Consider the following 57,671-nt stretch of genomic DNA (forward strand, 5'->3'; position numbering starts at 1 on the left):
CGGAGAGCGGGTTCTCGTGCTGCGCGACAAGGACGGCACGGTGCGGGCCTTCCACAATGTCTGCCGCCATCGCGGCTCGCGCCTCGTCACGGCAGAGACCGGGCATTGCCGGGGCGCGCTGGTCTGTCCGTTTCACGGCTGGGTCTACAATCTCGACGGCACCTTGCGCGGCCCGGCCCGGCCGGACAGCTTTCCGCCGCTCGACAAGCACGAATTCGCATTGGCCGGCATCGAGACGGAAGTCTGGCTCGGTTTCGTCTTCATCCGCCTCAAGCCCGGCCCGCAGCCGTCCGTCGCCGAACTCATGAAGCCGTTTGAGGCAGAGCTTGCCCATTACCATACCGCCGACATGATTCCGACCGGCGGGTTCTGGGGCCATGAATCGCCGGTCAACTGGAAGTCGGTGCGCGATGTCGACAACGAAGGCTACCATGTCGCCATGGCGCATCCCTCCCTGCAGGACCTCTACGGGTCGAGCTATTTCGACGAGCCGTTCGTCGATGGCATCTCCCGTTCCTTTGCCACCTACAATCCGCGAGCCGGCCGGCGCTGGAGCGTGGGCAAATATCGCGCCATCGCACCGGAGGCCGCCCATCTGCCGCCGGAACTGCGCATGGCGTGGATCTACTACGGCCTGTTCCCGAACAACGTGATTGCGGTCACGCCGGAGACGGTGCAATTCTACCAGGAATTCCCGATCACCCGCGGCCGCACCCAGCTTCGCGGCGCCATCTATCGCCATGCGGACGAGGGGCGGGCGCAGCGTCTCGCCCGCTATCTTGCGGCGCGGATCGACCGGGATACCATGGCCGAGGACGTGCAACTCACCGTGTGGTCCAACGAGGCGATGACCTCGCGGGCCTTTGCCGGCTTCTATCTCTCCGATCTGGAATATGGCGTTCGGACCCACCACAACCACCTGCGGGCCGTTCTGCCGGTCATGACGCTCGATACGGCGCCGGAGGAGGAAAAAATGGCCGAGGTGAACGCGCGCATGTCGAACAGTGTGTGGCGGGTGTCGCGGATGGTGGTGCGAGGCCGAGAGGGGACTGTATGCTGTCGGTGTTTTGACATCGAAAGCTGCCTGCTGACAGCGATGGACGACCCAACGCTTCGTCCTTTGCCTCCTCGCTTTACTCGCTGCAAATCACCCTCAGATTCAACCCGACTGCTTCCTCCAAAAAAGTCACGGTAGCTACCATCACCACCGACTGATCCGCGGTGCGTGCGGCTCGATTGGATCAACTGACATATTCCGCCCCTGGAACTAGCGATATCCCCTCGCTCAGCATCATGTCCCCATCTGGCGCATCGGAGGCGTGAAATTTCGCTCCCGGTGGCTTGTTTTTGTCATCGTTCCCTTCGTAAATCGTGCTGACTGTGCTGTAAATAAAAGCGATCCGCGTCAAAGGTGGATCTTTCTCGGGTATGCAACCTATGCTTGATCAAGGCGAACTATGATGGTATTTTTCCCTTCACTATAGGGGAGGCTACCTATGTTAATTCAAAATTGCCTAAAGGGAATTGTCGAAAGACAGAACAGCTTCAGCGATATACAGGCAATCAGCGCACTTCAGAGCGAGGGACTTTCCGCTTCATGGCTGCGTGCACAACGAACAAGGATGTCTGCATTCGCAGGATCGAGCCATTCGGTTCTGTCTCAAAACGCGCTTGACGCTCACGTAAATGGCTTTGGAAAAGCCAAGTCAAGGACACCATATTTTTCGCTTTCCGCAGGCTGCGTCGAACTCGATCCGGCGACCAAGATGACCACTGCTTATAGTGCGTTACAGACCGCCCTGGAATTCGCAACAGAGGGAGGTAGTACATCTGGATACGTCTTCAGACTATGGGTGCTGGTTTCACCGAAGCCTGCGCCAGAACTCCCAGGCTTTGCTGAGGAGGTACGCGAACTGAACTTATTCCGGCAATATGCCGTTTATCACTATGAAGGGGAGGTGGCAGCGAAGCTCTTCATTCCTGCGCGCCAGATCGAATGGGTTGACAAATTTGACGCTAGCCTTAGTCGCCTCTGGCGGCAGCGAAACCCCAACTTCGTCAAACCTGAAAGAGTCTCCAACGTTTTGGAGATGCTCTAATGCCGTGGCATCCCTCGCTACCGTCGAAATATTTTGACAAAATCTGCGCGCAACGGATCAGATTTCTCAACAGCTTTGCCGATCAAACATCAATACTCATGGAAGTTCCCGATAGCGATAACGAGATGCCTTCCCCACCGGAGGATCTCAGAGCATCCTTGTCTCCCCTTATCGACCCCAGAGTCATAGCAAGGACCGCGGCGATGACTGAAGCCGCGGAGCTGGCATTTCTTAGCAATCGCACTTCCGACGCTATGAGCCAAATCAAATCAGTCGTAGTGGAACTGTCAGAGTACAATGAAGAATTGTGGCCAACGGTCCGATTGGCTCTTCTCGGCGCGGTTAATAAACAGGCGCAGACCGAATTGACGTCAGAGGGAATTTTGCTTCGGTGCGGCGGCAAGACAAAGCGAGCAACGTGGATAGCAGACGCGAAAATTGCCGATCACGCTGCAGGTGCATTGGTCGCAGCCGCGCTGGCTTCCGGAAATCTTGATCAGACCCTTGAGCTCTTAGCACGACCAAACCGTGGCAGCGATGACATTACGCTAGGCTTTATAGCCGTCATGAAGACTGCCGAGACGGACGTTCTGCCGTTGTTCGGTTTTAGAAAAAACGATGATGGCACAATCGAGAGAATGTTTGATACGGATGGGCGAAAAGCTGAGCCAGGTTGGATCGCGGCCGTAGCCCGAGTTCAGGATTATGCCGCACGCGTTCGAGTACTGCGAACCGATCGGATACGATGGAGCCAGATGCGACCGAGAGCGCCTCTGTTGGATTGGACGTTGTTGTTGATGTTCCTTGGCATCCGGCGATCTTGCGGAAAGAAACATTTGGATGAGTTGGTGCGGAGATGCGGAACCGACGGATTGGCTCCGAAACTGGCGACCTATCTACGCGATCTCGCCAACGAAATTGAAGGAGGGTCTGACGGTAATCGAGGTATTCGTCCGAAACCGCCAGCCCCGGACGGGTACGGCTCAGCTAAAAGATACCAAACGATGCCAACCCAAACTTATCGATGACAGCGTGCTAAGAGGATAAATTCACGATGGCAGGAGTGACTCCTGAGCAACTCGAACAACTCAAGGCGATGATCCAAGCCGCAGCACCACATTCGGCATCCCAGTCTGACTGGACCGATACTGTGGATGTCATCGGCCGTTTCATCCATGACGCAGGTTGGCCTCTCGTGGTGCTCGCGGCACTAATCCTCTTCCGTGACCCGATCAGTCGAATAAGCTCGTTCATTTACAAGGATATAAGGTTTGAGATTGACAAGAAAATAGAAAGCGCGGGCAAAAGTGCGGAGAAGGATCACACGGGCCTTCCTCAGGGCCTACCCACCACCAGCGAGCTGGCGCGGTCCGTAGAGGTGGAAATGTTGGCGAAGACTGTCGAACCCTTGGAGATTCGTAGCACGGCAATGCGCCTTGCTGGAGAATACGAACGGGTTCGAGCAAACATGTCCCCTGGTGACTCAAGGACGCGACGCATGGAAGTCATTGTAGCCAAGATGCGGAGTTTCGGCGGTGCGGTAGTCCCGCTGCGCCACGAACTCATTGCCTCTCAGTCACCTGGCCAACGGCTTGTGGTGATCGCCTCGCTGCAAGTCACGCCCGACTATGAACTGCTAGATTGGCTGGTGGACCGATTGAAAGAGGAGAAACCATTCGTCGGCTACCATGCCGCACTTGCGTTGCTTGTGGCCGCCCGCGACCCGCGCGCTAGTGCGAATCTGAACGCCTTGACGAGCGCGAGGGAGCAGCTTCAACAAGTTGAAAGTGGATTGCCTACAGACAGTGACCGTGCGACGACGCTAGCGGAATTCAAATCGCTGATTGCGCATTTGGAGTCCGCCAAAAAGAACACTTGATCTATGGCATGCTGAGAAGCCAGCCGGGCCAACGCCGTCCAATAAGCACCTTGTATAAATGCGCTGAGAACGAAAATTTCGGAATAGCGGTGCACGAAGTACTCGCTTTTATAGCAAGTTGCCGTGTGCGGTGGACAATGTAGCAATGTGCATCGAAAATTCTGCGGGCAGCGGAGTGGCCAAGTCCGCAGTTGGCGCGTTGCGGAAGTGGCGAACACGAACGACTGCTTCCAGGAAATTAGAAGTGCACCGGCAATGGCCAGAATGAAGGCGCCAAGCCGAAACAACCCCCGAAACCGGTCGCCACCGTATGCATCAGCCCTTCCACAGACCTTCGCGCACCAGTTCGTCCTGGGTGAGCGCGATGCCCTGTCGCAGGATAGCAACCAGATCGTCGATCTGCGGTCGGGAAATGGAAAGCGGCGGCGACATCACGCACATGTGGATGAGGGGGCGCACCAGCAGGCCCAACTGCTGGCAATGGGCATCGATCCGCTTGCCGACCTCGAGATCGAGTGCCAGCGGATTGTTGCTCTGCCGGTCCGCCACGCATTCCACGCAGGCCATCAGGCCGAGGCCGCGCACCTCGCCGACCAGGGGCAGGTCTTCCAGCGTCTTCAATTGCGCCTGGAAATAGGGGGCGTTGACCCGTGTCTGCGCAAGCAGGCCGCCCTCCAGAAGATCCAGATTGGTCTGCGCCACGGCGCAGCCGATCGGGTGGCTGCTATAGGTCAGGCCATGGGCGAACATCGCCTCGGAATGATTGGACTGGCGCAGCCGTTCGAGAAGCCGCGACGAGATCATCGCGCCGCCGAGCGGGAAATAGCCTGAGGTCACGCCCTTGGCAAAGGTGATGATATCGGGCTCGATGCCGAAGACATCCTTGGATGCGAAGACATGGCCCAGCCGCCCGAAGGCCGTCACCACCTCATCGGCGATGAAGAGGATATCGTGCTGCGCGCAGAGGGCCCGCATGCGGGCAAGATAGCCGTCTGGCGGCACGATCACCCCGCCGGAGGCCATGATCGGCTCGGCAACGAAGGCGCCGATGCGATCGGCGCCATGGGTTTCGATCGCGCCCCGGAATTCCTCGACGAGTTGATCGCAGAACGCCTCCACCGAGAGACCGGCCGGGCGGCGGAACGGGTTGGGGCAGGCGACCTTGATGACCAGCTCGCCGGCGCTGTCCATCCAGTCGTGGTCGCGCGGCCGGCCGTTCAGCGATGCCGACAGATAGGTGGAGCCGTGATAGCCGCCCTGGCGCGCCACGATCATCTTCTTGTCCGGTCGGCCGAGCACGTTGTTGGTAAACTGCATGAAGCGCAGCGCCGTCTCCACCGCCGACGAACCGCCGGTTGTATAGAAGACATGGTTCAGGTCGCCGGGCGCATGGGCGGCCAGCCGCTGCGACAGGCGAACCGAGGGTTCGCTCGCCGTATACCAGGGCGAATTGTAGGAGAGGGCCATGGCCTGCTCATACAGCGTGCGCGCAATCGGCTCGCAGCCGTGGCCGACATTGGTGCACCACATGCCGGCCGGGCCGTCGATCAGCCGGCGGCCTTCGATGTCGGTGACGTAGATTCCGTCGCCGGACACGATGCCGCCGCGCGCTTCCGCGCCGATCTCGCCCGCCACCGGCCAGGGCTGGATGAGGTGCGCCCTGGCCGTTTGCGCGAATTCGTCGCGCGCATCCTGGGTCATATCGTCGGCGTTGCGAATTGCAGCCATGGGGAGCACCTCGTAGCGATCGTTTCAAGAGATTGAAATCGAACATAGAATAGCATCATATTGAATGGACGTTCAATCAAATTCCGATGAAATGACGCTTGCAATTCATCGACAATTGCGCTCATCATGGGGACGGGAACGAAAAAGGCGGAAAGCCGGAGGACCTGTCATGCGCCGATTGCTGCATTACGCCTGTTGTCCCCGCGGATCGGGGGAGGGGCGCTGATGGTCCTGGCTGCGGATCGATCAGCCGAGGGGCTCGCCAAGCGGCTGGACTCAGGCCCTGCCAACTGCCGCTCATGGCTGCGCGGCGAGGAGGCGGCGGGCCTCACGCTGATTTCGCCGACCGCGCTCTACGCGCTTTTCATGCTCGGCATCCCGATCCTCACCGTCATTGCCTACAGTTTCTGGTCCCAGGATTATCTGGAGATCGACCGGAGTTTCACCCTCGAGAACTATCGGACGGCCCTGACCGAGCCGATCTATCGCGATCTGCTGGCCCGTTCGCTGGCCATCTCGCTCGTCGTCAGCGTCGTCACCGTCGTGGTCTCCTATCCGGTTGCCTGGTTCATTTCCTTTCATGGCGGCCGGCACAAGAACCTGCTGCTGTTTCTCATCACCGTGCCGTGCTGGACGAGCTATCTGCTGCGCGTCATGTCCTGGAAGATGATCCTCGGCTATCAGGGCGTGTTGAATACCGGCCTGATGTCGGCCGGCGTCATTACCGAGCCGATCGGTTCGCTGCTCTACAATTCCAATGCCGTGGCCATCACGCTCGTCCACAGCTGGGCGGCCTTCGCCATCCTGCCGATCTTTGTGTCGCTGGAGAAGATCGATCGTTCGCTGGTCGAGGCGGCGCGCGACCTTGGCGACGGACCGGTGCGCAGTTTCCTGCGGGTGGTTCTGCCGCTCTCCATGCCGGGCGTCGTTTCGGCCCTGCTGATCGTCATGATCCCGACCGTCGGGGATTACGTGACGCCCCGTCTGGTCGGCGGCAAGGACGGCGTGATGATCGCAACCGCCATCCAGGCGCAGTTCGGCAAGGGCGCCAACTGGCCGCTGGGGGCGGCCCTGTCCGTCACCACCATGGTGATCGTGTCGCTGATGGCCGGGGCCTTTGCGCTCCTTTTGAAAATCGCGGCGAGGCGGATCCGATGAGCCTGCTCAATGTCTCGCGCTGGCGCCTTCTGCCGGTCTACATGGCCGTCTATCTGGCCTTCCTCTATCTGCCGATCCTGCTGCTGCCGGTGTTCTCCTTCAACGCTGCCGCCGCGCCGCGCTTCCCGCTCGCCGGCTTCACGACGAAATGGTACGCGTCCTTGTGGGGCAATCGGGAAATGCTGGATGCGGCCTTCAACAGCCTTGTCGTCGGCCTCTGCGTGTCGATCCTGTCGACGGGACTGGCGATCTGCGCGGCGCGTGCGGTGACGCGCTACCGCTTCCGGGGCCGGCAGGCCGCCAATGCCCTGATCATGGCACCGCTGTTCCTGCCGGAGATCATCGTTGCGGTCTCGCTGCTGATGATCATCCTGCAGGTCGGCATGGAACTGTCGCTGGCCACGGTGATCCTGGGACAAGTCGTCTTCTGCCTGCCTTATTCGATGGCGGTGCTGACGGCAGGATTCGAGGGATTCGACCGATCGCTGGAGGAGGCATCGCTCGATCTCGGCGAGACCGCCTTCGGAACATTTCGCCGGGTCACGCTGCCCGTGGTCTCGCCTGCCATCCTGTCCAGCCTTCTGGTGTCCTTCACCATCTCGCTCGACGAATTCCTGCTGGCTTTCTTTCTGTCCGGAACCGAGCCGACGCTGCCGGTCTATATCTGGGGACAGCTCCGGTTTGCCGCAAAGCTGCCGGGTGTTCTGGCGCTGGGCAGCATCATGCTCGCTTTGTCGATCTGCCTGATTGCCGCCGCCGAGCTTTTGCGCCGGCGTGCCGAGCGCCACCTTTCCGCGGGAGCCGCAGCCCATGTCTGAGACGCCGATGATCGAGATTTCCGCCGTCAACAAGTTCTACGGGATCTACAAGGCGCTGACCGATGTTTCGCTCGACATTACTGCGGGGGAATTCTTCTCGCTGCTCGGCCCGTCTGGCTGCGGCAAGACCACGCTGCTGCGCTCCATCGCCGGCTTCGAGGCGCCCAGCTCCGGCGATATCCGCATCGACGGCCAGTCGGTGATTGGCGTCGCGCCCAATCGCCGGCCGACCAACATGGTCTTCCAGAGCTACGCCATCTTCCCGCATCTGAACGTCGAGGAGAATGTCTCCTACGGGTTGAAGCGGCTGAAGCTCGGTGCGGCGGAAGAGCATCGCCGGGTTGCCGAGGCGCTGGAGCAGGTGCGGCTTGGCGATCTCGGCCAGCGGCGTGGCCATGAACTGTCCGGCGGCCAGCGCCAGCGCGTGGCACTGGCCCGGGCCCTGGTGCTCCGGCCCAAGGTGCTGCTGCTCGACGAGCCGCTGTCGGCCCTCGACAAGAAGCTGCGCGAGGAGATGCAGTCCGAATTGCGCGCTTTGCAAAAGGCGGTCGGCATCACCTTCGTGCTGGTCACCCACGACCAGTATGAGGCGCTGGCGCTTTCCGATCGGATCGCCGTGATGTTCGGCGGACGCATCGCGCAGGTGGCGACGCCGAAGGAGCTTTACCAGCATCCGCTGACGCGCCTGACCGCCGACTTTCTCGGCGGCATGAATTTCCTGTCCGGCCGTGTGGTCGAGAAGGCCGGCGAGATGCTGGCGGTGGAGACCGAGCGCTTTGGCCGGCTCAGGCTTGCGACGGCTGCCTCGGGTGGCAGGCCGGGCGACAGCATCACGCTGGGGATCCGGCCGGAGCGGCTGCGCCTGCTCTGGGACGGCGAGCGTGCCGACCATGAATTGCCGGGCACGGTGATCGACCGGGCCTATTTCGGGGAAACCACCCATCTGTCCGTGCGGGTCGACGGATTGGAACAGCCGCTATCGATGATCGAGACCAATACCTACGGCGCCGATGACCTGCCGATCGGCGCACCGATCCGGCTTGCCTATGATCCGGAGGCCTTTGTTGCGCTCGCCGACGACAAGACCGAGGAGCGCATCCGCCAGATCGCCTGAGGGGCAGGGCGCTGCCGCCTCAGCCGAGAGAGCCGCGCTTCAGTCTGTCGAGCCAGTCGGCGCCGATCTTGTAACGCCGCAGCACGTCGGCGGGATCTTCCGCATCGAGGCGGGCGAGGTAGCGGTAGATCTCCAGCGTCTGGGCGTCCATCTCACCGCGCCAATAGAAATACATGGCCGCGGCATATCGGGCCCGCCCGGACCATTCGATGCCGCACGGTAGCGTCACCAATTGCCATTGCGCTGCGGCTTCGCTTTCCGGTTCGGTGTCCACCGCGATCGCCTCAGAACCGTCCCGGCGGGGTTACCGTGCGCCGCTCCAGCTTGATGAAGGGGCGCGGCACGATCTTGGCGCGCTTCATCATCTTCTGGTACTGAAGTTCCCGCAGCGCATAGATTTCCACCCACAGGTCGTCGGTGATGCGCTCGCCGAAGGGGCGCGTCAGGGTGGCGATGGCGATGTTGCGCTTGGCAAGCGGCGACCAGATGCCGGCGGTGACGATCCCTGCCTCGCGGCTCTTGCGGTGGTAGACGAGGGCGTGCTCGGCGGCAATGTTGCCGTCGATCTCCAGCCCGACCAGAATGTGGCGCAGCGATTTGGTCTGGCGCGCCTTGAGGATCGCGTCGCGACCGTTGAAGAACGGCTTTTCCGGATCGACCAGCCAGTCCAAACCGATTTCGTCGGGCATGCGCTCGCGGTCAGGGCGCAATGCCGCCTCGGCGGTGGTGAAATCGCCATTGGCGACGATGAAGCCGGCTTCGATGCGGGCCCGGTTCAGGGCATTGTAGCCGATCGCCTTGAGACCGAAGATCTGGCCTGCCTGCCACAGCCGGTCCCAGAGCGACAGGGCGATAGCGGCCGGCGCAAAAAGCTCATACCCGAGGTCGCCGGTAAAGCCGGTGCGCGAAATCACCACCTCGCCGCCCTCATGGTCGAAGGCGGCCAGCTGGAACGGTTTCAGCGTCTCGACGCCCGAAAATCCGGCGGCGTCGAGCACGGAAAAGCTAGTCGGCCCCTGCAGGGCGAGAGCTGCCAGCGCCTCGGTTTCCTCCTCGATCGTGACGGTGAAACCCTCGGCGCTGTCGGCCAGCCAGGGCAGGTGGCGTTCCTGGCAGCACAGGCGGAAATCCGTGTCGGCCAAGCGAAACAGCGTGCCGTCGTCCAGCACATGGCCGTGATCGTCGCACCAGGCGGTGTAATGCACCCGGCCCGGACGCAGCTTGCGCACATCGCGCAGGGTGACGCGATTGAGGAAGCGCTCGGCATCGACGCCGCGGATGCGATACTTCACCATGGGCGAAATGTCGAACAGGGCGGCGGTCGAGCGGATGGCGAAATATTCGAGTTCATCGTCGAAGACCGAGTGCGGTGCCTGGTAGCCCGCCCAGCTATACCAGTCATGGGTGGTCGACAGCGCCTGAAGCCGGGAATGGAACGGTGTTTCAAGACGCGGCGTGGCGATATGGGCTTGTCCGGCACGGCGCAGGGCGGGGTCGATGGTCATCGTCTGTCTCCGGCAAGGATATGGCGCGCCGAAAGCAGGCCCGGCAGGCCGGAAATGCCGCCGCCGGGATGGGCGCCGGCGCTGGCGAGAAAAAGACCCCGGAGCGGCGTTTCGTAGCGCGAAGCGGCCTGGACCGGCCGGTTGACCAGAAGCTGGTCGGCCTGCAGTTCGCCGTGATGCCAATGGCCGCCGGGCATGCGATAGGCGGCCTCGATATCCGGCGGCACCATCAGCCGTGCGCCGCGAACGGTTGCGGTGATGCCGGGGGCGTGACGCTCGAGCACGGAGAGCGCAGCGGCCTGAAGCCTGGCCCGTCCGGTCTCCCAGCCTTCCTTCAGCGTGTAGGGCACGAAGGGGATCAGCGCAGACAATGTGGCGGCGCCGGAGGGCGCAAGCCCAGGTTGCGCCAGGCTGGGGATCATGACCTCCATCACCGGGTCGCCGGAGAATTCCCCGTATTTCGACGGATTGAAGGCCGTCTCCACCTGTTGCATCGACCGGGCGATGACCAGCCGGCCGCGATGGGCTTGAGGCGTCAGGCCGGCAAAGGCCGGCGGCGCATCCAGCGCCAGATCGAGCCGGGCGACATTGCCCTTTGAGCGGATATTGGCGATGGCGCGCCGGAAGCCGGTGCCGATCTCGGCGGCGTCGACGAGGGTGAGGAAGGTTGCCTTCGGGTGAACGGCCGAGACGACCAGCGGCGCCGTCAGGGTCTCGCCGCTTTCCAGCGCGACGCCGCTGACCATGCCCCGGTCGGCCAGAATGCGCGCGACCGCGGCATTGGTGCGGATTGTGACGCCGGCTTTCAGAGCCCCTGCGACGAAAGCCTCGCCCAGCGCCTCCATCCCGCCTTGTGGCACGTACTGGCCGCCGGCCCGTCCGTTGGCCTCGCCGGTCAGGCGGTAATAGAGGCCAAGCAGCGAGGTGGGCGAGCGGGGGCCGAGCTGGATGCCGAGCGTGGCATCAAAGGCAATCAGCGCCTTCAGGCGGTCGTCGCTTAAATACTCGTCGCCGACATCGGCGACATTCATCAGCAGCATGCGCAGGAAATCGCGTCCTTCCTCGCGGCCCTTCAGCAGCAGGCCGAGGCCTGCCGAAGCGAATGCGGCGAGGTCGCCGCCGCTGACCTTGCCCATCGGCGGCGTCGTCCGCTTCAGAAAGCGTCGCAGGATGCCGGCCTGGAAGAGCAATTTGGTGCGAAGGGTGCGGAAACGCTCGGCCTCGTCGCTGGAAACGCCCGAGATTCGTTCGCCATAGGCTCCTTCGAGAATGACAGGGGGCTGGCCGGGCGACAGCACGACGGTCTCAAGTTCCGGGCCGCCGGACAGATGGGCCGGCAGGTCCAGCAGTGTCGCGACCTCGGGATCCAGCCGGTTGATGATCTGGGCCGGGCCGTTCGAGCGGAAGCCGGGATGGAATTCGTCACCGCGCAGGGCGCCGCTGGCGACAGGCTCGGCCTCCAGGACGACGACCCGGCGTCCGCCGCGGGAGAGCGCTGCTGCGGCGGTCAGGCCGTTGTGGCCGCCGCCGATCACGATCGCATCAAATGACGTCATGGGCCCCGCTCATATGTTGCCGGCCGCGTTTCAGGTCGCGCAGGATTTCAGCCGCCGCATTGCGGCCCGGTGCGCCCATGACCCCGCCGCCAGGATGGGTCGATGAGCCGCAGAGATAAAGGCCCTTCACAGGGCTGCGATACTGGGCGTAGCCGGGCACCGGCCGGTTGAACAGCAACTGGTCGAAGGTCAGTTCGCCCTGAAAGATATTGCCTTCCGTCAGCCCCACTTCGTCCTCGATCTCGCGCGGGGTGCGCACTTCCATATGCAGGATGCGGTCGCGGAAGCCGGGGGAATAGGTGGAAATCTGGCTGATGACCGTTTCGGCAAAGGCGTCGCGGTCGGCATTCGTCCAGTCGCGTCCGTCGACCTTGGGTGGGCAATATTGCACGAAGCAGCTCATGAAATGCTGGCCGGGCGGTGCCATGGTCGGATCAAGCGTGGTCGGGATCATCATGTCGACGAAGGGATCGGCAGACCATCGCCCGTCCTTCCAATCGTCATAGGCGCGTTCCATGCGCTCGACGCTGTCGGTGAAATGCATGTCGCCGCGGATGCAGTTGGAGGCCTGCGGCAGGGCTGGAAATTCCGGCAGGCTGTCGAGCGCGATGTTGAGCTTGCCCGACGAGCCGCGCATCTTGAAATGCCTGACCCGGTGCACGAAGCGTTCCGGCAGATCCTTTTCCTCGACAAGCTTCAGGAAGGTCCGCTTCACGTCGGCATTCGACACGATGGTGCGACCGCGCACCTCTTCGCCACCGGCCAGCACGACGCCGGTGGCCTCGCCGCGGCGTGTCAGAACCTTCTCGACATCGGCGCCGGTGCGGATCGTGCCGCCGGCGGCCTGAAACGAACTGGCCAGCGCCCGGCTGATCGCGCCCATGCCGCCCCGCGCATAGCCCCAGGCGCCGACCGATCCGTCCACTTCCCCCATGTAGTGGTGCAGCAGCACATAGGCCGTGCCGGGCGACATAGGGCCGAGCGCCGTGCCGATGATCCCCGATAGCGCCAGATAGGCCTTCACCACGTCGGTCTCGAAATATTCATCAAGGAAATCCGAGATGGACATGGTCCAGAACCGCAGGGTCGCGGCCATCTCGGCCGCTGAAAATTCGCCGAAGCGCTTGGCGATAAACAGCAGTTCGCCGATATCGCGCGGCTTGAAGGAAAACGGATCGGGTGCGGTGCGCATCAGCAGCGGCTGGATGAACCGGCACTGGCGCGTCACGTCGCGGGCGTAACGCTCATAGGCCTCCGCGTCGCGCTTCGACCAGCGGGCGAATTCGCGCCGGTGGCTGTCGTGGTCGCGATAGGAGGCGAGGTAATCGCCGTCCTTAGTGAACACCGCGCCGCCCTCGTAGGATATGATCTGCAGCCCGTGCTTGGGCAGCTCCAGGTCGCGCATGATCTCGGGGCGAAACAGGGAGCAGACATAGGAACAGTTGGAATAGAGAAAACCCGGCGTCAGCTCGCGGCTGGTGGCCGCACCGCCGACCCAGTCGTTCTTCTCCAGCACCAGGACATCCAGCCCGGCCTTCTGCAGATAACAGGCGGCGACAAGGCCGTTGTGACCGCCGCCGATCATCACCACGTCATGGGTCTTCATGCTGCCCCCGGTTCGTCGCGTTTCCCAAAACTGACATGGAAAACCGTCGTTTGTCCAGTTATATTGAATGAACATTCAGCAAGTTTGTTGCAAAGTCCGAGGATTGCATTACTCTGTGTGGAGACGAAAGGGCGTCGATGATCAGGCACGGTATCAGTTCGCGAAAGCGGGTGACGGGGCTGCATGCGGCCGGACACTGTTTGTGGGGTTCGGTCGCTCTCATGCGCGGCAAGGGTCTTGACAGGGACGCTGTCCGTCACGCTCATCTGAGGGCTGATGAACCGTGTGGAGGCCGATGATGTCTTTGCACGCTGGCCTTCACGCTCACGACTGGACACATGGCATGAAATCGACAAACGCTCCCGCCGATGGGGTCGCGCCTGGCGACAGGAAAGGCCGCAAGGCCTCCAAGGAAACCCGCCAGCTGCAACTGATCGAGGCAACGATCGATTCGCTGGCCAAGCGGGGTTATGCCGAGACGACGCTTGCCAATGTGGCCGATGGCGCCGGACTGTCGCGCGGCATCGTCAACTTCCATTTCGAAAGCAAGGAACGGCTGTTGATCGCCACCCTGCAGTCGATGGCGGACGAATATTCGGCCCATTGGATGGGCGCCTACGAGAAGGCCGGCCCGTCGTTTGCCGCCAGGCTCTGGGCGCTGGTGGCGGCGGATTTCGACCGAAAGATTACCACGCGGCGCAAGCTGGCGGCCTGGTGCGCGTTCTGGGGGGAGGCGAAGTCGCGGCCCACCTATCAGGCGCTGTGCGGCGCGCGGGACGCCCGTTACCAGCAACTGTTCGAGGAACTGGTGACGGGACTGAAGGCGGAGGGCGCCTATGGCTTCGAGCCGAAGGCGACGACGCTGTCCCTTTGCGCCATGCTCGAAGGCCTCTGGTGGCGGCTGATGATGAGTGACGGGCTGACGCGCGAAGAGGCGCACGCGGCGGCCATCGAATTTCTGGTGGGTCTTTTCCCGCGGCACATGAGCCGCGAAGGCCCCAACACACCCTAAAAACCCCCTGATCAAGGAGACCCGGCCATGAAGCTTGAAACTGCAAAACGACTGTCTGTTCTGTCCGTCCTGCTGTCTGGTCTCCTGGCCGGTGTCGCGCCCGCAGCGATTGCCGCCGACACCATCGTCGTCTTCGACTGGGCCGGTTATGAGGATCCCGCCTTCCACCCGGCCTATACCACCCAGTTCGGGTCAGAGCCCGACTTTTCCTTCTTCGGCGACGAGGAAGAGGCGTTTCAGAAGCTGCGGTCCGGCTTCAAGGCGGATCTGGCCCATCCCTGTTCGCAGAGTGTGTCGAAGTGGCGCGAGGCCGGCCTGCTGGAACCGCTCGACACGTCCAAGCTCGCCCACTGGAACGACGTTCTGCCCGGCATCAAGACGATGAAGGGCCTGATGACATCGGCCGACGGAACGGCCTATTTCCTGCCCTTCGAGTGGGGCAATACGGTGCTGACCTATCGCACCGACACGGTGAAGCCGGAGGATGTGTCGTCGCTCAAGGCCTTCGCCGATCCGAAGTTCAAGGACCGCGTCTCGATCGGCGACAATGTCGACGATGCTTATGCGCTGGCAAGCCTTGCCATCGGCGTCAAGGACTGGACGACGCTGACGGATGCGCAGTTCCAGCAGGCCTCCGACTTCCTGCGCGCCGTGCACAAGAATGTCCGGCTCTACTGGACCGACAATACCGATCTGAGCCAGGCGATCGCCGGCGGCGAGGTGGATCTGGCCTGGGCCTGGAACGAGACCGCCACCACGCTGACCGCCGACGGCGTGCCGGTGGCGATGAACAAGGATGCGGCGGAAGGCCTTTCCACCTGGGTCTGCGGCTATGTCCGGCTGAAGGGGGCGGCCGGCAGCGAGGAGCAGCAATATGCCTTCCTCAACGCCATCACCGATCCCTCGATCAGCGCCTATATGGTGGAAAGCTGGGGCTATGGCCATTCCAATGCCAAAGGCATGGCTGCGGTGGACCCCACCGTCCTGGCGGGCAAGGGCTTTGTCGATGTGGACAGGTTCACCGCCAATACCCTGTTCCAGTCCCCCCTGCCGACCGACCTGCGGCAGCGGATGATCGCGGAATTCGAGAAGATCAAGTCCGGCTACTGAGCCCCGACGCAGTCCGTCTGCCAAACACCGCAGGATGCGCCAGGTTTTCGCCACGCGTCCTGCGCCTCTACAGCCGCAGTGGCCCGCGCCGTATGTTACGCAGTGATGGTATCACTCTCGCCACAGGACCCGAACCGCAAGCGTTGCGGCAGAGGTTCGCTTCTCGACGGCGAGCTTGTTGAAGATCTGCTCCATGTGCTTGTTCACCGTGCGCGGCGACATTTCGAGGATATCGGCGATCTCCTTGTTGGATTTGCCATGGGCCACCCAGAGAAGCACTTCGGCCTCGCGCAGCGTCAGGCCGAAGGCCCGCGCCAATTGCTCCTCGTCGGCACCGCGGTGGCGGTCGATGAGCCGCAGCAGGATCTCGTCGTTCTGACCATCCGAAAGGCGGCGGAATTCGATGTCATGGCCGAGCCTGGCATAGTGAAAGACATTGGCATTGCCGCCTTGTTCCGTCACGGATCCTTCGCTTAGCCAGGACAGGATCTCCAGCGGCAGGTAGCTGTTGGTGTCTGAGCGGATGCCGACTTTCATCAGGAGATCGGCAGCCTGCGGCGTCGACCAGGCAATCAGGCCGTTGCTGTCGCAGGCGACCATCCAGCGGCCGGTCGAATCCAGTGCATAGCGGGCCGAGCGCGCCCGTCTCGCATTGCTCAGATGCACCCGCATGCGGGCAAACAACTGGTCGAGGCGTATCGGCTTGCTGACAAAGTCGACACCGCCGGCGGCCAGCGCTTTGACGACATGTTCGTTCTCATTATAGCCGGTCATGAAGATGACAGGCAGATCTTCGAAGCCCCGCGCCGCCTTGAGGATCTTGCAGGTATCGAAACCATCCAGGCCCGGCATCATCGCATCCATCAAGACGATATCGGGCGCCTTGGAGTTCGCCATCGAGATGGCATTGCGGCCGCTGGTGGAGGTATGCACCTCCAGTCCTTCCAGACTGAGCGCATCGGCCAGCATGGCCAGGGCCTCGTTCGAGTCGTCGACAATCAGCACGCTGTTACCGTCGAAGGGATCAGGCATGGTTTTGGGTACCCTCGATAATGGCTAGAAACTCGCGGAGGCGGTAATTGGTGGCCAGATGACGCATGTGTTTGCAGAACGGTTCGGTCTGCGGCGCCGAGATCTCCAGGTCATTCAGCATCGCCTCGATGGATCGCACGAAGCCCGTCGCGCCCAGCGTCCTCAGTTGCCGCAGCTTCTGCGGGGCCGGCAGTTCCTCCGGCCGGAAAACGGGTTGCGGTTGGGCTTCGATGTGGATCCCGTCATCCAGGATCCAGGTCAGGGGGATCAGGGTGGCCAGGCGCTCGAACAGTTCCTCAAAACCGAAGGGTTTGATCAGATAGGAATCAAAGAGTTCGGCATATTCCGGGTTTGTCCGCTCGTTGCCGGCATCGGCCGAGAGGATGAGGATCGGCAGGTCGCGACCGTGACGCTGCCGGATGCGTTTGGCGACTTCCCAGCCGGACATGATGGGCATGCCGATGTCCAGGATGACGATGTCCGGACGGTTGAGCGCCAGTGTCGAAAGGCAGGCGGGACCGTCATTGACGGCGACCACCGAAAAGCCGAGCGGCGTCAGGACTTCCTCCATCAGGGCGCGCTGCGTGGCGTCGTCATCGGCGACCAGAACGGTTTTTCGACGCCCCTCGTATCCGGCAACGGCAAGGGCTGGTGCTGCCATGTCCTCGGGGCGTTGGGCTTCCGACAGCATCAGGCGGATCGAGAAATGCGTGCCCTTGCCGAAGTTGCTGGTCAGCTTGAGTTCGCCGCCCATGATGTCGACCAGCAGCTTGGTGATCGTCAAGCCAAGACCGGTTCCCGGCGGTTGCGCCTGGTCGCCCGGCTGCTCGGCGCGCTCGAAAGGCAGGAATATCCGGTCGAGATCCCGCTTGCGGATACCCACGCCGGTATCCTCGATATCGAATTTGGCGACCTGGCCGCGATAGGCAAGCGTGAAGCAGACCTGTCCCTGCTGGGTAAACTTGATGGCGTTCGACAGCAGGTTGATCAGGACCTGCCGCAACCGCTTCTCGTCCGTATAGACGTAATCGGGAATGGCGGAGGTGGCGCGGAACTCGAAGCCGATGCCTTTGGCCTGCGCCTGCAGGCTGAACATGTCGACGATCTGGTCGAGGAAGGGGCCAAGGGCGATCTTGTGGCGATAGATTTCGAGCTTGCCGGCCTCGATCTTGGATATGTCCAGCAGCCCCTCGATCATATCGGCCAGGTGCTCGCCACTGCGCTTGATGGTGCGCGCGGCATTGTGGACGACGTTGGGCAGGCCCTGCTGGCGCTCCAGCACCTGGGCATAGCCGAGGATCGCCGTCAGCGGTGTGCGCAATTCATGGCTGAGGCCGACCACATATTTGCTCTTGGCAAGGTTTGCGGATTGCGCCGCTTCCATGGCCTTTTGCAATTGGCGGTCGGTCGCCTCATGGGCGGTGATTTCGTCAAGCAGCAAACGGGTATGACGTCGGGCTTCCTCCTCGGCGAAGTCCCGGCTTTCCTGGGCCAGGACGAAGAGCCATGTGACGATGCCGGCCAGAATGAAGAGGATGATGTAGAGCTTCCACAGCTCGAAACCGATCAGCTCGGAGCTTGCCGGGTGCTCGATCGTGCTTTGGAAATGGATCAGGAAAAAGACACTGCCCATGAAGGCGTTCACGACCGAAAAGAGGGCGAGGTAGCGCATGACGCTGCCATGCAGCACGTTTGCCAGTCTTGTGGGTAGCCAGCGACCGGCAAACGAGCGGACTTGCTGGCTGAGCTGCGCATCCGTCTTGCACAGGTCGTGGCAGCGGGCGTCGAGCGAGCAGCACAGCGAGCAGATCGGCCCGGAATAGACCGGGCAATGGGCCATGTCCTCCCTGTCGAAGCGCAGCTCGCAGATCGCGCATCCGGCGTGACCTCTGGCGTCGCTGTGGACGCTGCTGGTTCTGGCGATGTAATAACGGCCTTGCGTCGCCTTGGCGATGAGGGGGACCAGAAGGAAGGGCAGGACCAGGGCGAGATAGACGTAAATCTTGCTCAACAACTCGCCCATCAGGCCGCCATAGGCAGCAAATGCGGCAAAGACCGCGATGGTCATGGAGCCGAAGCCGACCGGATTGATGTCGTAGAGGTGCGCCCGCTTGAATTCGATGATCGGCGGCGACAGGCCCAGCGGCTTGGCGATCAGCAGGTCGGCGGCAATCGAGGCCGTCCAGGCAATGGCGACGATCGAGTAAAGACCAAGCACCGTCTCCAGCGCCTTGTAGATGCCGAATTCCATCAGCAGCAGGCCGATCAGCACATTGAAGACCAGCCAGACGACGCGGCCGGGATGGCTATGGGTGAGGCGCGAAAAGAAGTTCGACCAGGCGATCGATCCCGCATAGGTGTTGGTGACGTTGATCTTCACCTGGCAGATCACGACAAATAGTCCGGTCACGCCGAGGGCCAGTTCGGGGGAGACGAGCATCTGGCTGAAGACCGTCAGATACATTTGCGTCGGATCCGATGCATCCGCGAAGGCGACGCCATTGCGGAAGGCATAGTAGGCCAGAAACGAGCCGGCGAAGATTTTCAGACCGCCTATGACGACCCATCCCGGTCCGGAGCTTAGCAGCGCAAACCACCATTTGATCCGGTTTTCCTTGGTCTTGCGGGGCAGGAACCGCAGATAGTCGACCTGTTCGCCGATCTGGGCTGCCAGCGAAAACACCACCGCCGAGCAAAGGCCGAACAGGTGGATGTCGACACTGCGGTCGACGGGTCCGAGCAGGCCGGTATAGCCCGTCCAATCTCGCACCGGCTCAAGGCCGTGCGCCGCAATGAAGACGAAGGGAGCCAGTTGCAAGACCACCCAGAACGGTTGGGTCCAGGCCTGGAAACGGCTGATGAAGGTCACGCCGTGGGTGACGAGCGGGATGATGGCGACGGCGCTGACGATATAGCCGATGGTCAGCGGCAGGCCGGTGACCAGTTCGAGCGCCTTGGCGATGATGGCCGCTTCGATGGCGAAGAACAGGAAGGTGAAGCTGGCATAGATCAGCGAGGTCACGGTTGAGCCGAGATAGCCGAAGCCGGCGCCGCGCGTCAGAAGATCGATATCGACGCCATAGCGGGCGGCGTTATAGGCAATCGGAATGCCGATCACCAGCATCACCGAACAGGCAACGATAATGGCCAGGGCTGCGTTGGTGAAACCATAGTTCAGCGTGATCGCTCCGCCGATGGCCTCGAGCGCCAGGAAGGAGATGGCGCCGATGGCGGTATTGGCGATCCGGCCGGGCGAAAATCGCCGCACCTCATGGGCTGTGAACCTGAGGGCGTAGTCCTCCAAAGTCTGGTTGGCGACCCATCGATTATAGGTCCGCCGAATCCTGGGAATTCGCTCGGCCTGGTTCACACATCCCCCTCTATCGCGTCGATCAGACGCCGCTTTGACCCCGTCCCCCGGGATTGCGTAAGCAATTTCCGTACCAGCCAAGCAGGCGACTTCTTTTTGTCCGCTGTTTTGATCCTGCAGGGCAAATGCCCTGATCGGGCAAGTGATTGGTGCTGCTTGTTTTCTCAGTCGTTCCACCGCTCTTGATGCTGACAGTACGGGACAAAGACCCGGGTGGATATACGTCAAATGCTCCATTGTTGCGTCGCACAATTTGCGGCGAGGTTAGCGTCAGTTGCCCGGGACCACTGCAGCCACGCTTCCATCTTTCAAAACAATGAAGAGGCACCGCCATGTCTGACGACACTCCGTTTTCTTCGACGCGCATCAGTCGCCGAGCCCTGCTTGCAGGGGCGGCGTCGATCCCGCTTCTTGCTGCCCTGAACGCTCCAGCAATCGCCCAAAGCCTGCCGACCGCCGTCGTCAATACGACGGGGCTCGCGGTCACCGACGACACCGTCAAAGTCGGCATTCTTCACTCCGTGACGGGGACGATGTCGATCTCCGAAACCGGATCGGTCCAGGCGGAAAAGCTGGCGATCGAGCAGATCAACGCCAGCGGCGGCATCCTTGGCCGCAAGATCGAGGTCATCCAGGAGGATGGCGCTTCGGACTGGCCGACCTTTGCCGAAAAGGCGAAGAAGCTGCTGGTCGAAGACAAGGTTGCCTCCGTGTTCGGATGCTGGACCTCGGCATCGCGCAAGGCCGTTTTGCCGGTCTTCGAGCAGTATAACGGCATGCTCTACTATCCGACCTTCTATGAGGGTCTGGAGGAATCCCCCAACGTGATCTACACCGGCCAGGAGGCCACCCAGCAGATTCTCGCCGGTATCGACTGGGTCGTGAAGGAAAAGGGCGCCAAAAGCTTCTATCTGCTCGGCTCCGACTATATCTGGCCGCGGACCTCCAACAAGATCGCCCGCAAGCACATCGAGAAGCTCGGCCTTCAGGTCGTCGGCGAGGAATATTATCCGCTCGGCCATACCCAGTTCAACTCGGTCATCAACAAGATCAAGCTGAAGAAGCCCGACGTGATCTATGCGATCGTTGTCGGTGGTTCGAACGTGGCTTTCTACAAGCAGCTGAAAGCGGCCGGTATCGACATGACCAAGGAAAAGCCGCTGCTTCTGACCATTTCGGTCACCGAAGATGAAATCCTTGGCATCGGCGGTGAAAAAATGGTCGGCGCCTATGCCGCCATGAAATATTTTCAGAGCCTGCCGAACGACAACAACAAGGCCTTCGTCGCCGAGTTCAAGAAGATGTGGGGCGACAATATCGTCATCGGCGATGTCACCCAGGCCGCCTATCTCGGACCATGGCTGTGGAAGGCCGCGGTGGAAAAGGCCGGGTCCTTCGACATCGACAAGATCCGCGCCGCATCGCCCGGCATCGAGCTGACCACGGCCCCCGAAGGCTATGTGAAGATCCACGAAAACCATCACCTCTGGTCGAAGACCCGCATCGGCCATGCCCGCGCCGACGGCCAGTATGACCTGGTCTACGAGACGGCCGAGCTGATGGAGCCGGATCCGTTCCCGGAAGGCTATCAATAAGCATCGATCTGCGCTCGGGGCCGGTTTCGGCCGGCCCCCTTTTTCCCGACCCCATCCCGGTGCTTACGAGGTCACACGATGATCGGCGACTATACCTATAGCGAGTTCTTTTCGATCCTGGCCATGCAGGGATTTGCCGGCCTAATCCTGTTTTCGGTCTTCGTGCTGATGGCGCTGGGATTGGCGATCATCTTCGGCCAGATGGGGGTGATCAACATGGCCCATGGGGAGTTCATGATCCTTGGGGCCTATGTCACCTATCTCTGCTCGACGCTGGTGACGGCCTATCTTCCCGGCTTCTTTCCCTATTACTTCTTCCTGGCCATGGCGCTGGCCTTTGCCGCGTCCTTTTCGCTCGGCGTTTTGGTCGAATGGGCGCTGATCCGTCATCTCTACAAGCGCCCGCTCGATACATTGCTTGCCACCTGGGGCCTCTCCCTGGTCCTGCAGCAGCTCTACCGGTCTGTTTTCGGTGCCCGTGAAGTCGGCGTGACCCTGCCGGATTGGATGATGGGTTCGGTTGTGGTCAGCGACACCATCGAAGTGCCGCTCAACGGCCTCTTCGTCATGGCCCTGACGATGATCATCTCGCTTGCCGTCTATGTCATCATGTACCGCTCGTCATGGGGCAAACGGGTTCGGGCCGTGGTGCAGAACCGGGTGATGGCCGGAGCCGTCGGCATCAACACCAAGAAGGTCGATCGCATGACCTTCGGACTTGGCTGCGGCATCGCCGGCATCGCCGGATCGGCCTTCACCATGATCGGCTCGACCGGCCCGACGGCCGGACAGCTCTACATCGTCGACACCTTTCTCGTCGTCGTCTTCGGCGGCGCGGGAAGTCTGATCGGCACGATCGCCTCCGCCTTCACCATCTCCCAGGCCCAGTCGACCATGGAATTCTTCCTCAGCGGTTCGATGGCCAAAGTCCTGACGCTGCTCACGGTCGTGGGCATCCTGATGCTGCGCCCGCAAGGCCTCTTCTCCCTCAACATCCGCCGCTAAGGAGACCTCCCATGCCCGCTGCCGGCTTCCTGTTTTCCAAGAAGGAATGGCTTTATTTCGCCCTTCTTGCCGCCTTGTTGCTCGTGGTCATGCCCCTGGCCTTCGATATCTTCCGGCTCAACCTGATCGGCAAATATCTGACCTATGCGTTCGTCGCCGTCGGCCTCGTCCTGCTGTGGGGCAATGGCGGGATCCTGAGCCTTGGCCAGAGCATTTTCTTCGGCCTTGGCGGATATTGCATGGCAATGTTCCTCAAGCTGGAGGCCTCGACGCCGGAGGCGACGAAAATCCAGTCGACACCCGGCATTCCCGACTTCATGGACTGGAACCAGATCACCGCGCTGCCTGGCTGGTGGGAACCCTTTCATTCCTTCACCTTCACGGTCTTTGCCATCATCCTGGTTCCGTCCTTCTTCGCCTTCGTCATTGCGACCGCGATGTTCAAGCGTCGGGTCGGCGGCGTCTATTTCGCCATCATCACCCAGGCCGTGGCGGCGATCCTGACCATCCTGATCATCGGCCAGCAGGGCTATACCGGCGGCGTCAACGGCATTACCGATCTTCGCACCCTGCACGGTTGGGATATCCGCACCGATAGCGCCAAGCTGATCCTCTACCTCGTCAATGCCCTGCTGCTGATCGGCGTTCTGCTGCTTGCCCAGGCGGTCCGCATCTCGAAATTCGGCCGTTTATTGATCGCCATGCGGGACCGCGAAGATCGCGTGCGCTTCTCAGGCTATGACGTCGCCAATTTCAAGATCTTCATCTTCTGCCTGGCGGCTGCGATGTCGGCGATCGGCGGAGCGATGTTCACGCTGCAGGTCGGTTTCATGTCCCCGAGCTTCGTCGGCATCGTGCCGTCGATCGAGATGGTGATCTTTGCAGCGGTTGGCGGGCGTCTGTCGCTGTTCGGTGCGATCTACGGCGCGCTGCTGGTCAATGCCGCCAAGACGAGTTTTTCCGAAAGTTTCCCCGAACTCTGGTTGTTTGCCATGGGCGGCCTGTTCATCGCCGTGGTCATGGCTTTCCCCTTCGGTCTGGCGGGAGTGGTGAAGGACCATGTCGAACCCTTCATGAGCCGAGTATGGGCAAGGCTCTTCAAGCAAGACCCCGAGCGCCAAGCGCAAGCTGCAGAATGATGGAGGGTGCCATGCACGTTAACGAGCAAGTGGCGAAGGATTTCATCCTGAGCATCGATTCTCTCACGGTTTCGTTTGATGGGTTCAAGGCGGTCAACGACCTGTCTCTCTACGTCGATGAAAACGAGATCCGGGTGATCATCGGCCCGAACGGGGCCGGCAAGACCACGGTCCTCGACCTGATCTGCGGCCGCACCAAGGCGACATCCGGCTCGATCCGCTTCGACGGGCTCGAACTGACGAAGATGCGCGAACATGAAATCGTGCATGCCGGGGTCGGCCGCAAATTTCAGAACCCGTCGATCTACGAAGACCTGACCGTCTTTGAAAACCTTGAGCTTTCCTTTCCAAGAGGCAGGTCTGTCTTCGGAGCGCTGACCTTTCGCCGCGACCGGGAGGTCATCGAGCGGGTGGAAGAGGTGGCGGAGATGATCTTTCTGAAAGAGCATCTCGCCACCGACGCGGCCATCCTCAGCCACGGCCAGAAGCAATGGCTGGAGATCGGCATGCTGCTGATCCAGAAGCCGCGCCTGCTGATGCTCGACGAGCCTGTGGCCGGTATGAGCGTCGCCGAGCGCATCAAGACCGCCGAACTGCTCAACACCATTACCAAGAACCAGTCGGTGATCGTCATCGAGCACGACATGAAATTTGTCGAGGACATAGCCCACCGGGTGACCGTCCTGCACCAGGGCAAGGTTCTGTCCGAAGGCAGCATGGAACGCGTCAAGCACGACCCCAAGGTCGTGGAAGTCTATCTGGGCCACTAGGAGGTTGCCATGCTGTCTGTCGAGAAGCTGAAGGTCAGCTATGGCCAGAGCGAAGTCATTCACGGTCTGTCCTTTGACGTGAAACCCGCCGAGATCGTCGCCATCATGGGCCGCAATGGCATGGGCAAGACGACGCTGATGAAATCGTTGATGGGCGTCATCCCTTCCGCGGGCGGTACGATCCGCATCGGCGACAATCCGGTCAGCGGGCTTGAGAGCTTCGAGCGGGTCGAGAAGGGCCTTGCTTACGTACCGCAGGGTCGGATGATCTTCTCGACGCTGACCGTCAAGGAGAACATCGAGACCGGCCTGACGGTGACCGGCGAGAAGACGGTGCCCGACCACATCTATGAACTGTTTCCCGTGCTGCTGGAGATGAAGGGCCGGCGGGGCGGCAACCTGTCCGGCGGTCAGCAGCAGCAATTGGCGATCGCCCGTGCGCTCGCCTCCAAGCCGAAAGTGCTGCTGCTCGACGAGCCGACCGAAGGCATCCAGCCGTCGATCATCAAGGAGATGGCGCGAACGCTCTGCCGCATCCGCGACGAGATGGGCCTGTCCATCGTGGTGTCGGAACAGGTGCTGAGCTTTGCGCTCGACATGGCCGACAGGGTTCTGGTGATCGAAAAAGGCGAAATCGTCCACGAGGCGCCGCGCGTCGGCCTCGATGAGGCGCGCGTGTCCAGTTTCCTCTCTGTCTGATCCCCCAATGCCGAACCATTTCCAGCTTTCATACCAAGGCACGCTTTCATACCAAGGAAGGAGCGAAAACAATGACTGATACTCTGATCAAGGTCGATCTCAGCCAATCCGCCTATAGCAATGAGAAGATCCACAATCGCTGGCATCCCGATATCCCGATGGCATGCTGGGTCGAGCCTGGCGACGATTTTCGTGTCGAGACCTATGACTGGACCGGCGGCCAGATCAAGAATGACGACGACGCGTCCGACGTGCGCGACGTCGACTTAAGCCAGGTGCATTTCCTGTCCGGGCCGATCGGCGTCAAGGGCGCTGCGCCCGGCGACCTGCTGGTCGTCGACATCCTGGATATCGGTACCTTCGACAACAGTCTCTGGGGCTTCAACGGCTTTTTCTCCAAGAAAAACGGCGGCGGCTTTCTGACCGAGCATTTCCCGGAAGCGCAGAAGTCGATCTGGGACTTCCATGGCATGTTCACCTCGTCGCGCCATGTGCCCGGCGTCAAATATGCCGGCCTCATTCATCCCGGCCTGATCGGCTGCCTGCCGGATCACAAGATGCTGGAGCTGTGGAATACCCGCGAAAAGGCCTTGTTCGATACGGATCCCGGCCGCGTGCCGGCTCTGGCGACCTTGCCCGATGGCGGACCGACGGCCCATATGGGCAGCCTGAAGGGCGAAGCGCGTGACACGGCGGCGGCCAGCGGCGCACGGACGGTGCCGCCGCGCGAACATGGCGGCAATTGCGACATCAAGGACTTGTCGCGCGGTTCGAAGGTCTATTTCCCCGTCTATGTCGATGGCGCCGGTCTTTCCATGGGCGACCTGCATTTCAGCCAGGGCGATGGCGAGATCACCTTCTGCGGGGCCATCGAAATGGCCGGCTGGCTGCATATCAAGGTGTCGCTGATCAAGGACGGCATGGCGAAATACGGCGTCAAGAACCCGATCTTCCGACCCTCGCCGATCACCCCGAAATATGACGACTACCTGATCTTCGAGGGTATTTCGGTGGATGAGGGCGGCAAGCAGCATTATCTCGACGTGCACATCGCCTATCGCCAGGCTTGCCTGAATGCCATCGAATACATGACCAAGTTCGGATACACGCGGGCCCAGGCCTATGCCATTCTCGGCACGGCGCCGGTCCAGGGGCATATTTCCGGCGTCGTCGACATTCCGAACGCCTGCGCCACCTTGTGGCTGCCGCTCGACATCTTCGAATTCGACATGAAGCCCGGCGCCGATGGGCCGAAGAAATTCCTCGACGGAACGATCGACGTGCCGCTCGCGCATGACCTTTGAGGAGGAGAGGGCGGAGTTCGTTCCGCCCTCCTTTAAATGTTCAAGGCAGACGCCAGGGATCGAAAACCATGCCGAACTATGACTTCAATTGCCCGAGCTGCGGAGGCTTCACCGAGAACCGTCCGATGTCTTTGTCCGCAGAGCCGTGCGATTGCCCGGACTGCGGAACGTCGTCACCGCGGGCGTTCTTCACCACGCCGTTCTTTGCCATGATGGATGCGGCAACACGCGCCGCGATCGGCACAAACGAGCGATCCTCGCATGCGCCAAAGACCTCAAAATCCCTGGGGCACGGTCCCGGCTGCGGCTGCTGCGGCGCGGGCGTTCAAAAATCCAAGACCTTGCTGCGGGCCGACGGGTCCAAGACCTTCCCCGCAGCCAGGCCCTGGATGATCAGCCATTGATTTCGGTCGGAACAGCCCGAGTGGCGCCTATTTGATATACCAGCCCCAGGGCTCGTCGCTCTCGAATGCGGTGATCTGCTTGACTTCCAGATAGTTGTTAAGCCCCCACCTGCCGAGTTCGCGACCGATGCCGGACTGCTTGTAGCCGCCCCACGGTGCTTCGGTGAAGGTCGGCTGCGAGCAATTGATCCAGACGATGCCGGCCCGAAAGGCGCGCGCGACGCGCTCGCAGCGCTCCCTGTCCTTCGACATGACAGCGGCGGCGAGGCCAAACCGGCTGTCATTGGCCATGCGGATCGCGTCACTCTCGTCCTTGAACGGCTTGACGCAGACCACCGGTGCGAAAATCTCCTCGCGCCAGACAAAGCTGTCTTCGTCCATGTCGGTCAGAATGGTGGGTTCGAGGAAATAGCCGGTGTCGAGACCAGAAGGGCGCTTGCCGCCGTAGGCAATGGTCGCGCCCTCCGAACGGCCGCGCTCGATCATCGCCAGCACCTTGTCATACTGTCCCTTGGAGACCAGCGGACCGAGCAGGGTGCCGTCTTCAAGGCCATCGCCGATCCGGATTTTCGCGGCCTCCGTGATCAGCCGCTCCATCAGGGCCGGATAAAGGCTTTCCTCGACCAGCACCCGCGAGGTTGCCGAGCAGACCTGGCCCTGGTTCCAGAAAATGCCGAACATGATCCATTCGACGGCCTTGTCGATATCGCTGTCGGCGAAGACCACGAAGGGCGATTTGCCGCCGAGCTCGAGACTGACATTCTTGATATCGCGGGCGGCCGCCGCCATGATTTTCGCACCGGTCGGCACCGAACCGGTAAAGGCCAGCTTGTCGACATCGGGGTGCTCGGACAGCGGCTGGCCGGCCTCCGGGCCAAGGCCGGTCACCACGTTCAATACGCCGGCCGGTAGCCCGACTTCTTCCGCTATGGCGGCCAGTTCCAGGGCGGTCAGCGGTGTCAGTTCGGACGGTTTCAGCACCATGGTGCAGCCGGCGGCCAGCGCCGGCGCGACTTTCCACGAGGCCATCAGCAGCGGATAGTTCCAGGGGATGATGGCGCCCGCCACCCCGATCGGCTCGCGCACCACTTTTGACGAAAAACGCGGTTCGGACAGCGTGATCGTCTCTTGCGGGTTGTCGTCCAGCTCTTCCGCAAGCGCCGCGTAGAAGGAGAAGCAGCCGGCGGTGTCTTCCATGTCCCAGACCGCTTCGGGCAGCGGCTTGCCATTGTCGATCACTTCAAGGCGCCCGAGTTCCTGCTTGCGCTCCAGAATCCTTTCAGCGATGGCGCGCAGATATACTGCGCGCTCGCGTCCGCTCATCCTTGGCCAGGCACCGCTGTCGAAGGCGCGCCGTGCTGCCTTGACGGCCAGGTCGATGTCTTCCGCGGTCCCGGCGGGCGCCTGGTGGATGACCTCCTCCGTCGCCGGATTGACCACGGGGAACGTGCCGCCTTTGACCGGTGAACGCCATTGACCGTCGATGAAAAGCTGATGCCGCATGTTTTCCCCTTCGTGGTTTTGGTTCTTGCAAAAGCGACGGGACGGTGCCCGGTCAACCGATCAGTGTGAGGATGGCTTCGGCGGCGCGGGTGGTGCCGGCAAAGGCCTGCATTGTCTGGGCATTGTCCTGCAGGCGCGCCTGCATGACGTGGTCGGACAGAAGCGCGCCGATGACGCCTGCCAGTTGATCGGGCGACCAGTTATAGCGGTCGAGCATGCGGCCGACGCCGGTCTCCTCGGCGCGCCGCGCGTTGTCGTGGCCATCCCAGCAATAGGGCATCACCAGCGAGGGCACGCCGTAGTAAAGCGCCTCGCAAAAGCTGTTATTGCCGCCATGGTGGATGAACAGGCTGGATTGCTCGACGACGGACGGTTGCGGGAACCAGCTGTCGAGAAAGACATTGTCCGGCACCTGAACATATTCGTCGCGCCAGTGACCGGCATTGATGAGGAAGCGATAGGGCAGGGTGGCGAACACGTCGATCATCCGCCGCAGCATGTCCACATCCATGGCGCCGAGCGAACCGAAACTGGTCAAAACGAGTGCGGCGTCGTTGTGGCTGGCAAAGCGCGGCGCCTGATAGGGCGTTTCGCGCCTGACGCAGCCATCGAGGAACACGAAACGCTGCGGATCGAGCGGCTCGGCGCGGCGGTGGCGAATGATCTGCGGTGCCAGAAGCAGGTTGAGATCCGGCGAAGCGTCAAGAAACAGTGGCGCGGCCGGTGGCTTCAGTCCGCACTCGGCCATGAAGGTGGAAAGTTTCTTGTGGGCGGCGGCCGTCACTTTGTCATAGGTCGCGGAAAAGGCCGTCCAAGCCGCACCCGGCGTCTCTGTGAGCCCCGACAGGTAGGGCGGGACGAGGGCATCGGGGATCTCTGTCTCGGCGCAGGAGACCACACGGATCCACGGCACGCCGGCAGTGGCGACAGCCGGAAACATCACCACGTTGTCGAGCACGATGGCATCCGGTTTCAGGCGGGCAAGCAATTGGCGCAGCGGCTCTTCGACGCCGATCGCCGTCTCGACGATCGCATCCCAGGTCGGACCGACATAGGAGGTCAGCTGTTCGAACGGCGTCTGCCGGAAGGCATCCTGGTGGCGGCCGATGAATTCGTTCCAGTCCGTCGTCTGGGCCGGCCCGTTGTCGCCCAGCTGGTATTCGGCAAAGCCGTATTCGGCAAAGACGCCGCTGAAACCGGGATGACAGATGAAGACGGGCCGGGCACCGAGCCGTCGCAGCTCCTGGGCGATGCCGACACAGTTGAGGGCCGCGCCGTAGCTTGCTTCGGGGAAGAGGGCAATGGTCTTTTGCGCTGTCATCACTTTGTTTTACTTGGTCTTATCGCGATACGAGCTTGAAGGCAGGGGGGACGCCGCGCCCCGCAAGGCGTGGCCTCAGCGATTGCGACAGCTGTATATGCACACGCAGGAGATCGGCGGCAAGCTCCATCTGGCCACGCTCGATCTGCTCGAGGATCTGGATATGCTCCAGATTGGATTGCATCAGCCGGTAGGTGTTGACATGGCCCGCCGCGGCATTGGCACGTCGGCGCCGGTGGTGGTTTGTCAGAGCCTCGGCCATGAACGGATTGCCGCAGCCGCGCGCCACCAGCATGTGGAAGTCGAAATCGGTGCGCTCGAACAGTTTGCGGTCGAAATCCGCCTCGCTCATGCTGCGCAGGATCAGCATGGACTGTCTGAGGGAGGTCAGCGCCGGCAAGTCTCGGCGGAACTCCGGCAAGGTCAGCGCCAGCGGTTCGGTCGCCAGGCGGAATTCGTAGGATTTGGCAACCGCATCGCTCCCCAGCGCGAACTGCTTCAACAGCCATTGCTGGCCGGCGCCGCGCTCGGCAAGATTATCTTCGGAAAGTTTTTGTAGCGCGTTTTGTACCGTCTGGCGGGAGACGTCGTAGCGGCGCTGGAGACCTGCAACGGTCTGCGCCTCGGTGATCCGCCCGGCCGACAGGTCGCGCAGGATGGCGCTGTAGACCTCTGTTTCTCCATCGTTTTCGCCGACGTCGTCAAGCCGCGCCACGGTGATCGGATCGACGGCCAGCAGAAAGCCGCCATCGGTATCGGCGGTGATCAGTGCCCGCTCCGCAAGCACCTGCAGGGCCTTGCGCACCGGCGTTCTCGAGACGTTGCAGTGGGAGGCCAGCGCCTGTTCGGCCAGCCGATCGCCCGGCGACATGCCGCGCTCGCTGGCAAAATCCAGTATTCTTTGCGCCAATTCCACATGGCGGTGATGAATGCGCCCCGGCTCTGTCGCCATGTCCCACCTGTCGTCACAAGGCCCGCATGCTGGCCTTTTCCTAGTCGTTGCGCAAGCCTTGTGTGACGGTTTTCGGTCGTGGTCGAAAAAATTCAGATTCCCTATTGACGTATTTTTTTAACAAATAATACTGTGGTGCAACGGCGACATGAGATCGGGCTACCGACGCTTCGCCGAAAGAGGTCGGAACAATCATCACAAAGGGAGAGATCCGTGCGAACCAAAAGCGGATACGCCAATACCCGTGCCTATGCCGTCCACCTGCTCGCCGCGACCATGCTCGCCGGCAGCCTTGGGGCGGCCGATGCTGCCGATCTCGTCATCTCGAACTGGGATGGCTACATGGCGAAGGATATCGCCGAGACATTCAAGGCCGCGACCGGGCTTGAGATCGAAGTGGTCAATCATGCCACCAATGAAGAAATCATGGGCAAGCTGATGGCAAGCCAGGGCAAGGGCTATGACATCGTCTTCGTGTCATCACCCTTTGCAGAGATCCTCAACCATCAGAGCCTGCTTGAGCCGCTGGACAAGGCGGCCATTCCGAACCTGGCCAATCTCTATCCGGAGGCGGCAAGTCTCGCTTATGATACGGGCAATGCCTATTCCGTGCCCTATACCTGGGGCACGACGGGCCTGTGCTACCGGTCCGATCTGGTCAAGACCGCACCGGACAGCTGGATGAACCTGCTGGCCCCGTCAGACGACATCAAGGGCAAGACGACGATGCTGGCGACCGACCGCTGGCTGATGGCGGCGGGCGAGCTTGCCAAGGGCTATTCGGTCAATGAGGCGGACCCGGCCAAGATCGCCGAGGTCAAGGACCTGCTGATCCAGGCGAAGAAGACGCTGCTCGCCTATGACGACACGACCTTCTACTCCAAGCTGGTCTCCGGCGAAGCCTTGCTGGTGCATGCCTGGGACGGCTGGTGCAACTACGGCATTACCGAGAACAAGGACATCAAGTTCGTCGTGCCGAAGGAAGGCTCCGACCTCTGGGTCGACACCATCGTGGTGATGAAGAGTTCGGAGAAGAAGGATGCGGCGATGAAGTTCATCAACTTCATCCTCGATCCCAAAAACCATGCCTGGGCCGCCCAGAACATTCTCTACAAGGTGCCGAACAAACCGGCGATGGAGAGCCTCGACAAGGCGCTGATCGAGCAATATCCGAACATGGGCATGAGCCCGGCGGAACTGACCAAGTTCGAGCTTCTGCGGGATCTGGGCGCTGCCCAGAAGGACTATTCGCGCGCCGTCAGCGAGATCAAGGCCTCCAACTAAGGCCGGCCGTCCATCGGTTTCCGATACCACCATTCGATGAGGGAGAGGTGTGTCTCCCTCATCGGCACCTCTTTGATGGCCGCGCCCATGCCCGGCCGTCACCGCAATGCCATCTCCTGGAACGCGTGCATGTCCTATCCATCCGCCCGATCGAACCTGCTCGCCGCGCCGGCCATTGCCTGGCTGGTCGCGTTCATGGTGGTGCCATGCCTGCTGATCCTCTCCTACGCCTTTTTCGAGCGCGGCGTGTGGGGCGGCATCGAGTATACGATCACGTTCGAGAATTTTGCCCGCGTCGTCGATCCGCTCTATGCCAAGATTTTTCTGACATCGGCGCGCATTGCCGGTCTCGCCACGTTGCTGGCCATCCTGATCGCCTATCCGGCGGCCTATGCGATCAGCCGGGCGCCACGGCTGCGCCAGCCCATGCTGCTGTTCTTTGCGGTTCTGCCGTTCTGGAGCAATTACCTGATCCGCACCTATGCCTGGATGGTACTGCTCAACCGCGAGGGCCTGATCAACAATCTGCTGCGCTGGTTCGGCTACCAGGGCGAACCGCTGTCGCTGCTTTATACAGAGGGCGCGGTGATCGTCGGTCTCGTCTACAACTATCTTCCCTTCGTGATCCTCGCCATCTATTCGTCCCTGTCGCGGCTCAATCCGGAACTGGGGGAGGCGTCGCGCGATCTTGGCGGCGGGCCGATCCGGACCTTCTGGCGCGTCACGCTGCCGCTCACCCTGCCGGGCGTGGCGGCCGGCGGCGTCTTCGTCTTCGTGCTGTCGATCGGCAATTTCGTGACGCCGGCGCTGCTTGGCGGCGGCCGTTTCCAGATGATCGGCAATGTCGTCTACGACCAGTTCCTGAGCGCCAATGACTGGCCGTTCGGTGCAGCGCTCGGCCTGGTGCTGATCGTCCTGATGATCCTTCTTTTGATGCTGCAGGCCCGGGCGACGGCCCATGCCAGCGGCGATCGGGCGAGGGCAGAGGCATGAGCGCGGCAAGACCTTCCCGCCTGCAGGGCCGCATTGTCCTTTTCGCCGTGTTCGGCTTTCTCTACCTGCCGATCGCGGTGCTGGTGGCGCTGTCGTTCAACGAGGCGGGCCTGCCGACAAGCTGGTCGGGCTTTTCGTTCAAATGGTACGCAGCCCTTGCCGGCAATGGCGAGATCCTGGGTGCTGCCTGGAACACGTTGGTGGTTGCCGTGTTTGCGACGCTGATCGCGACGGTGCTTGGAACCCTGCTGGCACTCGGCATGGAAACCCGGCGGCGCAAGAGTACCGGGCTCGAGGCGCTGGCCTTTGCGCCGATGGTCATTCCCGACATCGTGCTGGCGGTGGCGCTGCTCACCTTCTTCTCGCTTTTGAACGTGACGCTTGGCCTGCACACGATCATCATCAGCCATGTGATCTTTGATCTGGCCTTCGTCAGTTCGGTGGTCAGGGCGCGGCTCAAGCATTTCGACTATTCGATCGTCGAGGCCTCGCGCGATCTCGGCGCCTCCGGCTGGACGACGTTCTGGCGCATCACCTTTCCGGTGCTGCTGCCGGCGATCATTGCCGGTGGCCTGCTCGCCTTCACGCTGTCGGTTGACGAGTTCATCATCGCCTTCTTCACCGCCGGCGCCGGACGCTCCTCGATCACCCTGCCGATCCAGATCTATTCGATGATCCGGTTTGGCATCACCCCGGAAATCAATGCCCTTGCCACCGTCGTCATGGGGGTCAGCGCGCTGGCGCTGCTCCTGTCCCAGTGGCTCAACAAAGAACAGATGCCATGACCGACCCGTCCCTTGCCCATGAGCCGATCCTGGCGATCGACGCTCTCCACAAGAGCTTTGGTCCGGTGACCGCCGTCGATCACGTGTCGCTGGACATCCGCCGGAACGAATTCTTCGCGCTGCTGGGGCCCTCCGGCTGCGGCAAGACCACGCTTTTGCGCATGCTGGCCGGCTTCGAGACGCCGAGCGGTGGGCGTATCCTGCTGGACGGTCGCGACATCTCCAACCTGCCGCCGGAAAAGCGGCCGCTCAACCTGATGTTCCAGTCCTATGCTCTTTTCCCGCACATGACGGTCGCCAAAAACCTCGCCTATGGGCTGGAGATGGACCGCTTGCCGAAGGCCGAGATTGCCCGGCGCGTCGAGGAGATCATGGCGGTGACTGATCTCGGTCCGTTTGCCGGCCGCAAGCCCGAGCAATTGTCGGGCGGGCAGAAGCAGCGCGTCGCGCTCGCCCGTGCGCTGGTCAAGCGGCCGAAGGTGCTGCTGCTCGACGAGCCGCTGGGCGCGCTCGACAAGAAGCTGCGCGAGCGCATGCAACTGGAACTGAAGCGTCTCCAGCACGAGGTCGGCATCACCTTCATCATCGTCACCCACGATCAGGAAGAGGCGCTGGTCATGGCAGACCGCATGGCGATCCTGAAAGACGGCCGGCTGCTGCAATGCGGCTCGCCTGAGGAGGTCTACGAGGCGCCGGCCGACCGCTTCGTTGCCAATTTCATCGGCGTGATGAATTTCATCGACGGTGTCGTCGGGCAGGACGGCATTTTCAGCGCCTCGGGGCTGAGCCTGTCGGTGAAAACCGATATCCGCGGTCCGGCAACGCTGGCCGTCCGGCCGGAAAACATCGCGGTGGCGACCAGCGGCGAAGGGATCCCGGGCACGATCGTCGACATGGCCTATCACGGTCTCGACCGGGTTTTGCATGTCAGGATCGCTGCCAGCGAGACGCCGCTCCAGGTCAGGGTGCCGGCCAATGCCGCCGTGCCGCACACGGTCGGCGACGCCTTCCATCTGTCGATCGATCCGGATCGCATCCGTCTCTTCAAGGCTTGAGAACAAAGGGGAACCCCATGTCGCAAAAGACAATCGCATTTTTTCCCGAAGCCGCCTTCGGCCCGGCGCTGAACTCGGTCGGCATCGCGCAGGCCGTCGAGGCGCTCGGTCACAAGGCCGTCTTCCTGTCCGATCCGGGCTTCGTGTCAGTCTATGAGGGCTATGGCTTCGAGGCCCATCCGGTCAACCTGTCGGAGCCGATGCCGCCGGAACAGATGGCAAAGTTCTGGGAGGACTTTATCAACGGCCATATTCCGAACTTCCGCAAGAGCCCCTACGAGCAGATCGACACCTATGTGAAGGACTGCTGGACGGCGATTGTCGACAGCGCCAAATGGGCGCAGAAGGATCTTCCTGCTGTGCTGGATCGCATCAAGCCGGATCTGATCTGCGTCGACAATGTCATCCTGTTTCCGGCCATCAAGCAGTTCGGCAAGCCTTGGGTGCGGATCATTTCCTGCTCGGAAAACGAGATCGAGGATCCGCAGATCCCGCCGCATCTGTCGGGCTGCGGCGCCAAGGATTTTGCTGGGCACGCCGCCTATCGCGATCACTTCAATGCGGTCATCAAGCCGATCCATGACGATTTCAACGCCTTCCTGACCTCGACCGGGGAGGCGGCCTATCCGCTCGGCCAGTTCTTCGAAGCCTCGCCCTTCATGAACCTGCTGCTCTATCCGGACGCCGTCAAGTTCGAGCGCCAACACCCGCTCGACCCCGGCCAGTTCCAGTATCTCGAGGGCTGCGTGCGCTCCGAAAAGGCCTATGACGTTCCGGTCTTCAAGGCCAATAACGACAAGCCGCTGCTCTATGTCAGCTTCGGGAGCCTCGGTGCCGGCGACACCGATCTTTTGAAACGGATCATCGCCACCGTCGGCACGCTGCCCTATCGGGCGCTGGTCAATGTCGGCGACTACAAGGACCAGTATGACACCCTGCCGGACAATGTCATCATCGACAGCTGGTTCCCGCAGCCCTCGGTGATCCCGCAGGTCGATGCGGTCATCCACCACGGCGGCAACAACTCGTTCACCGAGTGCCTTTATTTCGGCAAGCCGGCGATCATCATGCCCTATGTCTGGGACGGTCACGACAATGCGACGCGCGTCGACGAGACCGGCCACGGCTTCAAAATGCCGCGCTATGACTGGACCGACGAAGACCTGGCTGCCCGGCTCGATCACATGATCAACGACCCTGCCATGAAGGCCAAGCTCTCTGCCACCTCAAGACATATGCAAAGCCAGAATGGACCGCAGAAGGCGGCCGGTATTCTGGACCAACTCGTCAAGACGGGGGCGTTTCGTGCTTGAGGCGGCTGCATCTTTCGTGGGTATCCGTGGCTACCCCCCTCTGGTCTGCCGACCATCTCCCCCTCAAGGGGGGAGATGGGATGGCGGCACCGGCTTCCCCAATTCGCGGCGCCATTTGCTGGGTGATGGTCGCGCCTCTGGGCGATCTCCCTCCTTGAGGGGGAGATGTCCGGCAGGACAGAGGGGGGTGCTGTCCCTCGCTAACTCGACCCTGGAGGCACCTCATTGACCGATACCCTGAAATCCACCGCCCCTCACATCCACGGCGCCACCACCTTTGCCGATCTCGTCGACTGGGGCGTGCAGTCGGATGCCATCGAAGGCACGTCTCAGTCGACCGGGCGCCTGCTGTTCAAGGGACCGAACAACCAGCCGGAAACCGGGATCTGGGTGTGTACGCCCGGCCGCTGGCGGCTGTCGATCCCGCGCGACGAGTTCTGCCATTTCGTCGCCGGCTCTGCCACCTACCGCTCCGACGACGGCGAGGTCATCGAGGTCAGCGCTGGAACGGCGGTGATGTTCAAGGCCGGCTGGGCCGGCGAATGCACGGTCCACGAGACCATGCGCAATATCTACATGCTGGCCTGAACGGCGGCTCGAAAGGACAAGACCATGACCACCGCACCCCTGATGCACAATCCGCTCGCCCAGACCGACCTGGTCGACTGGGGCACCATTCCCACCATGATCGAAGGCGTCAGCCATGTCTCCGGCCGGCTGATCCACAAAGGCCCGAACGGCGAGAGCGAATGCGGCCTGTGGATCTGCACGCCCGGCACATGGGAGTGCCATGTGACCCGCGACGAGTTCTGCCACTTTCTGGAAGGCCGCAGCACCTATGTGCATGAGTCTGGCGAGGTGATCGAGATCACGCCGGACACCGCCGCCTTCTTCCCGAAGGACTGGAAAGGCGTGTGCACCGTCCATGAGACGATCAAGAAAGTCTACATGATCCGCTAAGCGATGGCGCGGCCAGCATAGCCCGCGCCGATCTCCTTGAACATCTGAAGCAGGCAGGACGCCATGATCCGTTTCGACATTTCCAAGCCCAGCTATTTCGCGGCGGGAGACTACCGGCAGAGCCTCGGGCGCACCATCGAGGTGATCGATCCGGCCCGGATCGAGACGGTCGGGGTGATCCCCGAGGTCACGGAAGACGAGCTTTCCATGACGCTGGATGCCGCAACGACAGCCCAGCGCAAATGGAAGGCACTCGATGCGAAAAGCCGGGCCACCATGCTGCACAAGGTCGCCAATTGCATCGAGGCGACCGACATGCGGCGTTGCGCCGAGATCATGTCGCGGGAAATGGGCAAGCCCTATCCGGAGGCGATCGGCGAGGTGGCCAATTGTGCCGGCGCCTTCCGCTATTTCGCCGAGTTGGCGCGCGACGAGGCCGGCAAGGTGGCCGGCACCACCCAGGCCGGCTCGTTCCAGTTTGCCCGCTACGAACCGCTGGGCCTGTCCGTCCACATCATGCCGTTCAATTTTCCGATCCTTCTGATGTGCTGGACGGTGGCAGCCTCGCTGGCGTCCGGCAATGGCTGCATTATCAAGCCGGCGCCGGCCACCACCCTGTCGACGCTGGAATTCATGCAGGTCTTCGCCGATCTGCCGGAAGGCCTGATCGCTTGCCTGCCGGGCGGTGTGGAACTGGCGCAGGCGCTGATCGCCTCGCCGAAGACCCATGCCGTCGCCTTCACCGGCTCGGTTGCTGCCGGCCGCGCGGTTGCCATGGCTGCCGCCGGCCAGATGAAGCCGGCGGTGATCGAGGCGGGCGGTTCCGATCCGATGATCATCTCCGCCCATGCCCCACTGGACATTGCCGCCGCCGGTGCCGTGACCGCCGCCTTCCACATGTCCGGCCAGGTCTGCACCTCGGCCGAGCGGTTTTTCGTCGTCGATGCCGTGTTTGACGATTTCATCGAGAAATTCGTGTCTGAAACCAGGCGGTTGCGAATCGGCAATGGTCTCAGCAAGGCCGAGATCGGGCCGCTGGTGTCCGAGGCAGCGCGGGCCAAGGTCATCCGGCTGGTCGAGGATGCGGTCGCCAAGGGTGCCAAGGTCGAGACCGGCGGACGCATACCGCCGTCCGAGCCGATCGGCTGGTTCTATGAGCCGACCATCCTCACCGGCTGCACCGCCGACATGGCGATCATGCAGGAGGAATGCTTCGGTCCGGTGGCGGCCGTGATGCGCGTTGCGGATTTCGACCAGGCGATCGAGAGGGCCAATGACAGCGAATTCGGCCTTGGCGCCTCGGTCTTCACCACCTCGCTCGAAGAGGCGATGGAGGCGGCCGAAAAACTGGAGGCCGGCATGGTCTGGGTCAACAATCCGCTGATCGACAATGATGCACTGCCCTTCGGCGGCTGGAAGAAATCCGGCATCGGCCGCGAATTGTCGCGACTGGGTCTGGATACGTTTCGCCGCTCCAAGATGGTCATCATCGACCACAAGCCGGTGCGCCAGGACTGGTGGTATCCCTATCCGGATGACTGGTTCTTCGAGACCGGCGGCCGCAAGCACGTGTAGTCGGGTCGGCCGACTGACCCGAACTGATTTCATGATAAGAGGACTTTCGCTATGATCATCACCCTTCTCGGCGGCGCCGGCTTCATGGGAGCCGGCATTGTCCGCGATCTCGTTTCCGATCGCGCCACCGTCGACATTACCGCCATCCGCGTCTGCGATGCGTCACGCGACAAGATGGAAGCATTGAAAGACGAGCTTGGCGATGCGCGCCTCAAGCTCATCGACCTTGATGTCACCGACGCAGCGGCCCTTGCGGCGGTCATCACCGGCGCGGATATCTGCATCAACTGCGTGCCGACCCTGCTCGGCTTCCAGATGGCGATCTTCGAGGCGGCTCTGGCCGCCAGGGTTGCCTATATCGATCTCGGCGGGCTGGGCACGTTTACGGTCAAGCAGCTGGCCGAGCATGAGCGCTTCAAGGCGGCCGGCGTCACCGCCGTGATCGGCGTCGGCGCCGATCCGGGCATGTCGAACGTCATCTGCCGGGCGGTTGCCGACGAGCTCGACGAAATCGACAAGATCAATCTCTACTGGGCCGCCGAACTGGTCGGTGACGAGAACCCGGTTCTCGTTCCGCCCTACAGCGTCTCGACGGTGCTGGCGGAATATGCCCATGAAAGCACGCAGTTCTACGGAGGTAAGCACGTCACATGCCCGCCGATGAGCGGTAGCGAGTTTCTCGACCTGCCGGAACCCTGGGGGCGCTGCGAGTTCATGCATTCGCCGCATTCCGAGCAACTGACCGTGCCGCTTGCCGACGGCATCAAGGAAAAGGGCATTCAGGAATTTTCCTGGAAGCTGCACCTGCCGCATCGCGAGCACGAGGCCTGGGTCGGGCTGGTCAAGGCGGGGTTCGGCGACTTCAACGAGCCGGTCGAGGTCGGGGGCGTCAAGGTCCGGCCGCTCGACGTCCTCAACAAGGTGATCGAGCGCAACATCAAGAAGAATGCCGACAGGATCCCGGCGCAGGACAGCCACGAGATCCATTTCGCGATCGGCAAGGGCCGCAAGGATGGCGTTGAAACGACGGTCACCGTCGAGGTGGTGGTCAAGCCCGATGCGCTTTATGCGCCCTATGTCGATGCCTGCACCTCGATGAACGGCTCGATCGCCGCCCAGCTGATCCTCGCCAATCCGAAGCGGCCGGGCGTCTGGGCGCCCGAGGAATATTTCGACGTTTCGACCTATTTCAAGGAGCTCGAAAAGCGCAGATTCCAGATCTCAACCAGGCGGTCTTGACGAGGCGGCTTGTCTAGCAGAAGCCGTTCAGCTTGAGGATCTTGTGGGCGTCGATCGAGGCGCGAAGCTTGTCCTCGGAATTGCGATCGCCGTCGTTGGCGTCCGGATGATGCATCTTGAGGCTCTGCTTGTAGCGGCGTCTGATTTCCTCCGGCGTCGCATCCGGCGACAGCCCGAGCGTTTCGAAGGCCTTGGCTTCCAGAACCTTGAGCTTGCGGCGCTGCAGATCCGCAGCGGCCACCTGGCGAAGGGCGGCGCGTTTGCGGGCGTTGATCGCCTTTGCAGAACCGGATGGTTCCGTCGAGGGAAGGGGAATCTCGGTGGCCTTGGGGGCGCCGGTGCCCTCCGTCGGGCGGCTGCCCTCTGCTGCCTCCCGCTGATAGCGCGCGATCACGGGGTCAGAGAGGTTCGGCGAGAAGTTATACCCCTTGTTATACTCCCGCACATGCTCGGTGCAGAACACCAGGTACAGGCCTTCACCGTCGCGGCCGACAGGAGCGCGCAGTGTGCCACTCTTGTCGCACCCGTCCCATTGGCATTTCGGACCGCGGGATTCCTGTTGCGGAGCGGGCTTTTTGCGGGTCGACCGCAGGCCCACGAAAATCTTTGAATCAGACGTCATGGGGTCCTTATAGGTAGTGATTGTTCAGGCGGCAAGCCATACTGCAAAGCCGTTTGCGGGATGTCTAAACTGATGGCCGCCATCCGCTTTTTCAGGGCAAGGCCTTTGCCATTCAGCGTTTTCCCAACACATAGTCCCGCATGACATCGCCAAGCTTGGAGAGGTTTGCCTTCAGGTCATCGTATCCGGACGTCTTGGCACGCGTTTGCTCGTCCATGTAGAGCTTGCGGTTCAGCTCGATCTGGATGCTGTGCCGGCCTTTTGCGGGCGCGCTATAGGCGGAGACGAGTTCCGCGCCGCGGAACGGTACGTTGAGCGACACCGAATAACCGAAGCCGCTCAGCGTTTCGGCAACGAGGTTGACGAAGTCGGGTTCGCTGGCCTGTCCGTCATAATCGCCGACGACCACATCCTTGCGCAGCGTGCCGGCCGGATCGGGCGACAGTGCATGACCGACTGCCGGCATCGAGTGGCAGTTGACGTGATAGACCTTGCCAAAGGCGCGATGGGTTTCGTCGAGCAGCCGAACGAGCGTGCTGTGATAGGGGCGCCAATAGGTGTCGATGCGATCTTCCAGCTCCTTGACCGTCAGTTTTCGGTCATGCATCGGTGTATCGCCCCAGGCGTAACGCCAGGTCAGCCCCATGCCGCGGCGCGCCGACGCATTGTCGCGGACGGGATGGGGCCAGTCGCCCTCGACCATCTCCAGGTCGACATCCATCAGCGAGCGGTTGAGATCGAGGAAGCTGCGCGGAAATTCGGCGACCAGCAGCGGTGCGCCGATCGACGGGGCAAAGTCGAAGAGATCGTCGACATAGGTGTCGCTGGCGAGACGGATCAGATCGTCCGAAATGCTGCGGTCGAAATCCGGGATCGTCAGGCCACTATGGGGTGAATCGAACACCATGGGAATGGCGCTGGCGGTCGGCGGGATGAGTTTCAGAACGCCGTCGATGTCGACGGGGGCAAATGTCAGGTCGGTCATAGGAAACCCTGTTCAGGCTGTGGCGGCGAAGGCGGCCGGATAGGTGATGTCGGGCATGCCGACGAAGGCATCGCCGCGCCGGCCGATCATGCCGGGGGCGGCAAAGGGGCGGGGAAAGACGACGGCGGCTGCCGGCCGGACCTTGGCGATGGCCTCAAGTGCGGCGATCTGGTCCGCCGGCATGTCGACATTGACGATGACGTCGTCATGCGGCCCCGTGGTCATGCGCGGCGTGTTCATCGCCTCTTCCACGTCGAGGCCGGCATGCAGGATCATGCCCGTCAATTGCGCCAGAGACGGCACGATCTGGTTGCCGCCGGCCGCGCCATAGACGGCAAACACCCCATCGTCGTCGGTGATCGCCACCGGGCACATATTGCTCGGCGCATAGGCCTTGGGCGTCAGCGAATTGGCGCGGCCGGGGGTTGGGTCGAACCAGGACATGCCATTGTTGAGCAGGATGCCGGTCGAGGGTGACAGGGCACGGGCCCCGAACCGGTTGAGCAGCGTGAAGGTGATCGCCACCATGCGGCCCTCGCCATCGACGGCGTTGACCTGGGTCGTGCTGGTCTTGTTGGTGGTTTCGGCCGGGTTCAACCGGCGGCGATGGGCGCCGAAACTGTCCCACAGCGCCTGCGCCATGGCGGTGAAGAAGCCGGCATCGACCGGACCCTTGCCGCGCGCCGCGTCGAAATGGCCAAGTGCGTCGAGCAGGCGCTGTCCGGCGCTGGTCTCGCCCGCCACATGCAGCGTCTTGCCCTGCAGCGCCATCTGCCGCGCCGGATAGACGAGCGGCGCGTAATCCACCAGGTCGTCAAGCGTGATCGGGCTGCCGCCCGCTCTCAGGTCGGCCACCAGTCTTTCTCCAATGGCGCCGCCGTAGAGCGCATCCGGTCCTTCCTCCGCCAGTTGCTCGAGTGTTCTTGCCAGCTGCTGCAGGGGCAGGGTGACACCCGGTTCCGGGACATGGCCACCGGGCAGGAAGATCGCGTTTGTGCCGGCATCCATGGCCAGGTCGCGTTCGGCCAGCGCGATCGCCAGCGTCGTGTGCCAGTCAACCTTGAGGCCGGCGCGGGCGCGGGCAATGGCCGGTTCGAGCGCGCGGTCGAAGCCGATGGTGCCGTGACGCGTCAGCGCCTCGGCAAATCCGCGCACGCAGCCGGGAACGCAGGCGGCCGTGAAGCCCTGCACATTGCGGTTTTCAATCGAGGCGGGGTGGCCGATGAAGGTCTTGATCTGCGGATCCGGCCGGTAGAAGTCCGGGTCGAAGGACGAGGGCACGCGGCCGGTGAATTCCACGACCTCGACCGTCCCGTCCGGCTGGGCGATCAGCATGTAGCCGCAGGCGGCAAGGCTGGTCATCCACGGCTCGACGGTCTGCAGGGTGAAGGCGGCGGTCACTGCGGCATCGACGGCATTGCCGCCGGCGGCCAGGACAGCTGCGCCAGCCTCGGCCGCCGCGTAGTGCTGCGAGGTGACGACGCCGTTGCGGCTGACGCCGGCCACCTTGCGGGAGATGCCGCGCTCGACGCGCAGGTGATCGTAGTGCGGGTTCTGCATCATTTCGGCTCCAGGGCGGCAGCGACCATGCGGCTTGCCCCCGACAGATCGCCCAGCTTTTCGCCGGCTTCGATCTTGTGCTTGTTGCGGCCGGCACGCGCCTGGCGCGCCATCGCCTCGACAATAACCTCCTCGGCCTCATCGACGGGGATGACGACGATGCCGCTGGCATCGGCGACGATCAGATCGCCCGGCAGCACGGGGACATTGCCGCAGGCGACCGGCAGGTTCAGCGAGCCGCCCAGATCGTTCAATCGCGTCGTGATGCCCGAGACGCCGGAGGCCCAGAAGGGCATGCCGAGCTCGATGATTTCCTCCACATCGGTGCAGGGGCCGTCGACCGCCACGCCGATGGCGCCGGCCGTCTTGATGGCAAAGGTAACGCCGCCGCCGATGCAGGCATGGCGCTGGTCGCCCAGCCGATCGACGATCAGGAAATCACCGGGACGGATGACGCTGACGGCATGGTGCAGCAGGGTGGAATCGGTTGCCGGGATCGCAACCGTCACGGCCGTGCCGACGAGCGTCCGACCGGGCTCGACCACGGGTGTAATAGAGTGATGGATAAAGCCGCGGTGACGAAAATGGCCGATGGTGGCGACCTCGACACCTTCGAACCGGCGGATCAGGTCTGGATCGACCTGGCTGGGCGTTGACCCGATCTGGTATTTTTTCATTCCATTGCCTCCCGGGGTGTGACGGTCCCGGCCTCAGTTGTCATTGCCGCGTGCTGCCACCCCTTGCCGGGGACGGCGGCCAGCAGTTCGCGCGTATAGGTTTCCTTCGGGTCACCGAACAGCGAGGCGGGGTCGCCTCTCTCGATAATCTTGCCGTTCTTCATCACCGCGATGGTGTCGCAGATCTGGCTCGCGACGCGCAGGTCATGGGTGATGAACAGGATGCCGAAGCCGAGACGCTTCTGCATGCTGGCCAAGAGGTCGAGGACCTGCGCCTGGACGGAGACATCGAGCGCCGAGACGGATTCGTCGGCGATCAGCAGGTCGGGTTCCACCGCGAGTGCTCTGGCAATGCAGATCCGCTGACGTTGGCCGCCGGAAAACTCGTGGGGGAAGCGCGTCGCAGATGCACGGTCGAGACCGCAGGCTTCGAGCAGGTCGAGCGCCCGTGCCATGGCCGCCTTGCGGTCAAGACCGTGGACGATCGGCCCCTCGGCGATGGCGTCGCCGACTTTCTGCCGCGGATCGAGCGCCGTATAGGGATCCTGGAAGACGATCTGGACCTTGCGGCGCGCTTCCCGCAGCGCTTTGCCACTGAGCCGCGTGAAATCGCCGCCGGCAATGACGATGTCGCCGCTTTCGGGCTGCACGAGCCGGATGACGCATTGCGCCAGGGTCGACTTGCCGGATCCGGATTCGCCGACCAGCCCCAGCGTCTCGCCGGTTCTAATGGTGATGTCGACATTGTCGACCGCCTTGACCGTCCGCCCGCCGCCAAACACGCCCGAGCGTGTAAAGGTCTTGACGATGTTGCTGGCGACGAGGACCGGATTGCCGAGCCCTTCACGCGCCTTGCGGGGCGAAAGCGTCGGCACGGCTGCGAGAAGCCGGCGCGTATAGGCCTCGCGCGGGTGGTTCAGGATCTCGTCGCGGGTGCCGACCTCGATCAGCCTGCCCATCTGCATGACGGCCACCCGATCGGCGATCTCGGCCACCACGCCGAAATCGTGGGTGATGAAGATGATGCCGGTCTCGTGCCGGGCGCGCAGTTCCAGCATCAATTTCAGGATCTGGGCCTGGGTGGTGACGTCGAGTGCCGTGGTCGGCTCGTCGGCAATCAGCACGGAAGGGTCCAGCGCCAAAGCCGTGGCGATCATCACGCGCTGGCATTGTCCGCCCGACAGTTGATGCGGGTAGGAATGGTAGATCTGCTCGGGATGGGGCAGGTGCACCTCGGTGAACAGGTCGATGACCTTTGCCTTGATCTCCTCCTGGGACATTGTCGTGTGGATGCGAAAGGTCTCGGACACCTGTTCGCCGATCCGGTAGATCGGATTGAGCGCCGCGGTCGGCTCCTGGAAGATCATCGCGATGCGCCGGCCGGTGATGCCGCGGCGGGTCTTTTCATCGAGCGTCAGCAGGTCCATGCCCTCGAACATCACCTGGCCGCTCGGCCGGCCGAGATTGCCGGGAAGGAGCCCCATGGCGGCAAGCGCCGTCAGTGACTTGCCGGAACCGGATTCGCCGACGATGCAGAGGATTTCGCCCTTGCTCACCGTCAGTGACAGGTCTTCCACGGCGAACCGGCGGTCGGCACTGCTCGGCAGGGGGACGTTCAGATGATCGATCGACAGGCGCTCGGTGCTCATGATGCAGCCTTTGCTTGCTGAGGGGAAAAGGCGTCCACCGACCGCATGTCGCAATGGCGCAGATGCTCGACGAAACGGGCGCAGAAGCCGACGAGATGCTCGACCATTTTCTGACCCTTCTCGGCGCTGGCGAGTGCTGTATCGCCGCCCAGCATGCCGTCGGCATTCACTTCGTGGCAGTTCAGCGGCACATGCACCGGCATGCCTTCGAACTGCACGTTGTTGACGCCGCCGGTGGCAAGGCCGAAGGCCCGGGCACGCACCGAGGGTTTGGCCAGGTCCATGCGCATCAGGTCGGGAAACAGGTGCATATAGATGGAGGTCAGCGGATCACCGCCATGACCGCGGGCTGCGGCGACCTTGGCGCCGTGCAGGTCCTTCCACAGCGTATCGGGGATCGACTGCCACAGATTGATGAAGGCGATCGAGACGCCGCGCTCCGCCCGGATGCGGCGCAGCGTCTGGTCGAGCAGCGGCGCGTTGCTGGTATGGCCGTTGAGGATCAGGATGCGCTCGATACCGTGATCGAGGAACGAGGTCACCATGTCCTCGACGACCGCCGAGAAGGTTGCCGGCCGGAACTGGATGCCGCCCGCAATGGTCTTGAAGAAGTCCGCGTAGCCGAACGCCATGGTCGGCGCGACGATCGCGTCGGATGCTTGCGCAACCCTGGCCGCAACCGCCTCGGTCAGCATGAAGTCGCCCATCGGGGCGTGCGGTCCCTGTTCTTCGTGACTGCCGAAGGGCAGGAGGATGACGGGCTGTTCGGGTAGACGTTCGCGGAATTCCGCGAACGTCATGTCCTTCAGCGCATGCTTGCGTGTAGGGTTCATCATACGAACTTGAAGTAATCGCCGTAGATGCGCATTTCACCGTTCGGCTTGTATTTGAACTGGATGCCGGCGCGATGGGCGCAATTGTAGACGCTCTTCCAGAGATAGTAGCCGGGCGTCACCCGCTGCCATTCTTCGGACAGGGCCAGATAGGCTTTCTTGCGCGCTTCGAAATCGGTTTCCGCTTCGAATTTTTTGCCGAGCGCGACGAATTCCGGCGTCGGATCCCAGGTTTTCCAGGTGGCGGTCGAGCGCGATGCGGTCGGGCCCCAATCGAGCCACAGCGGCTGGTAGGGGTCGCCCGGAATGAAATCCGAACTCATCGACATGTTCATCATGTGATAGGGGCGGCGGTAGACCAGCTCGAAATTGTCGAGGATCTGCGCTTCCACATTGACGCCGATCTCGCGCCATTGCTCGACCATGATTTCGGCTGCTGCTTCGTAGTTGGGATAGAAACCGCGGGTGATGTGCCAGATCAGCTTCTCGCCCTTGTATTTTGTCTTGGCGACCAGCGCCTTGGCTGCGGCCACATCGTAGGGGAGCTTTACGGGCAGGTCGGGATCGTAGAACTTGCCGTATTCCTTGAAATTGAAGGGCACGGGCGGATGTTCGGTCGTACCGTTGAACAGCGCCTGGACGATGGCATTCATGTCGATGGCCTGGACCATGGCATAGCGCAGGTTCGGATCGACGAGCGGGTTGTCTTCCGGATCGGGCCGCGTGTTGAAGGCAAGGGCCGGATAATTGTCGGCCAGGACACGTTTCAGCGTCACGCCTTCGTAGGTCTCGAGGGATGCTTCCTGGTCGGTCGGTATGTTGACGATGAAGTCGAACTCCTTGGACACCAGGCCGGCCATGCGGGCAGCAAACTCGGGCACGATCTTCCACGAGATCTGCTTGACCGGCGGCGGGCCGGCCCAGTAGTCGTCGAAGGCATCGAGAACCATGATTTCGCCGGAGCGGAAGGTCGTGACCTTGTAGGGACCGGTGCCGATCGGCTTCTGGCCAAAGGCATCGACGCCGACCTCCAGGTAATATTTCTTCGGCACGACGAAGCCGATATAGCCGGTCAGCTTGCTGGGAATGTTGGGATCGGGCCGCTCGGTCTCGATCTCGAACGTGTATTTGCCGGTCGCTTCGACCCGCTTGAAGCCGGCGGTGAAGGTCTTGCCGCGCGGCTCGAAGGGCTTCTCCCCCCACAGGCGCTCCGGCGACAGGGTGAACACCGCGTCCTCCGCCGTCAATTCCGTGCCGTCGTGGAATTTCACGCCCTCGCGCAGCGTAAAGGTCCAGACATTGCCGGCCTGTTCCCATTTGGTGGCGAGTTTCGGCGCGAAGATCAGGCCGTTTTCGTCATTGATGTAGTCGCGATCGACGAGGGTGTCGTAAAAGTTCGGGAAGATGCGGCGCGACGTGGTCGAGATGCCGTTGACGGTCGCCATGTTGGCCCAGAGATTGTCGACGGCAATCGTCAGGGATGGCCGTTCCTGCGCATGCGCGGTCTTCGGCAGGCTGCCCACCATGGACAGGGCGCCGGCTCCCAGCATCAGATTTCCAATTTCACGCCTGGTAAACATTGTTCCACCTTCCTTTTTTGAGCTTTTGAATTGCGTATTTGAACTGCGACGTCTTTCCGTGTTGTTCATGCGGCGCGGGCGCGCAGCATGGGGTCCAGCCTGTCCCGCAGCCAGTCGCCGACGATGCTCATCGACAGCGTGACGAGGAAGATCACCAGCCCGGGCCAGACCGAGATCCACCAGGCGGTCGACAGGTAGTCGCGACCGTCGCCGAGGATCTGGCCAAGGCTGGTCTGCGGCGCCTGGATGCCGAGGCCGAGAAAGCTCAGCGAGGTTTCGAGCAGAATGATCTGCGGGAATGTCAGGGTGACCTGAACGATCAGGGCGCTGGCCACATTCGGCAGCACGTGTTTCAGGTAAAGCCTAGTGTTACCGGCCCCGAGGGCGACGATCGCCTGGGCATAGGGCTGGCTGACGGCCGACAGCACGACGCCGCGCGACAGGCGGGCATATTTCTCCCAGCCATAGAGACCCATCAGGATGACGAACAGGGTCATGCTGTTGCCGAAGAAGGCAAGCAGCGTCAATGCGATCAGGATGAAGGGCAGGGAGGCCTGGAAGTCGACCAGCATCATCAGCGCTTCCTCGACCCAGCCGCGGAAATGGGCGGCGAGAAAGCCGATCAGCGAACCGAAGAGCGCGCCGATGATCGTGCCGGCCATCGCCACGGAGAGCGACATCTGAAGGCCGGCGATGACGCGGGCGACCATGTCGCGGCCGATGCGGTCGGTTCCCAGCGGGAAATCGGGATTGCCGCCGAGGAAGGCTGGTGGCTTTAGGCGGGCGAGAAGATTCTGCTGTGACATGCCATGGGCGGTGAAGACATTGCCGACGATGGCAACCAGCACGGCGACAGCAAGGACGACCACCGCAAAGGCGAGGACGGGGGACATGCGTTTCATTGTCTTGTCCTCAGTTCCGGACGCGAATGCGCGGGTCGAGCAGGCCGTAGAGCAGGTCGACGACGAAGTTGGCGAGTACCATGGTGACGGCCATGACCAGGGCCAGTCCCTGAACCACGGCCAGATCGCGGGATGATACCGCTGTCACCATCAGGCGGCCGACGCCCGGCCAGGCAAAGACGGTTTCGACCACGATGGCGCCGCCGATCAGTTCGCCGAGATTGAGGCCGATGATGGTCACCAGCGGAATGCTGGCATTTGGCAGCGCATGGAAGACGATGCGCTTCCAATAGCCGACACCCTTGGCGGCGGCGGCGCGGATATAGAGCTTGTCGAGCACTTCCAGCATGGCAGACCGGGTGAAGCGGGCGAGCGTGCCCGCGGTAAAGGTGGCAAGCGTCAGCGCGGGCATGATCAGGTGCCATATGGTGCCCGTGCCGGAACTGGGCAACCATTGCAGGGTCAGCGAAAACAGCAGGATGAGCAGGATTCCGAGGAAGAAGTTCGGCAACGCGAAACCGAAGACGGCGGTCGCCATGATCAGGTTGTCGAAGGCCGAGCCGCGCTTGATGGCGGCGAAAATTCCGGCCGGGACGCCGATCAGGATGGCGCCGACATAGGCAAACAGCCCGAGCATCAGCGTCCATGGCACACGCTCGGCGATGATGTCGATGACCTCCCGGCCGTCGCGATAGGATATGCCGAACTGGCCGGTCGCCATCTGGACGATGTAGCGGATATATTGCATCCAGAGCGGATCGTTGAGGCTCCACAATTCCCGGAACTGCTCGATTTCCTCCGTTGTGGCATCGGCGCCGACAAGTGCGGTCACGGGATCGCCCGATGTCCGCAATACGACGAATGTGAAGGTCACGACGAACCAAAGAGTGAGAACGGTTCGCAGTGTCTTAAGCAACCAGAAACGCGTCATAAACGCCCCGTTTTTTTGGGAGCCGAAGCTCCATCTGTTCCCATTTTCTTGACTTTTTTTTGAAACTAACCACAGGAATAAGTTATTATCTATTACAAAATAACGGCCTCATTGATATGTATGAGATATGAAATACGGCATCGAGTTTCGGCACCTTCAATATTTCACCTGCGTCGCGGAGGAGTTGCATTTCAGCCGCGCCGCCGACCGGCTCGGTATGGCGCAGGCGCCGCTCAGCCAGCAGATCCGTCAACTCGAGGAGCGCCTCGGCACGCCGCTGTTTCGCCGGACCACCCGGCGGGTTGAACTGACGCCGGCCGGCGAGATTTTCCTGCGCCACGCCCAGGAGATTCTGGGCGGAATCGACCGGGCCGTGACCCATACCCGGTCCATTTCCGGAGAGCACAGCGGAACGATGTCCGTCGGCGGCGTGCATGTGGCGCTCTCCCATGTCCTGCCGCCGATCATTGGAGAATTCCGCAAGCGTTACCCGGCAATGACGGTCGATGTGCAGGTGCTCGGCACGGCAAAACAGCTGGAACTGCTGCAAAGCGGCAAGATACAGGTCGCCTTCATCCGCCCGACCAACCCGGCCGGTTTCCTGAAGACCGAACATATCCTGCACGAGGGATTCGTCGCGGTTCTGCCGAGAGATCACCGGCTGGCACAGATGAGCAGCCTGACCGTCAAGGATTTTGCCGGCGAGCCGCTGATCACCTATGCGCCGCTGGTCGGTGCAAGCTATTATCACGCGATCATGGATGCGCTGCGTCGGGCAGGGGTCTATCCGGTCATCGTGCAGGAGGTGTCACACACGCTGGCGATCGGAACGCTGGTCGCGGCCGGCGTCGGCGTGGCGATCGCGCCGGCCTGGCTTGCCCACAATTCCAGCCCCTATCTCGTCTATCGCCCCCTCGATGATATTCCACCGGAGGTCGAACTGCTGGTCGCCTGGCATGCCGAAGAAAAGTCGAAGATTGTCTTGAATTTCATCGAGACGGCCCTCGGGGTATCCGTGGTGTAAGTCCCAGGGTCGATTGTGACCCGAACCGGGTCCGTGATTCCACACTGTTCCAGGTCCTGCCATGAGCGCCGCTGCAGTCGTCTGACGGGACCAGATCGTTACGCGCCGACAGCGATCAGCCGCTCAATCGGCAGTTTTGCGATGCTTGCCGCGGCACGGCCGCCAGGGGCAGGGCCAAGTCTTCGGCTGCATTTGCAAAGACAGGGGCCGCCCGACTGACATGGACGATAAGATCCTCGATGGTCACGAGATGCAGGTGATGCTTTCGGGCAAACACTTCCAAATCCGGTAGGCGCGCCATGGTGCCGTCATCGTTGGCGATTTCACAGATGACCCCGGACGGCGCCTTTCCGGCCAGGCGACAAAGCTCGATGGCAGCCTCCGTATGCCCCGGCCGGCCCAGGATGCCGGACGGGTTGGCGCGCAGCGGGAAGATATGGCCGGGGCGCGAGAAGTCTTCAGGCTCTGCTGTCGGATCAATCAGCGCCTTGATGGTTGCTGCACGATCGGCGGCCGAGATCCCCGTCGTCGTGCCGGGCAGATAGTCCACCGAGACGGTGAAGGCCGTCCCGAGAGAATCGGTGTTTTTCGGCACCATCAACGGGATGTCCAGGGCGTCCAGGCGTTTGCCCTCCATCGGCACGCAGATCAGGCCGCGGGCCTTGTTCATCATGAAGGCGATCTTTTCTGCCGTCACGTCTTGCGATGCGAAGATGAGGTCGCCTTCATTTTCGCGGTCCTGATCGTCAACGACGATGACCATGTCACCGCGTGCGATGGCGAGGATGGCGTCTTCAATCTTGGATACGGTCATGGGTGCGTCTTTCCAGGCAGGAGGAGTGGTGGAACGTCGATTGCGGGGTGGAGACACTCATGACATGGCCGTTGAGTGCTGCCTTTCTTCCCTTTCCAGACGGCGTTGACGAAGCCATCAGAACGTGACCCGCAATCCGGCATAAAAGGCGCGACGGTCGCCGGGAATATAGCCCAACGGATCGGTGAGGCCTAAGTCGGGAACAGAGTTGACCTTCATCAGTGCTCCCATCACTTCGTAGTCCGTGTCGAAAACGTTGGTGACGAGACCGAAGATCTCGGCGTTTTCACTGAGCTTGTAGCGCGCACTGAGGGAGAGAAGGGCATAGGGATCGGATTTCTCAAGCGTATTGTTCTCGTCGAACTGGGCATAGCTTCCGCTGACCGCCGTGACCGTGCCGCCGACATTCAGCCGGTCATTGACGGCGTAGTCGGCTGTCAGGCTCAAAACCTGGTTGGGGATGTTTGGCATTTCCGAGCCTTCCGGAACGGTGATGTGGCCTGTGGCATCGGCAGAGGGATTGTCCGAACTGAAGACGGAGAATGTCTCTTCGAACGTCGATTTCTGCAGGATATAATCGAGGCCGAAGGTCCAGGGGCCGGATGCCAGGGCGGCGTTGAAGCGCATTCCGCGACGCCAGGAATCTCCGACATTGCTGAACATCGGTCGTGTTTCCCGCAAGACGAGCCAATAGGTGTCCTCCGTCTGCTGGGAAAACAGCCGGAAATTCCAGGACAAGGTTGTGTCGCCGAATACGGTGTTCTGGGCGCGAATGCCGACTTCGAAATTGTCCGAATGCGTCTGATCAAGCGGTTCGTCCGCGGCAGGAAAGTTGGCGAACGCACAGGTTGAGGCCATGCTGCCGCACATCGTTCCAAATGGCGTCGGGGCCCGGCTTTCGCGGTTGTAGCCGGCGTAAGCCACCAAATCGTCCATCAACTTGTAGGTAAAGCCGATCGAGGGATCGAGGCTGTAGAATGTCTTGTGTTCGTTGAGGTCATAGTCGTAGGTCACATTCGTCATCGATGCGTTGTAGCGATCGAGATCGGAAACATTGAACCTCAGCGCGCCGCCGATCGTCAACCGATCGGTCACCGAGTACTGGTCTGCGGCGTAGAGCGAGAAATAAAGGGCATCCAGGTCCGCGGATGTCGACTGATAGATCCCCTGGTCGTTCGTATAGTCGAGACTGGTCGTATATTCGCCCAGGCTTTCCGTCACCAAACTGGAGGTCGACGATCCATCGAGGGCGATCCCCATGACGAAGTCGTTGGGCCGTCCCATCAGCGGTTCGCTGGTTCGCGCCTCGAGGGACCCGCCATAGGTGTCGGTTTCCTCGCTGTATTCGGTGAGAGAGGCGTAATGACCCGTCGCGGAATATAATGAGAAGCGATTTCCGCTCAGGTCCCGATACGGCGAGCCCATCATGTCACAGAGCGTGGTCGCATCGTCTGCACAGGCTTGCGGGGTTTCTCCATCCGCCCAGCTCTTTTCCCGTGACGAGTGTCCGACATAGGCTTTGCCGCTCAGGGTCCAACCGCTGTCCATCTCGTGTTCGCCCGACAGCTGCAACTTCCACCGTTCGTCGGCGTCGCCACTTGGCGACATGAAGGAGCTTGCGCGATCGGCCGCAAGCATTTCGATGGGTGTCAGACCTGCGCCCGATGAACTGCCGTCAAGGCCGCTTAACGTGAGGTGCAGATTCGTCGTTTCGTTTCGCCAGCCCAGGTCGCCATAGAGCTCCGACAGTTGGCCGTCGGTGTCATCGCGCCAGCTCGGATCCTTGATGGTGCTTCCAGCAAAATAGGCGGAATAGTTCTCGTTCGACTGGCCGGTCTGGACGGTCGCACGATAGCGTCCATAGGACCCTGCCATGCTTTGGATTTCTGTCCCATTATGATTGAAACCGTCAGGAGCTGGCCGAGGCTCGGCCAGATCGCCGAAGCCGAGGAGCGTCCGAGACGGCTTCAGCTCGCCGACCATGCCCGGCGGCATGACAAAGATAGGGTCGATATTGCCGATGGCCGCAGGCCCACCGAGCGGTGGCCCGAGATTGAAGGACTGGCTTGGAACGATCATGCTCAAGGGCGGCGGCGGGAGCCCTCTTGGCCCTCCGGGACGTGCCGTTTTGTCAACCCGTTCGGGGATTGGGCAGTCTTCGGTTGTCGGGGGGCCACGGCGGGGTGTTTGTCCTGCGGCACCACACGTTTGCGTCAGATCGACGTTGGGCGGAATTTGGCTGGTTTCTGCCTCTTTATCCGGCGTTTCCTGTGCGTATACGGCCGTGCCCGCCATCACCAGAGTGACGAGGCTGTAGGCTGCTGCAGCAAGGGGTAAGTCAGTCCATAAGCGCATTGAGCGTCCTCCCGACGTTGTGTGTGCGCGTTTCTGTTTTGGAAGATCGGTCGTCGGTGGCCCGTCTCGGCACGGACATGCATCCGTCGACGAGGGACCTGTCAGGGACCGCGCCCCGACCGCTGGTGGTTTTGGATCTTCAGAGTGATCAGCTACGGCTCGATCACAGCCCCGCAACCTTGCGACTTGCGACAGTCAACGGGCCGGTCAAGGGCACCGATATTCACGGCAACAGTAGACGAGTGCCCGCGCGCCTTCCGATTCCGCGGCCTCGTCCACTTCGGCGATGATGACCATATGGGTGCCGACAGACTGGGCGAAGGCAACCTCACAATGGAACACCGCCGTCGCCTCTTTCAGCTCGGGGATGCCGAAGCGGTCTGTCATCCAGTCGCCCATCTCGAACTTATCCGGCAAGAACGTCCCGAAACGGCCGGCGAAAGCGTCTGCGGTGGCGATGTGCTTGCGCGCGTTGAGCACGTTCAGCGTGAATCGCCGGTTTTCCTGGAGAGCCTGGCACGTGCGGGACGACTGGTTGAGGCAGATCAGCAAGGTCGGTCGGTCCCCATCGGCAGAGACGGAGCTCATGGCGGTGATCGTGATGCCGGCGCGTCCCGCCGGGCCGTCGGTTGCCACGATGCAGACGGGGGCCGCGACCCGGCCCATGCCCGACAGGAATTGCGATTTCAAGGCCGCCTTGTGATCGATCACAGTGGCCCCTGCTGTGCTCGACACAACAGGCGGAACGGGGTTTGCAGGGCCGGACGCGCCGGTCGCCAGGGGACCTGGGGAGGCGGCAGCGCATGCTGCTTTATCCTCACACGCTCCGGTGCAGGGAGCGCCCGACCTTGCGCAATCCTGTGCCGGTTGTCTTGATGCTCCGGTCTGACCCGGAGACGGGGCCGGGTCGGTCCCGGTACCCGCATCGCTCTGCGTGCGAACTTGGTGGTTCATGTTCATCTCCCAATGAGTGTCTCATGCGCTGTGCGTCCGGCGTCATCGCCCTCCCAGGCGCGCCGCATGCCTCTATGGTCGTTCTGGAAACTTCCGGGCCGCCATCTGCATTGCCGTACGGTCGAACTGCAGGCCGGGATTGGTGCGTGCCATGGAGATGTCGCGGTAGTACCGCTGCAGCCGTGAGCCGTTCTTTGCCGAAATGCTGGTGCCAGCCGCGCTGTAGAGGATCTGGACCGCGTCTTCGACCAGACGCGCGGCATGCTGCAGACCCGCCTGGATACGAAGATCGTCGAATTCCGTATAGGAGGCCGGTTCCTTCACGCCGCGCTCGCAATAATCGAGATAGGAGCGTGCACCGGCGGCCAGCGCATTCGAAGCCGCCTCGAGCATGCCGAGTGCAATGCCGTAGGGGCGGTGGAAGTCGGCCGCACCGGACATCGGAGGCCCGAGTTTCGGAGCCGCTGCCCTGAGGCCCATCACCCGCTCGAACTCGTCCAGAGCCGCAAATCCGGCGCCGACCAGGATCGAGGTGATTTCCGTCTGGAAAAAGCCGAACATGCGGCCGGAATACATCGAGTTGCCGTGCAGCTTGTACCCTTCGGTACCGCCGTCGATATTGATGGCGAAGAAGTTCTGGCGAACCAGCAGGGGCTTTGGAATCCATTGCTTGTCGACGCGGATGCTGTTCGAGCCGCTGGCGCGCATGCCGATGAAATCCCGCCAGTTGTCGATCAGCTCCCAGCCCGACCTCGGCACGATAGCGATCCCGAGTTCGGGCGGCCCACCGGTCGCAGGACCGGCGATGCGAACCCCGACGATGGCATGGGTGCTATAGGGCGAACCGGAGCAATAGTCCCAGGTTCCATCGATGATCCAGCCGTCGTCAGTTTCCGTGGCCAGTCCGCCGGGGATGCCGCGGGCCGGGGCTGCAAATTCCCCGTCATCGCCGAAAATGATGTCCTGGCCGTCCTTGTCGAACAGGGCGGCGGCGTTGAGGGCGTGACCGGACGCAAGGCACAGACACCAGCCCGTTCCGGGGCAGCCGCGCGCCACCTCGACGATGACGCGCGAAAAGACGGTCAGATCGAATTCATAACCGCCATACATGGCGGGCTGCAGGATTCGATAGAAGCCGGCCTCGCGGAACCGCTCGTGCATCTCGGGAGAATAGGTGCCCCGTTCTTCGGCGGCGGCCTGGTCTTCCAAAAGGAGCGGGCGCAGGTCTATCGCGCGCTGGATGATCTGTGCCGGTGTCAGATCGGGTTCCGGCTTTGCCAGGGGGGCCATCCGATTTGGATTTGTCTTCGTGGCGGATACCACGTTCAGTTTCTTGGTAGCGACCACGTAGATGCTCCTTTGTTTGAACTATTCCTGCATGGTGTCAGCGCCGTCTGAGACGAACAAGGATCAAGCAAAGTGCGTCCGTCGTGCGTACGGCATTTGGCTAAAGCTCTAAATATATTTGGAATAACAGTCTGTTATACGAGGGGTCCGGGTCCCGCCGCCAAGATCAGCGCCAGCAACCGTTGCGTGATGAGGCATGGAGGTTGAGCCGTCGGGGCGGCAAATGCCATTCGACATGAGGCGTGCGAAATTCACGCGCATGGGGCACGGCAGTGCGGCATGACATGCGGCACAACACTGGCACGGTCATGGAATGACGTGAGCCTGATCGGGATTGGATTGGAGCCTCTGCCGTCGATGCGCACGTGCAGGCCGGGCAGCAGGCGATCGACAATTTGCACCGAGCGCTTGACGCGGTGCTTGCGTTCGGCTGAACCGGGTATGCGACAGGGGAATAGGGGGATAGCGAAGCGCTCAAGGAAGGCGCTCAACGGTGTTCATGCTGGGGGAGTCGATTGTGATCGGTGGCCATTCGTGCGTCAGCGCCGTTGACACGCCAATCGCACACAATGCTGAGCGGGGCCCCATCCGGCTGTGCCGATGGGGATCCCGGTTTAGATCAAGGCGAAACTCAGTCCCGCGCTGCCTTGATCGCCGCTTCGGCTTCGGTTGGCGTATAGAGCTTGAACTTGTTGGCCAGCGGGCCGCCCATGGCGAAGAGCAAGCCACCTTCGTTTATGGCTCCCAGATCCACCGGCGTCGCGTTCAAATCGCGGATCAGCTGCGCGACGTCGTCCTTGGCTTTCGCATTCGAACCGGCGAGGAAAAGCACGCTTGCATCGTCGGCCGGCGGAAGCGCCTTGTCGAAGACCGGGATCGGTTCGTGATTGAAGGCCTTCACCAGGTTAGCGCCGGGCACATAGCCGGCAACGATCTCACTGGCGATCGCACCACCGATATCGATGACGTCTTCGGGCTTCGGGCCGAGCCGGTTGTTGGTGGCGTCGACCACGGTCTTTCCTTCCCAGGGCAGGCCCGCCGTGGCCTCGGCGGTCTGCGGCCAGCGCGTCGCCAGGATAATCACGTCGGCGGCCAGGACCATGTCACGGGGGGTGGCGGCGCTGGCATTCGGGCCGAGCGCCGAAACCAGATCCGTCAATGTTTCGGGTCCACGGGAATTCGACAGGATCACCCGCCAGCCACCGTTGATCGCCTTTGGTGCGAGCATTTGGGCAAGGCGGCCTGCGCCCAGAAATCCGAGTGTTTTGGTCATGCTGTGTCCTTCCTGTCAGCCAATAGGCGACGCTGCCGAGGCGAGAGCCTCGAAAGCGCGCCATGATTGGACCAATCAAGCAAGGGCCAGGCGGTGGGGCAAGCGATCATAGCCGCCTGTCCGCATGGTGTATAACGTCGAATAGACGGGGGAGTCCGGTGCCGGTACGCCGGTGTTGTCACACAGCTGGTGCTCAATGCGGTCCCTGGCCGCGAGCAAGGGTTCACGCAGGTGCTGCATCGCTTCGTCGATGGTGAACATGTTGGCCCGCCAGATGACATT

At 61.9% G+C, this 57,671-nt stretch carries 51 protein-coding genes (2 of these 51 only partly in view); 26 read left to right on the plus strand and 25 right to left on the minus strand.

The genetic code is table 11. The features are described 5' to 3' along the window. The 4 genes from HGO38_RS02500 to HGO38_RS02515 form a co-directional block, all read left to right on the plus strand. Positions 1-1,195 carry the 3' portion of an aromatic ring-hydroxylating oxygenase subunit alpha gene (locus HGO38_RS02500; protein WP_250954328.1) on the plus strand. 188 nt of this gene lie to the left of the window's left edge, so 1,195 of the gene's 1,383 nt are visible here — the last part of the coding sequence; its start codon lies beyond the left edge, outside the window; its stop codon occupies positions 1,193-1,195. A gap of 301 nt (positions 1,196-1,496) precedes the next feature. Further along, complete coding sequence (locus HGO38_RS02505; RefSeq protein WP_250954329.1) at positions 1,497-2,099, plus strand: hypothetical protein; 603 nt, start codon at positions 1,497-1,499, stop codon at positions 2,097-2,099. A 203-nt stretch (positions 2,100-2,302) separates the two neighbouring features. Next, positions 2,303-3,127 carry a hypothetical protein gene (locus tag HGO38_RS02510; protein ID WP_250954330.1) on the plus strand — a complete coding sequence of 275 codons (825 nt, stop codon included), beginning with the start codon at positions 2,303-2,305 and terminating at the stop codon, positions 3,125-3,127. 26 nt (positions 3,128-3,153) lie between these two features. Then, a complete protein-coding gene (locus tag HGO38_RS02515; RefSeq protein WP_250954331.1) occupies positions 3,154-3,978 on the plus strand; it encodes a hypothetical protein in 825 nt (274 codons plus the stop codon). Positions 3,979-4,293: 315 nt separating this feature from the next. Here the strand turns inward: HGO38_RS02515 and HGO38_RS02520 are convergent, their stop codons facing one another. Further along, positions 4,294-5,706 carry an aminotransferase gene (locus HGO38_RS02520; RefSeq protein WP_250954332.1) on the minus strand — a complete coding sequence of 471 codons (1,413 nt, stop codon included), beginning with the start codon at positions 5,704-5,706 and terminating at the stop codon, positions 4,294-4,296. 225 nt (positions 5,707-5,931) lie between these two features. Here HGO38_RS02520 and HGO38_RS02525 point away from each other — a divergent pair, with 225 nt between their 5' ends. The 3 genes from HGO38_RS02525 to HGO38_RS02535 are packed head-to-tail and all read left to right on the plus strand — an operon-like array spanning position 5,932 to position 8,796. Continuing rightward, positions 5,932-6,864 carry an ABC transporter permease gene (locus HGO38_RS02525; protein WP_250954333.1) on the plus strand — a complete coding sequence of 311 codons (933 nt, stop codon included), beginning with the start codon at positions 5,932-5,934 and terminating at the stop codon, positions 6,862-6,864. Then, complete coding sequence (locus HGO38_RS02530; protein ID WP_250954334.1) at positions 6,861-7,682, plus strand: ABC transporter permease; 822 nt, start codon at positions 6,861-6,863, stop codon at positions 7,680-7,682. The genes HGO38_RS02525 and HGO38_RS02530 overlap by 4 nt, the downstream gene beginning before the upstream one ends. Positions 7,683-7,689: 7 nt before the next feature. After that, the gene (locus HGO38_RS02535; RefSeq protein ID WP_250954512.1) at positions 7,690-8,796 is read left to right on the plus strand and encodes an ABC transporter ATP-binding protein; all 1,107 of its coding nucleotides are present in this window, start codon (positions 7,690-7,692) and stop codon (positions 8,794-8,796) included. A gap of 19 nt (positions 8,797-8,815) precedes the next feature. Here HGO38_RS02535 and HGO38_RS02540 read toward each other — a convergent pair whose 3' ends face one another. From HGO38_RS02540 to HGO38_RS02555, 4 genes are read right to left on the minus strand one after another with little or no spacing between them, the layout of a single operon-like run. Then, positions 8,816-9,070: a hypothetical protein gene (locus HGO38_RS02540; RefSeq protein WP_250954335.1), complete on the minus strand. Its 255-nt coding sequence runs from the start codon at positions 9,068-9,070 to the stop codon at positions 8,816-8,818. A gap of 10 nt (positions 9,071-9,080) precedes the next feature. Next, positions 9,081-10,301 carry an aminomethyl transferase family protein gene (locus tag HGO38_RS02545; protein ID WP_250954336.1) on the minus strand — a complete coding sequence of 407 codons (1,221 nt, stop codon included), beginning with the start codon at positions 10,299-10,301 and terminating at the stop codon, positions 9,081-9,083. Next, a complete protein-coding gene (locus HGO38_RS02550) occupies positions 10,298-11,857 on the minus strand; it encodes a phytoene desaturase family protein (RefSeq protein WP_250954337.1) in 1,560 nt (519 codons plus the stop codon). Before HGO38_RS02550 ends, HGO38_RS02545 begins: the two co-directional genes overlap by 4 nt. Further along, positions 11,844-13,463: a phytoene desaturase family protein gene (locus tag HGO38_RS02555; RefSeq protein WP_250954338.1), complete on the minus strand. Its 1,620-nt coding sequence runs from the start codon at positions 13,461-13,463 to the stop codon at positions 11,844-11,846. Before HGO38_RS02555 ends, HGO38_RS02550 begins: the two co-directional genes overlap by 14 nt. 343 nt (positions 13,464-13,806) lie before the next feature. Here HGO38_RS02555 and HGO38_RS02560 point away from each other — a divergent pair, with 343 nt between their 5' ends. Further along, on the plus strand, positions 13,807-14,475 hold the full coding sequence (locus HGO38_RS02560; RefSeq protein ID WP_250954339.1) for a TetR family transcriptional regulator C-terminal domain-containing protein: 669 nt from the start codon (positions 13,807-13,809) through the stop codon (positions 14,473-14,475). A gap of 27 nt (positions 14,476-14,502) precedes the next feature. Further along, complete coding sequence (locus tag HGO38_RS02565) at positions 14,503-15,585, plus strand: extracellular solute-binding protein (protein WP_250954340.1); 1,083 nt, start codon at positions 14,503-14,505, stop codon at positions 15,583-15,585. A 111-nt stretch (positions 15,586-15,696) separates the two neighbouring features. On the opposite strand, the gene HGO38_RS02570 is transcribed toward HGO38_RS02565, so the two are convergent. Further along, entirely contained in the window at positions 15,697-16,617 is a 921-nt protein-coding gene (locus HGO38_RS02570) for a response regulator transcription factor (protein ID WP_250954341.1), read from the minus strand. Further along, a complete protein-coding gene (locus tag HGO38_RS31105; RefSeq protein WP_250954342.1) occupies positions 16,610-19,987 on the minus strand; it encodes a hybrid sensor histidine kinase/response regulator in 3,378 nt (1,125 codons plus the stop codon). Before HGO38_RS31105 ends, HGO38_RS02570 begins: the two co-directional genes overlap by 8 nt. Positions 19,988-20,319: 332 nt before the next feature. Between HGO38_RS31105 and urtA the strand changes: the two genes are divergently transcribed. From urtA to HGO38_RS02610, 7 genes are all read left to right on the plus strand, one after another. Next, positions 20,320-21,582 carry an urea ABC transporter substrate-binding protein gene (gene urtA, locus HGO38_RS02580; RefSeq protein WP_250954343.1) on the plus strand — a complete coding sequence of 421 codons (1,263 nt, stop codon included), beginning with the start codon at positions 20,320-20,322 and terminating at the stop codon, positions 21,580-21,582. A 78-nt stretch (positions 21,583-21,660) separates the two neighbouring features. Then, positions 21,661-22,587: an urea ABC transporter permease subunit UrtB gene (urtB, locus tag HGO38_RS02585; RefSeq protein WP_250954344.1), complete on the plus strand. Its 927-nt coding sequence runs from the start codon at positions 21,661-21,663 to the stop codon at positions 22,585-22,587. Positions 22,588-22,598: 11 nt separating this feature from the next. Continuing rightward, positions 22,599-23,726 carry an urea ABC transporter permease subunit UrtC gene (urtC, locus tag HGO38_RS02590; RefSeq protein ID WP_250954345.1) on the plus strand — a complete coding sequence of 376 codons (1,128 nt, stop codon included), beginning with the start codon at positions 22,599-22,601 and terminating at the stop codon, positions 23,724-23,726. 11 nt (positions 23,727-23,737) lie between these two features. Beyond that, positions 23,738-24,496: an urea ABC transporter ATP-binding protein UrtD gene (urtD, locus tag HGO38_RS02595; protein ID WP_250954346.1), complete on the plus strand. Its 759-nt coding sequence runs from the start codon at positions 23,738-23,740 to the stop codon at positions 24,494-24,496. 9 nt (positions 24,497-24,505) lie between these two features. Continuing rightward, entirely contained in the window at positions 24,506-25,195 is a 690-nt protein-coding gene (gene urtE, locus HGO38_RS02600; protein WP_250954347.1) for an urea ABC transporter ATP-binding subunit UrtE, read from the plus strand. Between the two features lie 71 nt (positions 25,196-25,266). Continuing rightward, a complete protein-coding gene (gene fmdA, locus HGO38_RS02605; RefSeq protein ID WP_250954348.1) occupies positions 25,267-26,499 on the plus strand; it encodes a formamidase in 1,233 nt (410 codons plus the stop codon). A 68-nt stretch (positions 26,500-26,567) separates the two neighbouring features. Beyond that, complete coding sequence (locus HGO38_RS02610) at positions 26,568-26,903, plus strand: FmdB family zinc ribbon protein (RefSeq protein ID WP_250954349.1); 336 nt, start codon at positions 26,568-26,570, stop codon at positions 26,901-26,903. 27 nt (positions 26,904-26,930) lie between these two features. On the opposite strand, the gene HGO38_RS02615 is transcribed toward HGO38_RS02610, so the two are convergent. The 3 genes from HGO38_RS02615 to HGO38_RS02625 are packed head-to-tail and all read right to left on the minus strand — an operon-like array spanning position 26,931 to position 30,679. After that, on the minus strand, positions 26,931-28,406 hold the full coding sequence (locus tag HGO38_RS02615) for an aldehyde dehydrogenase family protein (protein ID WP_250954350.1): 1,476 nt from the start codon (positions 28,404-28,406) through the stop codon (positions 26,931-26,933). Positions 28,407-28,458: 52 nt separating this feature from the next. Continuing rightward, entirely contained in the window at positions 28,459-29,727 is a 1,269-nt protein-coding gene (locus HGO38_RS02620) for a glycosyltransferase (RefSeq protein ID WP_250954351.1), read from the minus strand. 19 nt (positions 29,728-29,746) lie between these two features. Further along, on the minus strand, positions 29,747-30,679 hold the full coding sequence (locus HGO38_RS02625) for a GntR family transcriptional regulator (protein ID WP_250954352.1): 933 nt from the start codon (positions 30,677-30,679) through the stop codon (positions 29,747-29,749). A 213-nt stretch (positions 30,680-30,892) separates the two neighbouring features. Here HGO38_RS02625 and HGO38_RS02630 point away from each other — a divergent pair, with 213 nt between their 5' ends. The 9 genes from HGO38_RS02630 (at position 30,893) to HGO38_RS02670 (ending at position 39,883) form a co-directional block, all read left to right on the plus strand. Continuing rightward, on the plus strand, positions 30,893-31,963 hold the full coding sequence (locus HGO38_RS02630; protein ID WP_250954353.1) for a polyamine ABC transporter substrate-binding protein: 1,071 nt from the start codon (positions 30,893-30,895) through the stop codon (positions 31,961-31,963). Between the two features lie 129 nt (positions 31,964-32,092). After that, the gene (locus HGO38_RS02635) at positions 32,093-32,956 is read left to right on the plus strand and encodes an ABC transporter permease (protein WP_250954354.1); all 864 of its coding nucleotides are present in this window, start codon (positions 32,093-32,095) and stop codon (positions 32,954-32,956) included. Next, positions 32,953-33,741, plus strand: a complete 789-nt coding sequence (locus tag HGO38_RS02640) for an ABC transporter permease (protein WP_250954355.1) — start codon at positions 32,953-32,955, stop codon at positions 33,739-33,741. The genes HGO38_RS02635 and HGO38_RS02640 overlap by 4 nt, the downstream gene beginning before the upstream one ends. Then, the gene (locus HGO38_RS02645; RefSeq protein ID WP_250954356.1) at positions 33,738-34,796 is read left to right on the plus strand and encodes an ABC transporter ATP-binding protein; all 1,059 of its coding nucleotides are present in this window, start codon (positions 33,738-33,740) and stop codon (positions 34,794-34,796) included. The genes HGO38_RS02640 and HGO38_RS02645 overlap by 4 nt, the downstream gene beginning before the upstream one ends. A gap of 17 nt (positions 34,797-34,813) precedes the next feature. Continuing rightward, complete coding sequence (locus HGO38_RS02650) at positions 34,814-36,109, plus strand: nucleotide disphospho-sugar-binding domain-containing protein (RefSeq protein ID WP_250954357.1); 1,296 nt, start codon at positions 34,814-34,816, stop codon at positions 36,107-36,109. A 225-nt stretch (positions 36,110-36,334) separates the two neighbouring features. Continuing rightward, on the plus strand, positions 36,335-36,697 hold the full coding sequence (locus HGO38_RS02655; RefSeq protein ID WP_250954358.1) for a cupin domain-containing protein: 363 nt from the start codon (positions 36,335-36,337) through the stop codon (positions 36,695-36,697). Between the two features lie 24 nt (positions 36,698-36,721). Beyond that, positions 36,722-37,069: a cupin domain-containing protein gene (locus tag HGO38_RS02660; RefSeq protein ID WP_250954359.1), complete on the plus strand. Its 348-nt coding sequence runs from the start codon at positions 36,722-36,724 to the stop codon at positions 37,067-37,069. A gap of 63 nt (positions 37,070-37,132) precedes the next feature. Then, positions 37,133-38,644, plus strand: coding sequence for an aldehyde dehydrogenase family protein (locus HGO38_RS02665; RefSeq protein WP_250954360.1), 1,512 nt, complete (start codon positions 37,133-37,135; stop codon positions 38,642-38,644). A 51-nt stretch (positions 38,645-38,695) separates the two neighbouring features. Continuing rightward, positions 38,696-39,883 (plus strand): saccharopine dehydrogenase family protein, encoded by a 1,188-nt coding sequence (locus HGO38_RS02670; RefSeq protein ID WP_250954361.1) that lies wholly within the window; start codon positions 38,696-38,698, stop codon positions 39,881-39,883. A gap of 13 nt (positions 39,884-39,896) precedes the next feature. Here HGO38_RS02670 and HGO38_RS02675 read toward each other — a convergent pair whose 3' ends face one another. The 9 genes from HGO38_RS02675 to HGO38_RS02715 all read right to left on the minus strand — a co-directional run bounded on the left by HGO38_RS02675 (position 39,897) and on the right by HGO38_RS02715 (position 49,622). Further along, on the minus strand, positions 39,897-40,505 hold the full coding sequence (locus HGO38_RS02675) for a J domain-containing protein (protein ID WP_250954362.1): 609 nt from the start codon (positions 40,503-40,505) through the stop codon (positions 39,897-39,899). Between the two features lie 112 nt (positions 40,506-40,617). Further along, positions 40,618-41,490, minus strand: a complete 873-nt coding sequence (locus HGO38_RS02680; RefSeq protein WP_250954363.1) for an N-formylglutamate amidohydrolase — start codon at positions 41,488-41,490, stop codon at positions 40,618-40,620. Positions 41,491-41,502: 12 nt separating this feature from the next. Continuing rightward, on the minus strand, positions 41,503-43,053 hold the full coding sequence (locus tag HGO38_RS02685) for a gamma-glutamyltransferase (protein WP_250954364.1): 1,551 nt from the start codon (positions 43,051-43,053) through the stop codon (positions 41,503-41,505). After that, positions 43,050-43,727: an RraA family protein gene (locus tag HGO38_RS02690; RefSeq protein ID WP_250954365.1), complete on the minus strand. Its 678-nt coding sequence runs from the start codon at positions 43,725-43,727 to the stop codon at positions 43,050-43,052. Before HGO38_RS02690 ends, HGO38_RS02685 begins: the two co-directional genes overlap by 4 nt. Next, on the minus strand, positions 43,724-45,376 hold the full coding sequence (locus tag HGO38_RS02695) for an ABC transporter ATP-binding protein (RefSeq protein WP_250954366.1): 1,653 nt from the start codon (positions 45,374-45,376) through the stop codon (positions 43,724-43,726). Before HGO38_RS02695 ends, HGO38_RS02690 begins: the two co-directional genes overlap by 4 nt. Then, positions 45,373-46,212, minus strand: a complete 840-nt coding sequence (locus HGO38_RS02700) for a creatininase family protein (protein ID WP_250954367.1) — start codon at positions 46,210-46,212, stop codon at positions 45,373-45,375. The genes HGO38_RS02695 and HGO38_RS02700 overlap by 4 nt, the downstream gene beginning before the upstream one ends. Continuing rightward, positions 46,209-47,789, minus strand: coding sequence for an ABC transporter substrate-binding protein (locus HGO38_RS02705; RefSeq protein ID WP_250954368.1), 1,581 nt, complete (start codon positions 47,787-47,789; stop codon positions 46,209-46,211). The genes HGO38_RS02700 and HGO38_RS02705 overlap by 4 nt, the downstream gene beginning before the upstream one ends. 65 nt (positions 47,790-47,854) lie before the next feature. Beyond that, on the minus strand, positions 47,855-48,691 hold the full coding sequence (locus HGO38_RS02710; protein ID WP_250954369.1) for an ABC transporter permease: 837 nt from the start codon (positions 48,689-48,691) through the stop codon (positions 47,855-47,857). 10 nt (positions 48,692-48,701) lie between these two features. Then, a complete protein-coding gene (locus HGO38_RS02715; protein ID WP_250954370.1) occupies positions 48,702-49,622 on the minus strand; it encodes an ABC transporter permease in 921 nt (306 codons plus the stop codon). A 127-nt stretch (positions 49,623-49,749) separates the two neighbouring features. On the opposite strand from HGO38_RS02715, the gene HGO38_RS02720 reads away from it, so the two are divergent. Continuing rightward, complete coding sequence (locus HGO38_RS02720) at positions 49,750-50,646, plus strand: LysR substrate-binding domain-containing protein (protein WP_250954371.1); 897 nt, start codon at positions 49,750-49,752, stop codon at positions 50,644-50,646. Positions 50,647-50,761: 115 nt separating this feature from the next. Here HGO38_RS02720 and ribB read toward each other — a convergent pair whose 3' ends face one another. The 6 genes from ribB to HGO38_RS02750 all read right to left on the minus strand — a co-directional run. Next, a complete protein-coding gene (gene ribB, locus HGO38_RS02725) occupies positions 50,762-51,460 on the minus strand; it encodes a 3,4-dihydroxy-2-butanone-4-phosphate synthase (RefSeq protein ID WP_250954372.1) in 699 nt (232 codons plus the stop codon). Positions 51,461-51,577: 117 nt separating this feature from the next. Next, positions 51,578-53,539 carry a TonB-dependent receptor domain-containing protein gene (locus HGO38_RS02730; protein ID WP_250954513.1) on the minus strand — a complete coding sequence of 654 codons (1,962 nt, stop codon included), beginning with the start codon at positions 53,537-53,539 and terminating at the stop codon, positions 51,578-51,580. A 483-nt stretch (positions 53,540-54,022) separates the two neighbouring features. Continuing rightward, positions 54,023-54,526 (minus strand): flavin reductase family protein, encoded by a 504-nt coding sequence (locus tag HGO38_RS02735; protein ID WP_250954373.1) that lies wholly within the window; start codon positions 54,524-54,526, stop codon positions 54,023-54,025. Between the two features lie 315 nt (positions 54,527-54,841). Next, a complete protein-coding gene (locus HGO38_RS02740) occupies positions 54,842-56,059 on the minus strand; it encodes an acyl-CoA dehydrogenase family protein (RefSeq protein ID WP_250954374.1) in 1,218 nt (405 codons plus the stop codon). A 688-nt stretch (positions 56,060-56,747) separates the two neighbouring features. Then, the gene (locus HGO38_RS02745; protein ID WP_250954375.1) at positions 56,748-57,389 is read right to left on the minus strand and encodes an NADPH-dependent F420 reductase; all 642 of its coding nucleotides are present in this window, start codon (positions 57,387-57,389) and stop codon (positions 56,748-56,750) included. Positions 57,390-57,464: 75 nt separating this feature from the next. Further along, positions 57,465-57,671 carry the 3' end of a helix-turn-helix domain-containing protein gene (locus HGO38_RS02750; RefSeq protein WP_250954376.1) on the minus strand. The gene runs 660 nt beyond the window's last position, so only the last 207 of its 867 coding nucleotides appear in the window; its start codon lies off the right edge, out of view; the stop codon is at positions 57,465-57,467.

Origin of the sequence: Rhizobium sp. CG5 (assembly GCF_023701945.1) — a bacterium.
Lineage (GTDB): Bacteria > Pseudomonadota > Alphaproteobacteria > Rhizobiales > Rhizobiaceae > Allorhizobium.

Bases quoted from the DNA above. Each gene is read 5' to 3' on its own strand.
- HGO38_RS02505 (WP_250954329.1), top strand. From the start codon at position 1,497: ATGTTAATTCAAAATTGCCTAAAGGGAATTGTCGAAAGACAGAACAGC.
- HGO38_RS02510 (WP_250954330.1), top strand. From the start codon at position 2,303: ATGACTGAAGCCGCGGAGCTGGCATTTCTTAGCAATCGCACTTCCGAC.
- HGO38_RS02515 (WP_250954331.1), top strand. From the start codon at position 3,154: ATGGCAGGAGTGACTCCTGAGCAACTCGAACAACTCAAGGCGATGATC.
- HGO38_RS02520 (WP_250954332.1), bottom strand. From the start codon at position 5,706: ATGGCTGCAATTCGCAACGCCGACGATATGACCCAGGATGCGCGCGAC.
- HGO38_RS02525 (WP_250954333.1), top strand. From the start codon at position 5,932: ATGGTCCTGGCTGCGGATCGATCAGCCGAGGGGCTCGCCAAGCGGCTG.
- HGO38_RS02530 (WP_250954334.1), top strand. From the start codon at position 6,861: ATGAGCCTGCTCAATGTCTCGCGCTGGCGCCTTCTGCCGGTCTACATG.
- HGO38_RS02535 (WP_250954512.1), top strand. From the start codon at position 7,690: ATGATCGAGATTTCCGCCGTCAACAAGTTCTACGGGATCTACAAGGCG.
- HGO38_RS02545 (WP_250954336.1), bottom strand. From the start codon at position 10,301: ATGACCATCGACCCCGCCCTGCGCCGTGCCGGACAAGCCCATATCGCC.
- HGO38_RS02550 (WP_250954337.1), bottom strand. From the start codon at position 11,857: ATGACGTCATTTGATGCGATCGTGATCGGCGGCGGCCACAACGGCCTG.
- HGO38_RS02555 (WP_250954338.1), bottom strand. From the start codon at position 13,463: ATGAAGACCCATGACGTGGTGATGATCGGCGGCGGTCACAACGGCCTT.
- HGO38_RS02560 (WP_250954339.1), top strand. From the start codon at position 13,807: ATGAAATCGACAAACGCTCCCGCCGATGGGGTCGCGCCTGGCGACAGG.
- HGO38_RS02565 (WP_250954340.1), top strand. From the start codon at position 14,503: ATGAAGCTTGAAACTGCAAAACGACTGTCTGTTCTGTCCGTCCTGCTG.
- HGO38_RS02570 (WP_250954341.1), bottom strand. From the start codon at position 16,617: ATGCCTGATCCCTTCGACGGTAACAGCGTGCTGATTGTCGACGACTCG.
- urtA (WP_250954343.1), top strand. From the start codon at position 20,320: ATGTCTGACGACACTCCGTTTTCTTCGACGCGCATCAGTCGCCGAGCC.
- urtB (WP_250954344.1), top strand. From the start codon at position 21,661: ATGATCGGCGACTATACCTATAGCGAGTTCTTTTCGATCCTGGCCATG.
- urtC (WP_250954345.1), top strand. From the start codon at position 22,599: ATGCCCGCTGCCGGCTTCCTGTTTTCCAAGAAGGAATGGCTTTATTTC.
- urtD (WP_250954346.1), top strand. From the start codon at position 23,738: ATGCACGTTAACGAGCAAGTGGCGAAGGATTTCATCCTGAGCATCGAT.
- urtE (WP_250954347.1), top strand. From the start codon at position 24,506: ATGCTGTCTGTCGAGAAGCTGAAGGTCAGCTATGGCCAGAGCGAAGTC.
- fmdA (WP_250954348.1), top strand. From the start codon at position 25,267: ATGACTGATACTCTGATCAAGGTCGATCTCAGCCAATCCGCCTATAGC.
- HGO38_RS02610 (WP_250954349.1), top strand. From the start codon at position 26,568: ATGCCGAACTATGACTTCAATTGCCCGAGCTGCGGAGGCTTCACCGAG.
- HGO38_RS02615 (WP_250954350.1), bottom strand. From the start codon at position 28,406: ATGCGGCATCAGCTTTTCATCGACGGTCAATGGCGTTCACCGGTCAAA.
- HGO38_RS02620 (WP_250954351.1), bottom strand. From the start codon at position 29,727: ATGACAGCGCAAAAGACCATTGCCCTCTTCCCCGAAGCAAGCTACGGC.
- HGO38_RS02625 (WP_250954352.1), bottom strand. From the start codon at position 30,679: ATGGCGACAGAGCCGGGGCGCATTCATCACCGCCATGTGGAATTGGCG.
- HGO38_RS02635 (WP_250954354.1), top strand. From the start codon at position 32,093: ATGTCCTATCCATCCGCCCGATCGAACCTGCTCGCCGCGCCGGCCATT.
- HGO38_RS02640 (WP_250954355.1), top strand. From the start codon at position 32,953: ATGAGCGCGGCAAGACCTTCCCGCCTGCAGGGCCGCATTGTCCTTTTC.
- HGO38_RS02645 (WP_250954356.1), top strand. From the start codon at position 33,738: ATGACCGACCCGTCCCTTGCCCATGAGCCGATCCTGGCGATCGACGCT.
- HGO38_RS02650 (WP_250954357.1), top strand. From the start codon at position 34,814: ATGTCGCAAAAGACAATCGCATTTTTTCCCGAAGCCGCCTTCGGCCCG.
- HGO38_RS02660 (WP_250954359.1), top strand. From the start codon at position 36,722: ATGACCACCGCACCCCTGATGCACAATCCGCTCGCCCAGACCGACCTG.
- HGO38_RS02665 (WP_250954360.1), top strand. From the start codon at position 37,133: ATGATCCGTTTCGACATTTCCAAGCCCAGCTATTTCGCGGCGGGAGAC.
- HGO38_RS02670 (WP_250954361.1), top strand. From the start codon at position 38,696: ATGATCATCACCCTTCTCGGCGGCGCCGGCTTCATGGGAGCCGGCATT.
- HGO38_RS02675 (WP_250954362.1), bottom strand. From the start codon at position 40,505: ATGACGTCTGATTCAAAGATTTTCGTGGGCCTGCGGTCGACCCGCAAA.
- HGO38_RS02680 (WP_250954363.1), bottom strand. From the start codon at position 41,490: ATGACCGACCTGACATTTGCCCCCGTCGACATCGACGGCGTTCTGAAA.
- HGO38_RS02685 (WP_250954364.1), bottom strand. From the start codon at position 43,053: ATGATGCAGAACCCGCACTACGATCACCTGCGCGTCGAGCGCGGCATC.
- HGO38_RS02690 (WP_250954365.1), bottom strand. From the start codon at position 43,727: ATGAAAAAATACCAGATCGGGTCAACGCCCAGCCAGGTCGATCCAGAC.
- HGO38_RS02695 (WP_250954366.1), bottom strand. From the start codon at position 45,376: ATGAGCACCGAGCGCCTGTCGATCGATCATCTGAACGTCCCCCTGCCG.
- HGO38_RS02700 (WP_250954367.1), bottom strand. From the start codon at position 46,212: ATGATGAACCCTACACGCAAGCATGCGCTGAAGGACATGACGTTCGCG.
- HGO38_RS02705 (WP_250954368.1), bottom strand. From the start codon at position 47,789: ATGTTTACCAGGCGTGAAATTGGAAATCTGATGCTGGGAGCCGGCGCC.
- HGO38_RS02710 (WP_250954369.1), bottom strand. From the start codon at position 48,691: ATGAAACGCATGTCCCCCGTCCTCGCCTTTGCGGTGGTCGTCCTTGCT.
- HGO38_RS02715 (WP_250954370.1), bottom strand. From the start codon at position 49,622: ATGACGCGTTTCTGGTTGCTTAAGACACTGCGAACCGTTCTCACTCTT.
- HGO38_RS02720 (WP_250954371.1), top strand. From the start codon at position 49,750: ATGAAATACGGCATCGAGTTTCGGCACCTTCAATATTTCACCTGCGTC.
- ribB (WP_250954372.1), bottom strand. From the start codon at position 51,460: ATGACCGTATCCAAGATTGAAGACGCCATCCTCGCCATCGCACGCGGT.
- HGO38_RS02730 (WP_250954513.1), bottom strand. From the start codon at position 53,539: ATGATCGTTCCAAGCCAGTCCTTCAATCTCGGGCCACCGCTCGGTGGG.
- HGO38_RS02740 (WP_250954374.1), bottom strand. From the start codon at position 56,059: ATGGCCCCCCTGGCAAAGCCGGAACCCGATCTGACACCGGCACAGATC.
- HGO38_RS02745 (WP_250954375.1), bottom strand. From the start codon at position 57,389: ATGACCAAAACACTCGGATTTCTGGGCGCAGGCCGCCTTGCCCAAATG.